Origin of the sequence: Bosea sp. NBC_00550 (assembly GCF_026020075.1) — a bacterium.
Taxonomy (GTDB): domain Bacteria; phylum Pseudomonadota; class Alphaproteobacteria; order Rhizobiales; family Beijerinckiaceae; genus Allobosea.
The window spans coordinates 172,349-228,154 of record NZ_CP102773.1 but is presented as its reverse complement, the minus strand read 5'-3'; the positions used below and the strand labels follow the sequence as shown (position 1 = coordinate 228,154).

52 protein-coding genes and 9 pseudogenes (1 of these 61 running past the window's edge) are annotated in these 55,806 nt (G+C 63.3%); 22 read left to right on the top strand and 39 right to left on the bottom strand.

Features of this window, described 5'->3' with window-relative positions:
* On the top strand, positions 1–196 hold the final stretch of the coding sequence (locus NWE53_RS28075) for a LacI family DNA-binding transcriptional regulator (protein WP_265055488.1). It extends 827 nt beyond the left edge of the window; 196 of the gene's 1,023 nt are visible here — the last part of the coding sequence; its start codon lies off the left edge, out of view; its stop codon occupies positions 194–196.
* 260 nt (positions 197–456) lie between these two features.
* On the opposite strand, the gene NWE53_RS28070 is transcribed toward NWE53_RS28075, so the two are convergent.
* From NWE53_RS28070 to NWE53_RS28040, 7 genes are read right to left on the bottom strand one after another with little or no spacing between them, the layout of a single operon-like run.
* The gene (locus NWE53_RS28070; RefSeq protein ID WP_265055487.1) at positions 457–660 is read right to left on the bottom strand and encodes a hypothetical protein; all 204 of its coding nucleotides are present in this window, start codon (positions 658–660) and stop codon (positions 457–459) included.
* Positions 657–1,706: a LacI family DNA-binding transcriptional regulator gene (locus NWE53_RS28065; RefSeq protein WP_265055486.1), complete on the bottom strand. Its 1,050-nt coding sequence runs from the start codon at positions 1,704–1,706 to the stop codon at positions 657–659. Before NWE53_RS28065 ends, NWE53_RS28070 begins: the two co-directional genes overlap by 4 nt.
* Positions 1,706–2,347, bottom strand: a complete 642-nt coding sequence (locus tag NWE53_RS28060; protein ID WP_265055485.1) for a ThuA domain-containing protein — start codon at positions 2,345–2,347, stop codon at positions 1,706–1,708. The genes NWE53_RS28065 and NWE53_RS28060 overlap by 1 nt, the downstream gene beginning before the upstream one ends.
* A 17-nt stretch (positions 2,348–2,364) precedes the next feature.
* A complete protein-coding gene (locus tag NWE53_RS28055; protein ID WP_265055484.1) occupies positions 2,365–3,462 on the bottom strand; it encodes a Gfo/Idh/MocA family protein in 1,098 nt (365 codons plus the stop codon).
* Between the two features lie 46 nt (positions 3,463–3,508).
* On the bottom strand, positions 3,509–4,360 hold the full coding sequence (locus NWE53_RS28050; protein ID WP_265055483.1) for a carbohydrate ABC transporter permease: 852 nt from the start codon (positions 4,358–4,360) through the stop codon (positions 3,509–3,511).
* Positions 4,353–5,291 carry a carbohydrate ABC transporter permease gene (locus NWE53_RS28045; protein ID WP_265055482.1) on the bottom strand — a complete coding sequence of 313 codons (939 nt, stop codon included), beginning with the start codon at positions 5,289–5,291 and terminating at the stop codon, positions 4,353–4,355. Before NWE53_RS28045 ends, NWE53_RS28050 begins: the two co-directional genes overlap by 8 nt.
* A gap of 38 nt (positions 5,292–5,329) precedes the next feature.
* Positions 5,330–6,589 (bottom strand): extracellular solute-binding protein, encoded by a 1,260-nt coding sequence (locus NWE53_RS28040; RefSeq protein ID WP_265055481.1) that lies wholly within the window; start codon positions 6,587–6,589, stop codon positions 5,330–5,332.
* 140 nt (positions 6,590–6,729) lie between these two features.
* On the opposite strand from NWE53_RS28040, the gene NWE53_RS28035 reads away from it, so the two are divergent.
* Entirely contained in the window at positions 6,730–7,488 is a 759-nt protein-coding gene (locus NWE53_RS28035; RefSeq protein ID WP_265055480.1) for an SDR family NAD(P)-dependent oxidoreductase, read from the top strand.
* A 257-nt stretch (positions 7,489–7,745) separates the two neighbouring features.
* Here the strand turns inward: NWE53_RS28035 and NWE53_RS28030 are convergent, their stop codons facing one another.
* Both NWE53_RS28030 and NWE53_RS28025 read right to left on the bottom strand, forming a co-directional pair.
* The gene (locus tag NWE53_RS28030; protein WP_265055479.1) at positions 7,746–8,348 is read right to left on the bottom strand and encodes a LysE family translocator; all 603 of its coding nucleotides are present in this window, start codon (positions 8,346–8,348) and stop codon (positions 7,746–7,748) included.
* A gap of 67 nt (positions 8,349–8,415) precedes the next feature.
* Complete coding sequence (locus NWE53_RS28025; protein WP_265055478.1) at positions 8,416–8,670, bottom strand: hypothetical protein; 255 nt, start codon at positions 8,668–8,670, stop codon at positions 8,416–8,418.
* Between the two features lie 83 nt (positions 8,671–8,753).
* On the opposite strand from NWE53_RS28025, the gene NWE53_RS28020 reads away from it, so the two are divergent.
* Entirely contained in the window at positions 8,754–8,900 is a 147-nt protein-coding gene (locus NWE53_RS28020; RefSeq protein ID WP_265055477.1) for a hypothetical protein, read from the top strand.
* 350 nt (positions 8,901–9,250) lie between these two features.
* Here the strand turns inward: NWE53_RS28020 and NWE53_RS28015 are convergent, their stop codons facing one another.
* The 4 genes from NWE53_RS28015 to NWE53_RS28000 form a co-directional block, all read right to left on the bottom strand.
* Entirely contained in the window at positions 9,251–11,275 is a 2,025-nt protein-coding gene (locus tag NWE53_RS28015) for a S8/S53 family peptidase (RefSeq protein WP_265055476.1), read from the bottom strand.
* Between the two features lie 126 nt (positions 11,276–11,401).
* On the bottom strand, positions 11,402–12,556 hold the full coding sequence (locus NWE53_RS28010; RefSeq protein WP_265055475.1) for a phosphatase PAP2 family protein: 1,155 nt from the start codon (positions 12,554–12,556) through the stop codon (positions 11,402–11,404).
* Between the two features lie 17 nt (positions 12,557–12,573).
* Entirely contained in the window at positions 12,574–14,217 is a 1,644-nt protein-coding gene (locus NWE53_RS28005) for a hypothetical protein (protein ID WP_265055474.1), read from the bottom strand.
* Complete coding sequence (locus NWE53_RS28000) at positions 14,198–14,431, bottom strand: hypothetical protein (RefSeq protein ID WP_265055473.1); 234 nt, start codon at positions 14,429–14,431, stop codon at positions 14,198–14,200. Before NWE53_RS28000 ends, NWE53_RS28005 begins: the two co-directional genes overlap by 20 nt.
* Positions 14,432–14,572: 141 nt before the next feature.
* On the opposite strand from NWE53_RS28000, the gene NWE53_RS27995 reads away from it, so the two are divergent.
* Complete coding sequence (locus tag NWE53_RS27995) at positions 14,573–15,187, top strand: helix-turn-helix transcriptional regulator (protein WP_265055472.1); 615 nt, start codon at positions 14,573–14,575, stop codon at positions 15,185–15,187.
* Between the two features lie 330 nt (positions 15,188–15,517).
* Here the strand turns inward: NWE53_RS27995 and NWE53_RS27990 are convergent, their stop codons facing one another.
* The 4 genes from NWE53_RS27990 to NWE53_RS27975 all read right to left on the bottom strand — a co-directional run bounded on the left by NWE53_RS27990 (position 15,518) and on the right by NWE53_RS27975 (position 19,888).
* Positions 15,518–16,903 (bottom strand): IS1182 family transposase, encoded by a 1,386-nt coding sequence (locus tag NWE53_RS27990; protein WP_265051783.1) that lies wholly within the window; start codon positions 16,901–16,903, stop codon positions 15,518–15,520.
* A gap of 138 nt (positions 16,904–17,041) precedes the next feature.
* On the bottom strand, positions 17,042–17,455 hold the full coding sequence (locus NWE53_RS27985; protein ID WP_265055471.1) for a cyclophilin-like fold protein: 414 nt from the start codon (positions 17,453–17,455) through the stop codon (positions 17,042–17,044).
* Between the two features lie 127 nt (positions 17,456–17,582).
* A complete protein-coding gene (locus NWE53_RS27980) occupies positions 17,583–18,680 on the bottom strand; it encodes an alpha/beta hydrolase (RefSeq protein ID WP_265055470.1) in 1,098 nt (365 codons plus the stop codon).
* A gap of 23 nt (positions 18,681–18,703) precedes the next feature.
* Positions 18,704–19,888, bottom strand: coding sequence for an MFS transporter (locus NWE53_RS27975; protein ID WP_265055469.1), 1,185 nt, complete (start codon positions 19,886–19,888; stop codon positions 18,704–18,706).
* A gap of 122 nt (positions 19,889–20,010) precedes the next feature.
* Here NWE53_RS27975 and NWE53_RS27970 point away from each other — a divergent pair, with 122 nt between their 5' ends.
* On the top strand, positions 20,011–20,904 hold the full coding sequence (locus NWE53_RS27970; protein ID WP_265055468.1) for a LysR family transcriptional regulator: 894 nt from the start codon (positions 20,011–20,013) through the stop codon (positions 20,902–20,904).
* A 185-nt stretch (positions 20,905–21,089) separates the two neighbouring features.
* Here NWE53_RS27970 and fabF read toward each other — a convergent pair.
* From fabF to NWE53_RS27955, 3 genes and pseudogenes are all read right to left on the bottom strand, one after another.
* A pseudogene (fabF, locus tag NWE53_RS27965) lies at positions 21,090–22,363 on the bottom strand (beta-ketoacyl-ACP synthase II).
* 3 nt (positions 22,364–22,366) lie between these two features.
* Positions 22,367–23,002: pseudogene (locus tag NWE53_RS27960) on the bottom strand (MFS transporter); the annotation flags it as partial.
* 232 nt (positions 23,003–23,234) lie between these two features.
* The gene (locus NWE53_RS27955; RefSeq protein WP_265055573.1) at positions 23,235–23,468 is read right to left on the bottom strand and encodes a hypothetical protein; all 234 of its coding nucleotides are present in this window, start codon (positions 23,466–23,468) and stop codon (positions 23,235–23,237) included.
* Between the two features lie 65 nt (positions 23,469–23,533).
* Here NWE53_RS27955 and NWE53_RS27950 point away from each other — a divergent pair.
* Positions 23,534–24,249: pseudogene (locus tag NWE53_RS27950) on the top strand (efflux RND transporter permease subunit); the annotation flags it as partial.
* Positions 24,245–24,466 (top strand): annotated as a pseudogene (locus NWE53_RS27945) (LysR substrate-binding domain-containing protein); the annotation flags it as partial. The pseudogenes NWE53_RS27950 and NWE53_RS27945, both read left to right, overlap by 5 nt.
* Positions 24,467–24,582: 116 nt before the next feature.
* Here NWE53_RS27945 and NWE53_RS27940 read toward each other — a convergent pair.
* Positions 24,583–25,746, bottom strand: coding sequence for a mandelate racemase/muconate lactonizing enzyme family protein (locus NWE53_RS27940; RefSeq protein WP_265055466.1), 1,164 nt, complete (start codon positions 25,744–25,746; stop codon positions 24,583–24,585).
* 34 nt (positions 25,747–25,780) lie between these two features.
* On the bottom strand, positions 25,781–26,746 hold the full coding sequence (locus tag NWE53_RS27935; RefSeq protein WP_265055465.1) for a tripartite tricarboxylate transporter substrate-binding protein: 966 nt from the start codon (positions 26,744–26,746) through the stop codon (positions 25,781–25,783).
* A gap of 131 nt (positions 26,747–26,877) precedes the next feature.
* On the opposite strand from NWE53_RS27935, the gene NWE53_RS27930 reads away from it, so the two are divergent.
* Positions 26,878–27,810: a LysR family transcriptional regulator gene (locus tag NWE53_RS27930; RefSeq protein ID WP_265055464.1), complete on the top strand. Its 933-nt coding sequence runs from the start codon at positions 26,878–26,880 to the stop codon at positions 27,808–27,810.
* A 131-nt stretch (positions 27,811–27,941) separates the two neighbouring features.
* Here the strand turns inward: NWE53_RS27930 and NWE53_RS27925 are convergent, their stop codons facing one another.
* Both NWE53_RS27925 and NWE53_RS27920 read right to left on the bottom strand, forming a co-directional pair.
* Positions 27,942–28,487: a M15 family metallopeptidase gene (locus NWE53_RS27925; protein ID WP_265055463.1), complete on the bottom strand. Its 546-nt coding sequence runs from the start codon at positions 28,485–28,487 to the stop codon at positions 27,942–27,944.
* Positions 28,488–28,700: 213 nt separating this feature from the next.
* Entirely contained in the window at positions 28,701–29,564 is an 864-nt protein-coding gene (locus tag NWE53_RS27920; protein WP_265055462.1) for a LysR family transcriptional regulator, read from the bottom strand.
* A gap of 103 nt (positions 29,565–29,667) precedes the next feature.
* Between NWE53_RS27920 and bla the strand changes: the two genes are divergently transcribed.
* Positions 29,668–30,564: a class A beta-lactamase gene (gene bla / locus NWE53_RS27915; RefSeq protein ID WP_265055461.1), complete on the top strand. Its 897-nt coding sequence runs from the start codon at positions 29,668–29,670 to the stop codon at positions 30,562–30,564.
* 81 nt (positions 30,565–30,645) lie between these two features.
* Here the strand turns inward: bla and NWE53_RS27910 are convergent.
* Positions 30,646–30,851: pseudogene (locus tag NWE53_RS27910) on the bottom strand (transposase); the annotation flags it as partial.
* Between the two features lie 52 nt (positions 30,852–30,903).
* Here NWE53_RS27910 and NWE53_RS27905 point away from each other — a divergent pair.
* Positions 30,904–31,189, top strand: a pseudogene (locus NWE53_RS27905) (SAM-dependent methyltransferase); the annotation flags it as partial.
* Between the two features lie 147 nt (positions 31,190–31,336).
* Here NWE53_RS27905 and NWE53_RS27900 read toward each other — a convergent pair.
* The 4 genes from NWE53_RS27900 to NWE53_RS27885 all read right to left on the bottom strand — a co-directional run bounded on the left by NWE53_RS27900 (position 31,337) and on the right by NWE53_RS27885 (position 35,735).
* Entirely contained in the window at positions 31,337–32,350 is a 1,014-nt protein-coding gene (locus NWE53_RS27900; protein WP_265055460.1) for a sugar-binding protein, read from the bottom strand.
* A gap of 38 nt (positions 32,351–32,388) precedes the next feature.
* On the bottom strand, positions 32,389–33,414 hold the full coding sequence (locus NWE53_RS27895; RefSeq protein WP_265055459.1) for an ABC transporter permease: 1,026 nt from the start codon (positions 33,412–33,414) through the stop codon (positions 32,389–32,391).
* Positions 33,415–33,434: 20 nt separating this feature from the next.
* The gene (locus NWE53_RS27890) at positions 33,435–34,175 is read right to left on the bottom strand and encodes an ATP-binding cassette domain-containing protein (RefSeq protein WP_113511900.1); all 741 of its coding nucleotides are present in this window, start codon (positions 34,173–34,175) and stop codon (positions 33,435–33,437) included.
* A 1,206-nt stretch (positions 34,176–35,381) separates the two neighbouring features.
* The gene (locus tag NWE53_RS27885; RefSeq protein WP_265055458.1) at positions 35,382–35,735 is read right to left on the bottom strand and encodes a transposase; all 354 of its coding nucleotides are present in this window, start codon (positions 35,733–35,735) and stop codon (positions 35,382–35,384) included.
* A gap of 211 nt (positions 35,736–35,946) precedes the next feature.
* On the opposite strand from NWE53_RS27885, the gene NWE53_RS27880 reads away from it, so the two are divergent.
* The 6 genes from NWE53_RS27880 to NWE53_RS27855 all read left to right on the top strand — a co-directional run bounded on the left by NWE53_RS27880 (position 35,947) and on the right by NWE53_RS27855 (position 40,730).
* Positions 35,947–36,666: an amino acid ABC transporter permease gene (locus NWE53_RS27880; RefSeq protein ID WP_265055457.1), complete on the top strand. Its 720-nt coding sequence runs from the start codon at positions 35,947–35,949 to the stop codon at positions 36,664–36,666.
* Positions 36,663–37,316: an amino acid ABC transporter permease gene (locus NWE53_RS27875; protein ID WP_265055456.1), complete on the top strand. Its 654-nt coding sequence runs from the start codon at positions 36,663–36,665 to the stop codon at positions 37,314–37,316. The genes NWE53_RS27880 and NWE53_RS27875 overlap by 4 nt, the downstream gene beginning before the upstream one ends.
* Positions 37,316–38,044 (top strand): amino acid ABC transporter ATP-binding protein, encoded by a 729-nt coding sequence (locus tag NWE53_RS27870; RefSeq protein ID WP_265055455.1) that lies wholly within the window; start codon positions 37,316–37,318, stop codon positions 38,042–38,044. Before NWE53_RS27875 ends, NWE53_RS27870 begins: the two co-directional genes overlap by 1 nt.
* Positions 38,045–38,053: 9 nt before the next feature.
* Complete coding sequence (locus tag NWE53_RS27865) at positions 38,054–38,650, top strand: helix-turn-helix domain-containing protein (RefSeq protein ID WP_265055454.1); 597 nt, start codon at positions 38,054–38,056, stop codon at positions 38,648–38,650.
* A gap of 85 nt (positions 38,651–38,735) precedes the next feature.
* The gene (locus NWE53_RS27860; RefSeq protein WP_265055453.1) at positions 38,736–39,806 is read left to right on the top strand and encodes an NAD/NADP octopine/nopaline dehydrogenase family protein; all 1,071 of its coding nucleotides are present in this window, start codon (positions 38,736–38,738) and stop codon (positions 39,804–39,806) included.
* A 54-nt stretch (positions 39,807–39,860) separates the two neighbouring features.
* Positions 39,861–40,730 carry an amino acid ABC transporter substrate-binding protein gene (locus tag NWE53_RS27855; protein WP_265055452.1) on the top strand — a complete coding sequence of 290 codons (870 nt, stop codon included), beginning with the start codon at positions 39,861–39,863 and terminating at the stop codon, positions 40,728–40,730.
* A 405-nt stretch (positions 40,731–41,135) separates the two neighbouring features.
* Here the strand turns inward: NWE53_RS27855 and NWE53_RS27850 are convergent.
* Positions 41,136–42,152: pseudogene (locus NWE53_RS27850) on the bottom strand (IS110 family RNA-guided transposase).
* Positions 42,153–42,294: 142 nt separating this feature from the next.
* Between NWE53_RS27850 and NWE53_RS27845 the strand changes: the two are divergent.
* Positions 42,295–42,565, top strand: a pseudogene (locus NWE53_RS27845) (transposase); the annotation flags it as partial.
* A 90-nt stretch (positions 42,566–42,655) separates the two neighbouring features.
* Here the strand turns inward: NWE53_RS27845 and NWE53_RS27840 are convergent.
* From NWE53_RS27840 to NWE53_RS27805, 8 genes and pseudogenes are all read right to left on the bottom strand, one after another.
* Positions 42,656–43,414: an SDR family NAD(P)-dependent oxidoreductase gene (locus tag NWE53_RS27840; RefSeq protein WP_265055451.1), complete on the bottom strand. Its 759-nt coding sequence runs from the start codon at positions 43,412–43,414 to the stop codon at positions 42,656–42,658.
* Positions 43,411–44,175: an SDR family NAD(P)-dependent oxidoreductase gene (locus NWE53_RS27835; protein WP_265055450.1), complete on the bottom strand. Its 765-nt coding sequence runs from the start codon at positions 44,173–44,175 to the stop codon at positions 43,411–43,413. The genes NWE53_RS27840 and NWE53_RS27835 overlap by 4 nt, the downstream gene beginning before the upstream one ends.
* Positions 44,176–44,225: 50 nt before the next feature.
* Complete coding sequence (locus tag NWE53_RS27830; RefSeq protein ID WP_442865099.1) at positions 44,226–45,083, bottom strand: carbohydrate ABC transporter permease; 858 nt, start codon at positions 45,081–45,083, stop codon at positions 44,226–44,228.
* A complete protein-coding gene (locus tag NWE53_RS27825) occupies positions 45,083–46,006 on the bottom strand; it encodes a carbohydrate ABC transporter permease (RefSeq protein WP_442865093.1) in 924 nt (307 codons plus the stop codon). The genes NWE53_RS27830 and NWE53_RS27825 overlap by 1 nt, the downstream gene beginning before the upstream one ends.
* A complete protein-coding gene (locus tag NWE53_RS27820; protein ID WP_265055449.1) occupies positions 46,003–47,343 on the bottom strand; it encodes an ABC transporter substrate-binding protein in 1,341 nt (446 codons plus the stop codon). Before NWE53_RS27820 ends, NWE53_RS27825 begins: the two co-directional genes overlap by 4 nt.
* Before the next feature lie 60 nt (positions 47,344–47,403).
* A complete protein-coding gene (locus NWE53_RS27815; protein ID WP_265055448.1) occupies positions 47,404–47,997 on the bottom strand; it encodes a GntR family transcriptional regulator in 594 nt (197 codons plus the stop codon).
* 65 nt (positions 47,998–48,062) lie between these two features.
* Positions 48,063–48,950 carry a dihydrodipicolinate synthase family protein gene (locus tag NWE53_RS27810; RefSeq protein ID WP_265055447.1) on the bottom strand — a complete coding sequence of 296 codons (888 nt, stop codon included), beginning with the start codon at positions 48,948–48,950 and terminating at the stop codon, positions 48,063–48,065.
* Positions 48,951–50,447: 1,497 nt separating this feature from the next.
* Positions 50,448–50,678: pseudogene (locus tag NWE53_RS27805) on the bottom strand (IS110 family transposase); the annotation flags it as partial.
* Positions 50,679–50,941: 263 nt separating this feature from the next.
* Between NWE53_RS27805 and NWE53_RS27800 the strand changes: the two are divergent.
* The gene (locus NWE53_RS27800; RefSeq protein ID WP_265055446.1) at positions 50,942–51,271 is read left to right on the top strand and encodes a Rap1a/Tai family immunity protein; all 330 of its coding nucleotides are present in this window, start codon (positions 50,942–50,944) and stop codon (positions 51,269–51,271) included.
* Complete coding sequence (locus tag NWE53_RS27795; protein ID WP_265055445.1) at positions 51,268–51,828, top strand: hypothetical protein; 561 nt, start codon at positions 51,268–51,270, stop codon at positions 51,826–51,828. Before NWE53_RS27800 ends, NWE53_RS27795 begins: the two co-directional genes overlap by 4 nt.
* Positions 51,829–52,217: 389 nt before the next feature.
* Here NWE53_RS27795 and NWE53_RS27790 read toward each other — a convergent pair whose 3' ends face one another.
* Positions 52,218–53,003 carry an ion channel gene (locus tag NWE53_RS27790; RefSeq protein WP_265055444.1) on the bottom strand — a complete coding sequence of 262 codons (786 nt, stop codon included), beginning with the start codon at positions 53,001–53,003 and terminating at the stop codon, positions 52,218–52,220.
* 619 nt (positions 53,004–53,622) lie between these two features.
* On the opposite strand from NWE53_RS27790, the gene NWE53_RS27785 reads away from it, so the two are divergent.
* The 3 genes from NWE53_RS27785 to NWE53_RS27775 all read left to right on the top strand — a co-directional run bounded on the left by NWE53_RS27785 (position 53,623) and on the right by NWE53_RS27775 (position 55,618).
* Positions 53,623–53,910 carry a c-type cytochrome gene (locus NWE53_RS27785; protein ID WP_265055443.1) on the top strand — a complete coding sequence of 96 codons (288 nt, stop codon included), beginning with the start codon at positions 53,623–53,625 and terminating at the stop codon, positions 53,908–53,910.
* A gap of 440 nt (positions 53,911–54,350) precedes the next feature.
* Entirely contained in the window at positions 54,351–54,758 is a 408-nt protein-coding gene (locus NWE53_RS27780; protein WP_442865092.1) for a DDE-type integrase/transposase/recombinase, read from the top strand.
* The gene (locus NWE53_RS27775) at positions 54,731–55,618 is read left to right on the top strand and encodes a hypothetical protein (RefSeq protein ID WP_265055442.1); all 888 of its coding nucleotides are present in this window, start codon (positions 54,731–54,733) and stop codon (positions 55,616–55,618) included. Before NWE53_RS27780 ends, NWE53_RS27775 begins: the two co-directional genes overlap by 28 nt.
* Positions 55,619–55,806 lie beyond the last annotated feature (188 nt).

The following is a 55,806-nucleotide window of genomic DNA, read 5'->3' as shown; positions in this document are numbered from 1 at the left end:
TGCGATGTCGTCCTGGCCCCATTACCAGCTCACGACAATTCAGCACCCGATCGACAGAATCGTGGAGGAGGCGATCACGCGGGCGATGCCAGATTCCACGCCGTGGGCTGGACCTCTGGACCTGCGCTTCCCCGGCACGCTGGTGAAGCGGTCGTCAACACATTGGAACCCTGAGGCGCCGCCGATAACTGTATGAGACAGGTCATCTGCCAGCCGACGGCCCTGAGCTGCTCCTGTGGCAACTCGAAATGGACCACTCTGGGATCGATCATATCGACGTTCGCACCGGGCTTGCCGGGACCGGTGGTCGAAGGATCCTTGTCCGCTCCACCGTTACCAGATGTCCGGACGACCTGAGCTCTTGGATGCCTCGACGATCCGAAGCAGTTGATTTTCCGTCAATCGCTAGGAAGTGTCGGCGCGAGAGGCAATATACCCCGACATCAAGCCGTACAATTAGATGCCTACTTGAGAAGCATGGTCTGTTGAAGATGCTGAAAGAATAGATACAATTGCACAGATAGCAGCGATGACGCGCACCTGAAAACTCACCAAAGAAAGGGGCGAGCGGTCAAGCTTGGATTTGGCATCGCTGCCCTTGACGCATTCGTCCACGCGCGCGGGGGAGTTGCGACCTGCCGTTGCGCGCTCCGCGATCAAGGCAGATTGTCCCTGAGGAAAATGTCGATCCCGATGTGTTCCTGATCCGGCACCAGCTGGTCGCCGGAGCAATGCGCCAGCAGCACGCGCGCCGCCGAGCGCGCCTCGTGCCCGGGATTCTGGCTGATGATCGCGTCGACCTCGCCATGCACCAGGAAGCGCCGCGTATGCGGCGTCAGTTCATGTGCGATCCAGACGATCTCCTGGGCGCGCCCGGCTTCCTGCAGCGCCGCCGCGACGCCGCGACTGCCGGCGCCGACATTGTAGAGGCCGACGAGATGGTCATGCCGCTCCAGCAACGCCTTCGTGCCGGCAAGCGTCAATTCGTTGTCGTCGCGGCCCTGCACCACCGGCAGCATGGTCAGGTTGGGATACTCGCCCGCCATCACCTGGTTGAAGCCGTAGAGGCGCTCGGCGTGGTCGCGCAGCGACAGCGAGCCCGCGATCACGCCGACGGTGCCTTGGCGTCCACGCAGGAAACGGCCCATGAGATTGGCCGCCGTGCGCCCGGCGGCCGGATTGTCGATGCCGACATAATGCAGGCGCCGCGCGCTCGGCACGTCGGAGACGAGCGTCACGACGGGGACGCCGCGATCGGCGAGATCGTCGATGGCGGCACGCACGCGCGGATGATCGAGCGCGATCGTGGCGACGCCGTGATAGCCCGGCAGGAGATTTTCCAGCACGCGCGCCAAGGCGTCGGCATCAAAGACGTCGACATATTCGACGTCGATGAAGGCACGTTGGGCGGCCAGCCAATCGGCGGTGCGCGCAACCTGGTCGCCCAGCAGGTTCATGAAGCTGTTGGCGCCGCTGGGCAGGACGAAGAGGAAGCGGAAGCTCTGGTTGCGGGCCAGGCGGGCGGCGGCGGGGTCCGGCCTGTAGCCGAGCAGCGAGACGGCGGCCTCGACCCGCGCGATCGTCTTGTCGCGCACGCCGTCGCGGCGGTTCACGACGCGGTCGGCGGTCGCGAGCGACACGCCCGCGGCACGCGCGACATCCTCGAGCGTCGCGCGGCCGATCAACCCTGCCTCGCCAGCTCCCATCAGCGCGCCGCCCAGAGCATCCCGCGCGTCAGCATCGTGCGGATCTCCGGCACGTCCAACTCATAGGCGCGGTGGCCGAGCGAACAGTAGAAGACGCGGCCGTCGCCGTAGCGCTTCTTCCAGACGACCGGCATCTCGACGCCGTCGATCCAGGACGCATGATCGCCATTGAACCGCGTCGTCGCCAGGACCTCGTTGGCCGGATCGACATGCATGTAATACTGCTCCGACCGATGCTCGAAACCGCTGATCCCGGCCATGATCGGGTCGTCCGGCCTCGTGATATCGACCTTGTAGTCGATGATGTTGCCGGGATGGGCAACCCACTGCCCGCCGCACATGAACTGGTAGTCCACAGAATCGCGGAAAGCATCGGCCATGCCACCATGATGGCCGGCGAGCCCGACACCGCCGCGCACGGCCTCGCACAGCGCCAGCGCCTCGGGCTTCTCGATCTTCGACATGGTGTAGATCGGCACGATCAGGGAGAGGTCGCGGATGCTCGGATCGAGGAAGACCTCGGTCGAGGTGTCGACCCGGACCTCGAAACCCTCCGCCTTGAGCCAACCGCGCATCATCGAGGCGCAGAGATCCGGGTCGTGACCCGCCCAGCCGCCCCACACTATCATCGCCTTGCGCATTCTCGTGATCCCCTGGTTCAATCAATCTGGCCGGTGGCACGGCCGGCGGGCATGGCAGCAGGCCGGTCGACGCGGCTTTCGATTTTGACCCGCCGGCCCTCATTGGACGATGTCTGGAACGCCTCCATCACCTCCAGCACATGGAAGGCGAGCTCGCCGCTGGCGCGATGCGGCCGGTTGCTCAGGAGCGAGGCGGCCATGTCCGCCACGCCGATCGAGCGGAACTCGCCATCGGCGTGACCATGGGAAAGGGGGATCGTTTCCCATGCGCCGCGCGGCTTGGCGATCTTGACCTCGCCGCCAAACTTATTGGGATCGGGCACCAGCAGACTCGCCTTGTCGCCATGGATCTCGATCGGCGAATGGCTGTGCTGGGGCACGTCGAAACTCATCGTGATCGAGACCACAGCTCCGTTGTCGAACTCCAATGTGCCCGCGACATGGGTGTCGACCTCGACGGGGATCAGCGCGCCCTTCATCGGCGGGCTGTTGACGAGCCGCTCGGAGCGCGGCCGCGCCGTCGAACCCACTACCCCTGCCACAGGCCCGAGCAGTTGCACGAGATCGGTGATGTAATAGGGCCCCATGTCGAGCATGGGTCCGCCGCCGCGCAGATAGTAGAAGCCCGGCGCCGGATGCCAGCTCTCATGGCCGGGGCAGCCGAAAAAGGCGCTGCCCGCCACCGGCTTGCCGATCGCTCCGTCGTCAATCAGCTTGCGTGCCGTCTGGTGGCCTCCGCCGAGGAAGGTGTCCGGGGCGCAGCCGACACGCAGGCCCTTCTGGGCCGCGAGCTCCATGACCTTGCGGGCCTCGACGGTGTTGATGCCGAGCGGCTTCTCGGAATGGACATGCTTGCCAGCGTTGAGGACCGCGAGGCTGACATCGGTATGGGCCAGCGGCACCGTGAGATTGACCACAATCTCGACATCGTCGCGCTTGAGCAACTGGTCGACGCGCAGGCCCGGCGCGCCGAATTCGGCGCCGCGCTTCTCGGCTGCGGCACTGCGCATATCCGCGACGGCCTTGAGCTCGACCATTGGGAAGTGCTTGAGCGCCTCCAGATATTTCGTGCTGATGTTGCCGCAGCCAATGATGCCTATCCCGACCTTGCGCATGCTCGTCTCCACAGATGTTGCCCGATGTCGGTTCGTTGAAACGGCGTCAGCCCTTGACCGCGCCGGCGGTAAGCCCCGCGACGATGTGCTTCTGCGCGAGGATGAAGAGCAGCACCGTCGGTAGCAAAGTGAGCGTGATGAACGCCAGGATCAGGTGCCATTCCGACGAGAATTCGCCCTGATAGATCATGATGCCGAGCGGCCAGGGATAAAGCTGCTCGGAGTTCAGCATCACCAGCGGCAGCAAATAGCTGTTCCAGCTATGGACGAAGGTGATGGTGCCGACCGTGGCGAGGATCGGCCGCGACAGCGGCAGGGTCACATGGCGGAAGAAGGCGAAATAGCTGCAGCCGTCGACCAGCGCCGCCTCCAGCAATTCATGCGGCAGGTCCTTAAAGAAGCGCCGCAGGAGCAAGATGCTCATGGCGAGGCCGAATGCGACCTGCGGCAGGATCACGCCGAAGTAATTATCCAGCAGGCCGAGATCGCGGACCTTGATGAACAGCGGCAGGATCGCCGTCGCGGCCGGAAACAGCAGCCCCATGGTGAGATAGCTCAGCAGCATCGAGGAGCCGAAGAAGCGGATATGGGCGAAGGCGAAGGCCGCCATCGAGGCCACGATCAGCGTCAGCAGAACGGTGAAGCCCGAAATCACGAACGAGTTCCACAGCATCTGCCAGTAGCGGCCGGAGAATAGGATGCCGGTGTAGTTCTGCCATTCCCAGGTTTGCGGCAGGCCGAACGGGTTGGTGCGCAATTCACCCAGCGTCTTGAAGCCGCCGAGCAGGGTCGCAAGCAGCGGCACGGCGACGAACAGCGCCACGATTCCGAGAAACAGGATCTTGTAGACGAGGATGAGGTCGAGCGGCCGGTGGCCGGCGATGGCGGCTTCACTCATCGCGCATGAACCAGCGTTTGTAGGTGATCGCGAAGGTCACGCAGATCACGAAGAGGATGACACCGATGGCGCTGCCATAGCCGACGCGCATGCGCGAGACGCCGTTATTATAGAGGAAGCTGACCATCGTATTGGAGGAATCGGCCGGTCCGCCCCGGGTCAGCGGCATGACGAGGTCGAAGAGCTGCAACGAGCCGACTACGGCAAAGAACACCGAGAGGCGGATCGTCGGATAGAGCAGCGGGATCACGATATGGTGCAGCACCTGCCAGCGCGACGCCCCGTCGATGCGCGCAGCCTCGACTAGATTGCGGTCCATGCCCTGCAACGCGGCAATGAACAGCATCATGTGGAAGCCAAAATACTTCCAGACGACGACGATCAGGATCGCCAGCATCGAGGTCTGCGTGCTGGCGAGCAGATGCGGCGCCTCGGCTCCGAACATCCGGTAGATCGATGCGAGCAGGCCATAATTGCCGTCATAGATGAAGCTGAAGATCAGGCCCGTCGCCACCTCGGCCAGCACATAGGGCAGGAAGAACAACATCCGCAGCGCCAACGAGCCGAGGAATTTCTCGGCGAGCAGCAAAGCCAGCGTCAGCGCGATGGGCAACTGGATTACCAGCGAGACCGCGATGATCAGCAGGTTATTGCGGAAGGCGATGCCGAAGCCGCGGGTATCGAAGACGAAGCGGTAGTTGTCGAAGCCGATCCAGCGGGTCGGCGTGCCAAAGCCGTTCCAGTTGAAACCGGAATACCAGGCCGCCTCCCCGATCGGCATCACGACGAAGAGCGTGAACAGCAGTAGAGCCGGCGGCAGGAATAGCAGGAGGGCGCCGATCTGTCCGTCGGTCGTCACTTTGCGGCGCGCAGCCGGAGCCGGAGCCGCAGGCCTACCGCGGATGACGGCGGCAGCGCTGTGCTGAGACATCGGTATCGCTTTCCAAGGTTGACGCAGGGATGCCGGGCTCAATTGCCCTGCTTGAACGCCTCCTGGATCGCCTTGGCGGCTTGCTTGGGCGTCATTGAGCCGCCGGCAATCTCGGCCGTCGCGTCATTGACCACCCGGCCGACCGAGGGTCCCAGATCCTGGTCGTAGAAGTTCTGGTGATACTGCGATGCGGCGATGTTTTTGGCGACGTTCTGCATGAAGGCGGCGCTCAGGGACAATTCCGCGCCCTTAAAGGTCGGGATGATGAAATTCTGCTTGGAGAGTTCGCGCTGGACTTCGTCCGAGATGAAGAACTTGACGAACTCGACCGCTTCCTTTGGCGCGCCCTTGGTGATGATCCAGCCATTGACGCCGCCGAGCGTATCCGAGGGCTGGCCCTTGCCGCCTGCGGGCATCGGGAAGTCGATCCAGCCGAGGTTGTCCTCGGCGATACCCTTCTTGTCGGCGGCGAGCGCGCGCTGCGTCGCGGAATGATGCGAGATCGCCAGGTTCATCGCGGCCTTGCCATCACCGAAGAAGCCAAGCGCCTGCTGGTTCTTGAAGCCGAGGAAGCCGGTTTGGAAGGGTTCGAGATCGACCAGCTGCTTCATTAATTCGCCGGCCTTCTGGAAGGTCTCGCCCTCGAAGCCGCCATTCTGGCCCTTGAGCGCGGCCTCGAAGGCCGGCTTGCCGCCGAGCCGGACGGCGAGATGGGTCCAGTAGAAGTGCAACGGCCATTTGTCCTGGCCACCGACGGCGATCGGCGTTATGCCGGCCGCCTTGAGCTTCTTCACTCCGACCAGGAAATCGTCCCAGCTCTTGATGGTGCCGCCGTCAACCCCGGCCTTGGCGAAGAGGTCCTTGTTGTACATGAAGCCAACCTGCGAGACCGTATAGGGCAGGCCATAGAGCTTGCTGCCGACCGTGAAGGCCTCGACCGCGCCGGCAGAGAGATTGTCCTTGTAGGCGCCGACGCCCGCCGTGATGTCCTCCAGCACGCCTGCCTCCACTTGCGTCCTCAGCACGCCGCCGGCCCAGGAATATAGGATGTGGGGCCGATCGCGCGATTGCAGCACGGTCGGAAGCTTGGCCTTGTAGGCCTCGTTTTCAAGGAACTGCATCTCGACTTTGACGCCGGCATTCTTGGCCTCGAAGCGCCGGGCGACCTCCTCCCAGATCTTCACCTGGGCCGGGTTCTGCTCGATGTGGAGCCAGCGGATGGTGGTCTGTGCGGCAGCGGCGCCGACAGTGAGCGTCAATCCTGCAGCAGCAAGCGCCAACTTCGTGAGAAATCGCATTGCATCCTCCCTGGTCCCGTCTGATGCGGGTTGATCTCAAGCTATCTCAGATCCTGAGGTGCGCAACTCAAAAAATGCGCTATAGAGTTTGGCGGCGCCACACCGCCCACTGGTCGGCGCAGCAGAGTCCGGAGCATGCCATGGCCGCCGTTTACTCAGACCTTGCCGGCAGGGTCGTTCTTGTGACCGGCGGCGCCTCCGGGATCGGCGCGGCAATCTCCCGGGCCTTCGCCGCGCAAGGATCGACCGTCATCCTGTTCGACATTCTGCGCGACGCCGGCGAGGCGCTCGCGCAAGAGCTCCGGGAGAGTGGGGGATCTGTACATTTCCATAAGGTGGATCTGCGGGATATCCGCGCTCTCCAGGCCGGCATCGAGGCGTCACGACGTCGCCACGGCCCGACCGAGATCCTCGTCAACAACGCCGCCCATGACGAGCGCCATGCGACCGACGACGTCACGCCCGAGTACTGGGACGAGCGCATCGCTGTGAACCTGAAGCACCAGTTCTTCGCCGCGCAGGCGGTGCTGCCGGAGATGAAGGCTGCCAACGGCGGCGTCATCATCAATTTCGGCTCCACCTCATGGATGGCCGGTCAGGGCGGAATGGCGGCGTATACGGCGAGCAAGTCGGGCGTCATCGGACTGACGCGCTCGCTGGCGCGGGACTACGGCCCCTTCAACGTTCGCGTGAACGCGATCGCGCCGGGCTGGATCATGACGGAGCGACAGATCGAGAAATGGCTGACGCCTGAAGGCGAGGCCGAGCTGATGCGCCGGCAATGCCTGAAGCGCAGGCTGGTCCCGGACGAACTGGCTAGGTTCACGGTCTTCTTAGCCTCGGACGAAGCCTCGGCTTGCACCGCACAGCACTATGTCGTCGATGGTGGCTGGGTCTAGATTTCCGATGCCGTCAAACGTCGACATTTCGCCTACTGCCATCTGAGCCAGATGACTGATCCGCTCCCGGCTCGCGTGTCTTGGCTCAGCCCACGGCGGCCGTGACGATCTCGGCGTATTTTTCTAATTCGCGTGCGCTTTGCGGCAGCGGCTAACGTCAGGAAATGGCGCTACGCCGCCGTCGTGTTTGGCTAAAGGATCCTCCGGCGTCATGAAACACCTAATCTCGGCCCGCTGAGTATAAAACAAGTCCGCATCTAAAGAGCCGCACAAACCACGTAGATCGCATAAGCGGTCATCGAAATCGAGACCGCCAACTTTAGGCTAAACTGCATCATCAGGTTGATCTTAAACCGCGAAATCATGCCGAGGCAGATTCCCACCAGCGAGAACCAGCTCGCGGCCATGACGAATACAACCGCTGGCGCCATCCACGCGGCGGAGTGGAACGCTTGATGCGCGACGAAGAAGCTGAGGAAGAACGGGATTGTCATGGGATTGGACAGGGAGGAGACGATTCCGAGTCCGAAGGCCTTGGAAATTCGCGGCGCCGTGTCGCCGTTGAACTCGGCTCGGGTCGGACGCGTGCGGCGCTTCAGGCGGATCGCGGAGCGGACGAGGATCGCGGCAAGCAGGAACGCGAACGGCCCGCGGAGCTGGTCGGCCCAGACGACGAGAAGCGAGCCCTGATAGGCGATCATAGCAGCCAGGGTCGCACCGCATGCGATGCCGAAAGCGGCCGCGAGCGTTCGTTGCATCGAGGCCGCAAGACTGACGCGAAGCATCACAAGCAGGTTGGGGCCCGGTGAAGCCAAAACCAGCGCGTAGGGAACGGCGAGCGACGTGACCAGAAGCATCATTGAATCCGCGTCCCAGTTGAACATCGGGGTTCCGCGCGATCGGCGGCGGTCGGGAGGTGCTGGCCGCCTATTGCGGATGCCGGATCGCGGCCCGGCGCTCGCGAAGGCAGGCACCGAAGCGCACCACGTTCAGCGGCAGGAGCGCGCAATGGAGCAGGAGGACCGGCATCAGGCCGAGCAGGGCGCCATAGGTGATGAAAAGCAGATTGGCGGTGATCGCAGCCGCGCGAAGCGGCGCCATGCGCTTGCAGCAGAAGGCGATGACCGTCGCGAAGGCGGCGGCAAACCCGACCAGATCCAGAAACGCGGAAGGCGTGGTCACGGCTGGTGTCTCTGGTCGACGAGGGTGTCAAGCAGGATCGCGTACAGTGCCGAGATCCGACCTGCGTCGCCGTGGGAGCAGCGATGGCCCATGATTTCAATCAGGTTGTTCACGGCCGCTGTATCGTCGGCGTCAAGAAGTCCATGGTCGTTCAGGCGCCCGACCGTGGCCCGAACCTGCTTGCTCCAACTTTTGCAGGCCGCGACCTGAAGGTCGCTTGGGGCCGATGACGGACTTTGCGCTCGTGTGGCGTGACCGGCCAGTGCCAGCAGCAAGAGAACGATAGCTGTCGTACGCATCGTAGAACCCCCGAATAAGAGAGGAGGCACTCGGACTGTGCCGGGGGCCTGGGGCTCGGACCGCGATGCGATAGGAGGGAACGCGTCAATGACGGCGATGGAAGCTGGCGAGCGAAGCAGCGGTGCGTCGCTTACGAGCCATCGTGCCATGCGCTAACTTCAAACTTTCCTGCCGCAGCGGCAGGGTGATCTAACTCGCGATTGGCAGCGGAAGCGCGTGAGGAAAGCGTGAGTTTGGCGGGAGCGGCCGGCGGCGAAGAGCGATGAACCCGTGCTATCGATTAGCTCAGGCGCGTCGTTCTCTCGTCGAGCTCGATTGGGCCAGACGGAAACGTCAGCGGGACGGGCTGGGCCGGCATCGGGTTTTGCGACAGGTGTTGAACTGCGATCCAGCGCGAAATCTGCGGGGCCGCCATGCTCGTTCCCGACAGTCTCGCCGTGCTTCCGCTGCGTGTCCCGGCGGCGAGCACGCCGCGCAACGCCGTGGAATCGTCCGAAGCCGCCGACATGCGGACGTCTCCGGGGCCGGCGGATGAACCGGGCCTGCGCCGTCGCCCGGCACCGGCATACTCCGTCGCCCGGCCGGTATCGCCGTAATAGCCGCTGACGACAGTTACATGCGCGTGCGTGGCGATGCCGTTCAATGTGCCCAGCCGCCGCACGAACGCCGGTGCCGGGTTGTCCACCCGCGCGGGCGCCCCGTCTTCGGTGAAACGCGCATCCAGCGGATCATCGAAATAGCTCTGGCGAGCGCCCCTCGCATAACCGAACGGATCGAAATCGCGCTGGATGCGGCAGCCCACCGGAGCGTTCAGATCGGCGCCCCCAACCTTGGCCAAGCCGATCGTCCATCGGCCGGCCGGGGCTGCGGACAGGCTGGCATCGTCGGGCTCGGTGGGAGCGAGCGCAATCAGAATTCGGGTCCAATGAGCGTTGTAGGCAGCGATCACGACGCCGCCGACGCGTTGCTCGCCGCAGAAAACGTCGCTCGATAAGGCGGGCGCGTCGCCTTGCTGATCCGCCGCCGCGCAATCCGCGAGCAGCGTCGCGCCCGTCAAGGACGAGGCGCCGTCCGGATCTGTGATCGACAGCTGGAAACGGGTCGCGCCGGTCGCCTTCGGCAACCAGAGCTCGAGATAGCTCGATGTACGATCATTGGGTTGCAGGCACCAGGCGATCGCATGTGCCTCGCCGGTGTTCATCCGGTCCGCGGAAATTTCTCCGTTCAACCGCTCGGCAAAGCTGTTGCCGGCCGGCATGACGAGCGTCGTCGGCTTTCCCTGCGCCTGCCGTGCTTCGATCATTCGCGACATCGCAATTTCGAGCGCGTCGGTGCCATCGTGCGGGCCGCCGGTGTATCCGTAGCTGAGGTTGACGATCAGCGGCAGCGATGCAGCTTCATCGCCAGGATGAGTCGCGGCAAACCGGTCGGCCCGGTCGAAGATGTAGTGCAGGGCGCTGAGGATGAACGCGTCCTTGCGATATCCCGAGGTATCCGCAGTGACCGCGGCCGGCAGCTGGACCGCGATGATGCGCAGCAGGTCGAGATCAACCCCGCCATCGTCGGGCCTGCGGCCGGCTGCCGCGTCGAGAACATGCGCACCGTGGCTGGCGGCGTGATTGATCGTTGCAATACGCCGCGCGCCCTGTTCGACGGCACCCGCCCTGAGATAGATCGCATCCTCGTCCGGTCCGTGTGCGCGCACGAGTTCGTCGATCGCGCCGCGCGTGAACTCGCGGCCGAACGGGACATGGCCGCTCGGGTTCGCCTCCGCCGATTGCAGCCAGCAGAACTCGACGCGCGAGCCGTCGCCATCGGCGACCCGGAGGTTGCGATGGGCGAACGGAATGCCGTCGTCGATCACTGCCACGATCACCGCCTTGCCGCCCGCAGCCAGCTTGGCGAGCAGGCCGGGATCGGCCGCGTAGGACAGCGTGCCGGCTACGTCGTCTTGCACGCTGTGGGCCAGCATCGGCGGGCCGAGCGCGAATGACGGCTCGCCCTCGGCCCCATTCGCCGCCGAGGCGCGACGAACCGGCTGGCTCAGTGCGTCGAGCGCCCTGCCGATGCGCGAGATGTCGAATTCGTCGCGTTCGCCGCCTTGGAAATCCAGCACGACCGGCCAGAAGGTTGCCTGGTCCGTCGTCGAAAGATCACCCCAAACCAGGGGACGTCGAAGCTTTGCGACCAGCGGCTCGCCACGGCTCGCGGTTCTGGTCTCGATCCCATCGGCGAAATCACGGAGTTGTGCGCCCGGCGGAAGACGGACGATGGCGCTGACGAAGCGTGTGTCGGCGGGCGGCACCTCCGGATTGGCATAGGCGGCGCCGGCCCCGTAGGTCCATTCCTCATAGGCGCCCGTCAGCTGCGGGCGACGCTCCGATCCCGGCTGGTCTGGCGACATGATCCGAGCGCTCCCGCGACTGCAACGTCAGAGTTTGAACTCGTTCAGGGCCTTGCCCCAGAGCCAGGCGAACAGCGGACTGCTCGGGAAAGGATTGCCCGAGGCCGCCCGCAGCAGTCCCTTCGCCGCGGGATCGCCGATGCCGCCAGTTATGCGTGGGAGGAAGTCGGCGAGCAGGAAGTCGGCGTCCTTGGCCTCGTAGGTCCGGGGTGTGACGTCGCCACCCTGGCATTTGGCCAGTATAATTTGGCCGACCGCCTCGCCGAGCGCGGCGCCGGCCCAGCTGTCGATTGGATAATGGACGCCTGCGACGGTCCGATTGACCGCGATCCTTTCCGCCTGCTTGTAGAGCAGTCTGATCAGCCGCCCGCTTTGGGGAAAGTGGTGCTCGGCCGGCGGCTTGGCATCCAGTTTCCTGAGCAGGCCTTCCAGCACGGTCGCGACCGCGAAGGCCTCCGCCGCATGGGCGCTCGGAAAGGTCCCATGCGCCGGCGTCGGGATCATCGCCATCGTCGTCGCACCGAGACGGTCGGGCCGCCGACAGGCAAGATGATGCTTGGCGACCATCGCCACATGCGAGGTGACGACCTGCGTGATGCCGATGAGTTCAAAGGTCGACTTGTTGGCATCGGCGTTCAGTCCGAGTACGCTGGCGAAATAATCGACGGGATAACCGACCTGCGTGAGGATCTCCGGCGCCCTGTCGGCGCGCTGGTCGGCATAGGCGCGGATGTGGCGAAGCTGCCGCCGAAAGAGATCGACGCTCGGTCGTTGCAGGGTGACGAGCGGCTTTGGACCATAGGTCATCTCGATCCCGTTGAAGGCTTCCGTTCCAGCCGCACTTCGCCGCTTGCTGGGAGTCCAGTCGAGGCGCTTCAGAACGTCGCTGAGATAAAGCGAGGCGCGCACCCATGCGGCCCAGCTGTCCATGTTCGCGGCCGGCCCGACCGGAAGCTCGGCATAGCTGCCCTCTGCCGAGTTGCCCGTATCGTCGACGCCGCCGATATGACCGATCGCCTGGGCGTTGATGGTCAAACCCTGGGCCAGAAGCGGATTGGCACCGCCGCCCGGAACGAAGGGACCGACGCCCGTCGCGCCTATGCCTCCTATACCACCTATGCCTCCAATTCCACCGATGCCGCCTATCCCGCCGATTCCACCGATACCGCCTGCACTCGACATGTCGTTCCCCGGATCTTCTAGGAAAGCCCGGCGGCGGCGAGAGCCGCCACCGCCTTGCGGCCGAATTTCGAATCCGAGGCCGGATGGCTGCGGAGATAGCCGTCGATCGTGAAATCGGGCACGTGCCGCCGCAGCTGCTGCCCTGCGGCCTTCAATTCGTCGCCACGATCGAGATTATGCAGCGCGATGATCTTGGCCCGCAGCGTCGAGACATGGCGATCGTTGAGCATTAGCGAAGATTCCGCCAGCTCCAGCGCGCGCTCGTAGGCGCCTGCCGACAGATACGCGGTCGCGCTCAGGGACTCGTAGAAGTATCGGAACGGGTCGATCGGCGAGAGCCGTCTTGCCCGCTCGACGGACCGGATCGCCTCCGGCCCCTCGTCGCGGAAGGCGTGCAGCGCGCCGCGCAACAGCAGGGACAGGGCCTCGTTGGGATTGATCGCCAGTGCAGTCGCGTAGCGCTGCTCGGCGACGTCGAGCCGCTTCAGGAGATTGTTCTGCGCGAGCCCGTCGATGGTTAGGCAGAAGGCGTTGTCGGGCGAAAGATCGAGCGCCCGGGCGGTACAGTCGATCCCATGCTGCGTTTCCGCAGCTGTATCGGTACTCCAACCGTTGAAGACGCTGAGGAAATACCACTTGCCGAGCCAGGCATGGGTCTCGGCGACATAAGGCGCGCGCCGCAGCGCTTCCTCCAGCAACTCGCGCGCACGCGCCAGGTCGTGAAGCGTCGACCGGTTCATCAGGCGCACGCCGGCGATGACGAGGCGGTGGTCCTCCACATCGGCCAGATGGCGGCCCGCGACGTGGTTGAGCGCTTCGTCGGCGATGGCGGCACCGATTGAGCCGACGATCGCCGCGATGCCGTCCTCGGCAGCCTGGAAGAAGCTGTCGATCGGATTGCTCGTCTGGCGCGTCCACAGGATGCGTCCGGAGCGCACGTCGATGAAATCGGCATCCAGCACGAGTTGCCCTCCCGACCGCCGAAGGCTCCCGGCAACGCAGAAATCGACGCGCAGCGACGAGCGGACCTGCGCGATGTCGATACCGGTCCGCGCAAGCTCGCGGCAGGACAGGTGCGAGATCACCGAGAGCAGTCGCGAGCGGCTGAGCGACCGGCAGATTTCCTCCGCCAGCCAATCGCTGATGGTCGCGTCGGCGACGTCGTTGCCGACGGCGCGGAAGGGCAGGACGGCGATGGCGGGAAGCACCGATGCGCCAGCGGCGCTCGACGCCAGGGTGAACAGGCCGTCGAGCTGCCGCGGATTCTGGCGGATGCCGGACAGCCATTGTCCGAAGCCGGCCTCCTTGATGTCCAGGCCTTCCAGAAACGCGCCTTGGCCGGACCGTCCGAGGAAGGTGACGCGCGAGAGATCCAGCGAAACCTCTGAGTTGGTGCTCGTCAGGAGATCCCCGAAGCTGTCGCCCATGACGGCCTTGATGTCGGCGAGCGCGCGACGAAGGCTTTGGCGCCCCGTGTCGTAGCAGGCCACCCCCCAGAGCGTTTCCTGCAGGAACGACCGCGTGCGACGGCCAAACGGCGCGGTCGCAAGCAGAACGAACAGAGCCTTGTGCTTGGCGCCGGTGATCTCGAACCCCTCGGCCACGCTCGACCTAACCGAGCACGCGCCGAAGAGATTGATCTCAAGAAGCCTGCTGTCCATGACGAAGCTTGCCGTCCATGACGCAGCGTCCCGCGCTGCAATCAAAGATTAGCAACCTCCCGCGACGCACCACAATGCGCTTCACGGTTTTTTCACGCGCCAGCGGCCGCGGCGGCCGAATAAGCTGCGAGTTGTGGCTGGCGAAGAAAACGCAATGACTAAAAAACCCCTCGGAGTCGAACTTATGCCCATCAGGGATTTGGCGGATTTCCATTTGAGATGGTCGGAATTTCGGGAGGCCGCCGTGAAGGCCTCGCGCTCAACGGCACTCGTTTCACAGGAGCGCGAAACCATTCTCTGGCTGATCCGCATGGCAGACAGGATCGGCGACCGGGATCTAACGCGAGAATAGCTGATGTCGTTCGCATTGCAGGCTACCGGCTCCGCGCGGCCCCATCCCTCCTGGGGCATCGAGCATCACGGGCTTGATGCGCTGGATTGCGGCGCCAAAGCTTTCCTGGTCATCGACGCCGATCTGCAAATCCGTTTCGGCAACAGCGCCGGCGTGGCGCTTGCTCGGGAGGGCCTTGGATCGGCGAAGCGCTTTGTCTCGACCGACCGGAATTTTGCCGCCCGACTGCAGACCTGGCTCAGGCGCTGCTGCAAGGGCACGACCGGCGACGCCGCACGGCTGCCGCTGGCGATGATGGACGGGCGGCAGGTCGCGGTCGACGCCGTGCATCTGGGCGGCCTCGGCCTGGATCTTTTCGTCCTCACCGTGGACGATCCCTATCGGGCTATCGCTCGCAATCTCTCCGAGATCGGTCGGGCATTCTGCCTGACCGCTGCCGAGGCGCGCATGCTGGCGCTCGTGGTGGAGGGCCTCGACACGATCCTGGCGGCCAAACGCATGGGCATCGCGACGACGACGGCACGAACCCATCTTCAAAGGATTTTTTCGAAAACCGGCACGGCCCGGCAGAGCCAGCTCGTCAGCTTCGTCGCGACTTATGTTCCGTACGGCGCCTGAGCTCCACTGTAATCCATACCAACCAGCCATCCGGCTAAGCGCGCTGGTCCAGACGTGATAGCGCTCGTACCTCAGTTTTGAGGAGCTCGCTCCATCTTCCCTCGCTGATGAAAACGGCTGCCTCTACTGATGCGCCTAGCATCGGTGCCAAGGCGCACGCGCATTGCAGCCGTCGTGAAATCAGTCGCGGTACCCCCCTTGTTGTACCCTGTTGTATGTCCGCTTCTTGGCAAGGCACGAACGTCCGGAAGTGGCGGATACCGTTGAAAAAGTCGGCCCTGAGATCGGCGCTGGCGGGGAGCGGATTTAGCAGAGTAGGGCTTCGCTTGGTCAGGCAGGCCTGACCTGCGGCCCGTTTGGCTTGAGTTTGGCGAGCTTCCTGAGGTTCTGGGCTGCTGCGGCGAGGTGGAACTCGTCTCTGGCGCCATTCGGTCCGCGCAGTCGCAACCGGTCGAGCCGCAAGATGCGCTTGAGGTGAGCAAACAGCATCTCGACCTTTTTCCGTTCGCGCCGCGAGGTGACATAGGCGTCGGTCTCGGCGATGTCCCTGGCCATGTCGCGGGCGCCCTCATGGATCGAGCGCAGGATCTTGCGAGCGGGCATGTTGGGTGAGCACTGCGGCTTCAGCGAGCAGGCGTCGCAGTCGAACTTGCTGGCGCGGTAACGCATCATGCCCTCGTCATCGACGAGCGGCCGCTCGGTTCGATAGGCCTTCTGGCGCGGCCTCAACTCCTTCCCGCCCGGGCAGGTGTAGCGATCGCGCGCGTGGTCATAGGCGAAGTCGGAGCGGCTGAAGGTGCCGTCGCTGCGCTGGGATTTGTCGAAGACCGGGATATGCGGCTCGATCCCGCGCTTATGCACCAGCCAGGCGAGGTTCTCGGCCGAGCCATAGGCGCTGTCGGCGGCTAGCCTGGCCGGCCAGAGGCCAAAACGCTCCTGCGTTCGGTCGAGCATGGTCCGGGCCGAGCCGACTTCGGCCTGCCGGATGGCGCGGCTGGCCTCGACATCGACGATGACGGCGTGGTCGAGGTCGATCAGGTAGTTGGTGGCGTAGGCGAAGAAGGCATGCCCCTTCAAAGCGCCGGTCCATTGCGCGGCCGGATCGGCGCGCGACACGAACTTCGGCTTCGCCTCGCTCGCCGCGCCCCAGGCGGCCTCATCGAGCGTATCGAGATATTCGCGCACCGAGCGACGCGTCCGGGCGAGATCGTGCCAGTCGACCAGCTCTGAGGCGTCCGCGGAACGTTGCTTGTTCGCATCGGCCTTGATCAGGCTGGCATCGACCGCGAAGCCTTCTCCGCCCACGAGCCCTTCTTCGATGCAACGCCGGACGGTCGTCTCGAACAGCTCACGCAGAAGATCGCTCTCGCGGAAGCGGCCATGCCGGTTCTTCGAGAAGGTCGAGTGATCGGGAACGTCGCCCTCAAGCCCGAGCCGGCAGAACCAGCGATAGGCGAGGTTCAGGTGCACCTCCTCGCACAGGCGCCGCTCGGAACGGATGCCGAAGCAATAGCCGATGAGCAGCATCCGGATCATCAGCTCCGGATCGATCGAGGGCCGACCCATCTCGCTGTAGAACGGCCGCAGATGTGCGCGGATCTCGGAAAGATCGACGAACCGGTCTATCGACCGCACCCAATGATCGTCCGGCACGTGACGCTCAAGACTGAACTCGTAGAACAGCGCCTCCTGCGCCACCCGCCGTTCACCCATCATCGCGCCGCCCTCCGCCCAAGACGACTGAATCAGGACTTCACACCCGCAGCAACGACGACTTTTTCAACGACATCGGCGCAAGGCTGACTGGGAGGAGGCAGCTGAAGCTTGGTTGTAACCAGCCGCAGCGAGTTGCCGTTAATCCGCGCGCTCAACCCGGACCGAAACTGGTCCCTCTCGATCGAAGAGCGAGGCGCCGCCCGTCACCTCGCCGAGGATAACGATGCCCGGCTGCGGGACCTGACCGTCGCGGTAGTACACGACGAAATGGTCGGGGCCCCAAAGTCCGATCGTGCCGTTCTTGAAAGCCCGCTGCCGCGCTGCGGGTGGCAGGCCAGACGGAAGGCTTCCCGTTTTCTCCTGCCGAAGATGGTCCGTCATGGGGATGATCAGGGGCAGCATGCCAAGCAGTGCTTTGGATGCGGCGTTGTCCGCGAGCACGGCGGTCACGGCCCCCCACTCCGACGAGATCTTGATGCGTTCCTGAGCCATGGCTGCTCCGATCGTTCCTAGGAATATCGCGCTGGCGATCGCAATGGTCCTGAGCGGCATTGTCCGGTGCTCCCCAATGATTGTCGTCCCCCGATGCCCGCCGGGTCCAGGGGCGGGGCTCGGCCCCGCGAGCGTTCGGGCCGACGTCGGAGGGCAGGCGGCCCGAACGCTTCGTGTCGGGTCGCAATCAGGCGACGAGATGCCGGTCGAAGAAGCTCGCCAGCTTGTCGAACGGGATCGCGTCCGGCTTGTCGTAGAGGTCGACGTGGCTGGCGCCGGGGATGATCATGAGCTCCTTCGGCTCTGCCGCGGCCGCATAGGCGGTCTCGGCGAAGTACCTGGAATGCGCCTTCTCGCCGTGGACGAACAGGACGGGTCGCGGCGCGATCTCCTTGATGTAGGTGAGAATCGGCATGTTCATGAAAGACAGCGGCGTGGTCTGGGTCCAGGAGTTGCCGGAGTTCACCGCCCGCGGGTGATAGCCCCGCGGGGTGCGATAATAGTCGTGGTAGTCGATCATGAACTGCGCTTCGCCGCCCTTGCGATCGTTATAGGGCGGCTGGTAGGCCGGCGTGCCCTTGGCCGCGTCCTCCCAGCGCTGCCGGCTGAGCTGTTCCAGCGTCTTCGCCCGCTGTTCGAGCGTCACGCTGTCGTTGTACCCTTTCGACATGACGCGGGTCATGTCGTACATCGTGCTCGCGACCACGGCCTTGACCCGCTTGTCGACCGCGACGGCGTTCAACGCCATCCCGCCCCAGCCGCAGATGCCGATGACGCCAATGCGCTCGCGGTCCACCATCGGCTGCAGGCCGAGGAAGTCCACGGCCGCGCTGAAGTCCTCAGTGTTGATGTCCGGCGACGCGACGTTGCGCGGCTCGCCGGTACTCTCGCCCGTGAACGACCCGTCGAAGGCCAGCGTAGCGAAGCCGCGCTCGGCCATGGTCTGGGCATAGAGACCCGACGACTGCTCCTTCACCGCGCCGAAGGGTCCGCCGACCGCGATCGCCGCAAGCCATCCATCGCCGCGAGCCTTGGGCAGGTAGAAGTCGCCCGAGAGGGTGAAGCCGTAGCGGTTCTTGAAGGTCATCTTGCGGTGGTCGACCTTCTCGCTGCGAGGAAAGGTCTTGTCCCAGCTGGCCGAGGGGGCCTGTGTCTGCGCCTCGGCGTTCGGGCGGAGTGAGGCGGCGGCGGCGATCGCCACGCCCACGCCCGTCAGCTTCATGAGGCCGCGACGGTCCAGTCGAGCAGATCGATCATTCCGGGATGCTGTGTGTTCGTGGGTCATGGCATGCTCCCTTGCGGTTGAGGTCAGTTCGGCTTGAGAAGGGATCGGCCGCCGCCGATCAGCAGGACGGCCACGGCAGCGAGTGCGACGCTTCCTGCGAAGGTCGCGGCGATCGAAAGACTGTCGAGCAGGATGCCCCCGAGGACCGCGCCCAGCAGGATCGAGGCCTGGATCGCGGCCACCATCAGGCTGCCGGCGGCTTCCGGGGCATCGTCGACGGTCCGGGACATCCAGGTCATCCAGATCACCGACATCGCGGTGTTCATCGCCCCCCAGATCGCCAGGAACATGCCCGCAGCGACGACCGAACTGCCCAATAGCAGCAGGCCGAGCGTGCATCCGCCCATGACGAGGGCGGGAAGCCTGAGCCAGGGCGCGATGCTGCCGGTAAAGAACCGACCGGCCCCCCAGGTGCCGGCGAATCCGGCGCAACCCAGCAGGAGCAGCAGCATGGAGAGGACGGCGACGTCGGCGCCGGTGACCTGCTCCAGGAAGGGGCGCAGATAGGTGAACATGGTGAAAGCCGAGCCCCAGGACAGCATGGCGGCGATGAGGCCGAGCCGGAAATGTGGTCGCGCAAGCAAGCCAATCATGCCGCGGAAGTCCTGCCGGCCGCGGGCGGGGAGAGAAGGCAGCGAGACCACGTGCCAGGCGAGATTGACGGCGACGATCGGGACCAGCATCCAGAAGACGGCGCGCCAGCCGAGCAGGCCGCCGAAATAGCTGCCGATCGGTGCGGCGAAGGCGGCCGCGATCGCTTGGCCGCCATACATGAGAGCCAGCGCCCGCGGCATGTCGGCGGCGGGGACCAGCCGCATGATGACGGCCGTGGCCAGCGCCCAGAAGCCGCCGATGCAGATGCCCAGCAGCGCGCGGCCCAGCATCAGCATGGCGAAGTTCGGAGCGGCCGCGACCAGAACGAGCGACAGCAGCATGAGCGCCGTCATCGCAACCAGCACCCATTTGCGATCGAGCCGACCGGCCACGGTCGTGACGAGCATGCTCGCAGCAATCGCGAAAAGCCCGCTCACCGAGATCGCCTGCCCGGTCTGGCCCTCGGTCGCGTTCAACCCGGCCGCCATCGGCGTAAGCAGGCTGACCGGCATAAACTCCGAGGCGATGAGCATCGCGACGCAAAGCGCCATCGATAGGACGGCACCCCAGGCGGCGGTGGGCCTGCCCTCGTTCATGGTCGTAACGGCTGCCATCGCAAGCGCCTCCCGTATCGATGGAAACGATCTAGCAGTTCCGGTATCCTTCTATTAGCCGTCGCAAACAGATTAAACTGATCGAACAGGTCGAATAATAGATTCGTGCGTGAGGGACCCTTATGTCGATCGGCGACCTGAACAGGCTTCGATGGTTCCAGCTCGTGGCGGAGGAGCGCAGCTTTACGCGCGCTGCTGCCCGGCTCGGCGTGGCCCAGTCAACGCTCAGCCACTCCATCAAGCAGCTCGAAGCACAAATTGGCATCCGGCTATTGACGCGGACAACGCGCAATGTGGCGCTGACCGAGGCGGGCGAGCGGCTCTTGCAGACGATCGCGCCACGCCTGATGGAGATCGACGACGAGATCGTCGCGCTGTCCGCGTTTCGCGACAAGCCCTCCGGCTCGATCAGGCTGACGCTATCGGATCACGCCCTGGATCGCGTCGTCTGGCCGAAGCTCAAGCCCGTCCTGCAGGACTATCCCGACGTCACCGTCGAGCTGATCCTCGACAGCACGTTCCGCAACATCGTCGAGGAAGGCTTCGACGCCGGCGTTCGTTTGGGCGAGAGCGTCGAGAAGGATATGATCGCGGTCCGGATCGGGCCTGACTGGCGCCTCGTCGCGGTCGCCTCGCCGGCCTATCTCGCCGCCCGCGGCACGCCGCGCCATCCGAAGGATCTCGTCGGGCACGCCTGCATCAACATGCGCCACGAGAGCGCGGGCGGACTATATGCCTGGGAGTTCGAGAAGGACGGGCAGGAACTGCGAGTGCGGGTGGGTGGTCAGCTCACCTTCAATAACTCCTACGCGATGATCGATGCGGCCGTGAGCGGCTTCGGCATCGCCTACGTCCCAAACGACATCGTCGAGCGAGAGATGGCATCCGGGGCTCTGGTACAGGTGCTCGACGACTGGTCGCCCCACTTCGACGGCTACTTCCTCTATTACCCGAGCCGCCGGCAGAACCTCCCGGCCTTCAAGGTGGTCGTCGAGGCGCTGAGGCACCGGGAGTGAAATCGCTACCAAGTCGACACCGCTGAGCGGCGTGCTCGAATGTCCGCGTGCGACCTCATCGACAGGAGCTCTCAGACCGTTATTCCGGCACTATCGGAACGTCCGTTCGACGCGCTTCGCGCGGCAACATTGCAGCGCTGCCGCGTGGGTCTCGTCTTGCTGGCGAAGCCGCGATCATGCGACCTTCAACCGTCGCCGTTCCATCGCCGTAACAGCAGGCTGCCGTTGACTCCGCCGAAGCCAAAACCGTTCGCCATCGCGAATTCCATGGCGGCGGGACGCGCATGTTGGGCCACCAGGTCGATCCCCGCACTCTTCGGATCCGGGTCTTCGAGATTGAGCGTAGGTGGCGCGATCTGATCGCGGAGCGACAGGATAGCAAGATCGCGCCCAATCCGCCGGCGGCGCCGAGCAGGTGGCCAGTCGCGGATTTGGTCGCGCTCACACAAAGCTCGGGATACTCGCCGAACAATGTCTTGATCGCAGCGATCTCGCCGAGATCGCCTACCGGCGTCGATGTCGCATGGGCGTTGAGATGTCGGATGTCCGCCGGCACGATCCCAGCCTGCGCGATCGCAATCTCCATCGCGCGGCGTGCTCCACTGCCATCCTCGGGGCCGGAGGTGATATGATGGGCGTCGGCCGTCGTGCCGTAGCCGACGAGTTCAGCAATGGGCGTCGCTCCACCGTCCAGCGCGTGATCGAGTGCTTCGACGACGAGCATTCCCGCGCCTTCGCCCATGACGAACCCGTCGCGTCTCGAATCGAACGGCCGGGAGGCCTCACCCAGCCGGTCGTTGAAGCCGGTCGAGAGGGAGCGGGCTGCGACGAAGCCGCCGAGGCTGACGATATTGATGCAAGCCTCAGTTCCCCCGCAGACCGCAATGTCGGCCTCGCCGGCACGGATCAGGCGGCCCGCGTCGCCGATCGCCTGGATACCAGCCGCGCAGGCCGTCACCGGCGCGCCCAACGGGCCCTTGAAGCCATGGCGGATCGAGACCTGGCCGGCGGCGAGATTGACGAGGAAGGACGGCACCGTGAATCGCGAAAGACGACGCACCCCACGCGTATCGACGGTGCGAACCGCCTCGGTGATCGCAGGAAACCCGCCGATGCCGGAGGCGATTATGGTGGCCGTGCGGCACCGCTGCCGCTCATCCTCCGGATTCCAGCCGGCCTGAGCGATCGCCTCGTCGGCGGCTGCCATGGCGAGCAAGATAAAGCGGTCGACCTTGCGCTGGTCCTTCGGCGCGAGGACGCGAGCCGGCTCGAAACCGCCCTCGGGATCTTCTTCGATCGAGGGAACGACCCCTCCAACCTTCGCCTGCAAATCGCGAACGACCTCGTCCGAGAGCCGGCGCAAGCCAGAGTGGCCGGCGAGCAAGCGCTCCCAGGAGCGGCCGACGCCGGAGCCGAGCGGCGTGACGGCTCCCATTCCCGTGACAACTATCCTACGCATCGTTCAAGACCTGCGCTTCGATGATGGCAGAAGGCTGCTTTTCGCGTCGCGGACGGTCGCGATGGAAGGGAAGGCAGCGAGCGCGACGACCGAGGCCGCCGTCATCACGATTGCAAGCGAGGCCGATGGCGAGAACGGCATCGCGCTCGCCAGCGTCGATCCGATGGCGGCGCTGCCCATCTGTAGGAAGCCGAGCAGGGCAGAGGCCGATCCGGCCTGACGACCAAACGGCTGCAGCGCGATCGCCGTGCCAAGCGGACTGATGAGCCCCATGCCGAAGAGGACGATCGAAATTGCCGCGGTGAATGTCGCATAGGTCGGCTGAGACGCCACCGCGACCATCGCCAGCGAGCCCGTGGCGAAGATGATCAGCTCCGCGAAGCCGCCGGTTCTGTCGCCATGGCGCCGTGCCGGTCGAGGCGCCATGAGCCTCAGTACAGTCGCAGCGAAGGACTGACCCATTTGAAACGCGGTGAGCCCAAACTGGCCCATCAGGACACCGGGCGCCGCGGCAAAGAAGCTGAACAACCCGCCGAGGACCATGCTGACCGAGATCGCCGGCAGCAGGAAGCGACCGTCGCCCAAGAGGGATCGATAGGTTGCAGACACGCTGCCGAGCGCGAGCGTGCTCCTTGCTTCGACGGGGTGCGTTTGCTGAGGAGGATTCCGAGCTGGGTGCTCGTCAGGCTCATTTCAGCAGCCATGCGGGGAAAAGCCGGGAGAATAATGTTGGTCGCCAGCGTGCCGAGGGCAACGAGACCCGCGAGAATCAGGACGATCGGGCTCCTCACTTCGTGGAGGTCGGATCGAAGTGGATCGAGGCCAGCTTGGGAAGCCTGCGGCGGTCCGTCTAGGGCAGTTTCCGCAGCACTCACTGCACGCGCTCCAGCTCGCCGTTGGTTGTGCTCGCACCGCCGGCGATCTGGGAGCCGGCTGCGTTCAGGATCTGGCGCGCCAGCGTCTCGTCATTGACCGTTCGCGACAGCAGGACGGCTCCGACCATCATCGACACCTTCGCCAGAAGAGTGTCGCGACCTTCTTCCGCGGACAGGCTTGCGATTATGTGGAGTTTCGCGCGGATGCCGGCTTCGAACTCGGCCTTCACCTCCGGGCCCTGCCGGGCCGCGTCGGACGCAAGCGCGACGAACGGGCATCCTTCGGCGCGTTGGCGTCGGCATGGGCGGGCTGAAGCAGCAGTTCTTTCCCACCTCCGACCGGCCCGAGGTACTCGTCGAAATCCGCCTGCCGGAAGGCAGCAGCATCGAGACCACCGCCGCTGCGGTCCAAAAGGTCGAGCGCTGGCTCGAACGGCAGCCGGAAGCCAAGATCCTCACCAGCTATGTCGGCCAGGGCGCGCAGCGCTTCTTCCTCGCGCTGTCGCTGGAACTCCCCGATCCGGCCTTCGCCAAGATCGTCGTGCTGACGCCGGATGCTCATGCGCGTGAAGAGCCCAAGCTTCGGCAGCGAGAGGAGATTGCGAACGGGTTCGCGCCCGAGGCCTATGTACGCGCCACACAATTTGTCTTCGGGCCTCCCTCGGTGTTCCCGGTCGAGTTCCGCATCGTCGGTCCCGACCCGGCTGAGCTCTACAAAATCTCCGGACATGCCATGCAGGTCATGCGCGGCATCCTCGATGTCAGGCAAGCGACTGGGGCAACCGCACACCGGTCCCTCGCTTCGTGCCGGACCAGGACCGCCTCAATTTGATTGGGCTGTCGTCGGCGCAGGTCGGCCAGCAGCTCCAGTTCCTGCTGAGCGGCGTTCCTGTCACGCAGGTCCGGGAAGACATCCGCAACGTGCCGGTCATCGCCCGCAGCGCAGGCGCCGAACGGCTCGATCCGACGCGTCTCGCCGACTTCTCCCTGATGAGCCGGGACGGGCGCCGATCTCGGGATTATCCGCGTGTTATCCTATCAGGTAGAGGAAGAATTAAGGTCTGGCCGACTGGAGGTCGTCCTTACGGATTTTGCGCCGGAGCCGCTGCCGGTTAGCCTTGTCTATCCTGCGGCTGAACTGCTGCCGCTGAAGGTGAGGTGTTTCCTGGACTGGACTGTGCCGCGCTTGCGGGCTCGGATGGCGGAAATCCATGCGGAGCGTCCGTGAGGGCAATCAGCGGGTGAGGTCGCGCATTTGCAAAGAGAAAGTCCTGCCTGCGAACGTCTGGTTTCATGCGGCACTCCAACGTCAGCAGTTGGCGCACAAGGACGGCGCCTGTAGCCTCACGCGGCGAGGCTACGCATCTCCGCGATAAGGTCCGACTTGCGCTCGAAGCCGATGCCCGGCAGTTCCGGCATGACGATGTGGCCGGCCTCGACGCGGACGCCATCCGGGAAACCGCCATAGGGCTGGAAAAGGTCCGGATAGGACTCGTTGCCGCCGAGCCCCAGCCCCGCCGCGATGTTCAGCGACATCTGGTGGCCGCCATGGGGGATGCAGCGGCGCCACGACCAGCCGTTTTCCTTGAGCATGTCGAGCGTGCGCAGATACTCGACGAGGCCGTAGCTCAGCGCGCAGTCGAACTGCAGCCAGTCGCGATCCGGCCGCATGCCGCCATAGCGGATCAGGTTGCGTGCGTCCTGCATTGAGAACAGGTTCTCGCCGGTTGCCATCGGGCCGGGATAATGCTCGGTGAGCCTGGCTTGAAGATCGTAGTCGAGCGGATCGCCGGCCTCCTCGTACCAGAACAGGTCGTACTGGCGCAGCGCCTTGGCATAAGCGATCGCGGTATCGAGATCGAAGCGGCCATTGGCATCGACCGCGAGCCTGCTGCCGGCCGGCAGCAGCTTCAGCACCGCCTCGATACGCTTGCAGTCGTCTGCCAGCGGCGCGCCGCCGATCTTCATCTTCACGACCGTGTAGCCGCGGTCGAGATAGCCCTCCATCTCGGCCGCCAGACCCTCCAGCCCCTTGCCTGGGTAGTAGTAGCCGCCGGCGGCATAGACAAAGACCTTAGGATCGGCCTGCGTACCGTGGCGCTCCGCCAGCAGCCGGAAGAGCGGCTTGCCGGCGATCTTGGCGACGGCGTCCCAGACCGCCATGTCGATCGTGCCCATGGCGACGGAGCGCTCACCATGGCCGCCGGGCTTCTCATTGGTGAACATCGCGGCCCACACCTTGCCTGGATCGATATTGCCACCCTCAGCATCGAGCAGGCTGTTGGGCGCCGCCTGGAGCACGCGCGGGGCGAAGCGCTCGCGGATCAACCCGCCCTGGCCATAGCGCCCGTTCGAGTTGAAGCCGTAGCCGATCACCGGCTTGCCGTCGCGGATGACGTTGGTAACGACAGCAACCAGGCTCAGCGTCATCTTCGAGAAGTCGATGAAGGCATTGGCGATGGGCGAGGCGATCGGAGCGGTGCGCTCCCGGATGTCGACGATACGCATTTAGAGGGCTTCCTGGTGGGAGGAGCGGCTGGGTTCAGTCGGCGAACTGACCGGCGGCCTGGATCAGCGGACGCCAGCGGCCGATGTCGTCTTTCAGCGTCTGCGCCAGGGACTGCGGCGTGGCCTTTTCAGGCGTCGGCACAGTGCTAATGTCAATGAAACGTCTGGCGAGCGTGGGGTCCTGCAACGCCTTCGCCAACGCGGCCGACAAAGTCTGAACCACGGAGTCTGGGGTCTTCGCAGGCACGAAGAGGCCGTGCCACACGCTAATTTCCATGTTGGGAAGGCCGCCTTCGCCGACGGTGGGCAGATCAGGAAGCGCGGGGATTCGCTGCGCGCTCGTAACTGCATAGCCCTTGATGCTCTTCGACTGCAGCTGGGGCGCGGCAGTGGTGGCCTGCTCGCAGCCAAGGTCGACCTGGTTCGCCAGCAGCGCCTGCAGTACTGGCCCGCCGCCCCGGAAAGGCACCTGAGTGAGCTTCTTGTCCATGGCGGCCATGAACAGCAGTCCGCAGAGTTGCGAGGAGGCGCCCAGGCCAGAATGGGCAAATGTCACATCCTGCCCGCGTGCTTTGACGTCCTTGATCAGATCCACCAGCGATTCAGGCTGGTATCCCGGTCGGGCGATGATCGCCATGCTGGCATCCGAGACGACGCCGACGGGCCTGAGATCGGCCGTCGGATCGAAAGCCAGCTTGCGATAGAGCGTGACAGCCGTCGCCAGACCGAGATGGTTGAGCAGGATGGTGTGCCCATCGGGATCGGAGCGAACCGCTCGATGACTGCCGGTCGTGCCGCCAGCGCCGGCCACATTCTCGACGATGATGTTCTGGCCCAGAATGCGGCCCATAGTTTCCGCGGTCACACGAGCGACCGTGTCGGTCGGCCCCCCGGCGGCAAAAGGAACGATCATCGTGATCGGCCGTGAAGGATAATTCTGCGCCGCAGCCGGCGTCGCGATCGCCGCCGCCAGCAAAATGCCAAGAGCCAGTTTCGCCATCGTCGCCTCCCCGTTCTTCGTTGACGGGACGATAGAGCGAGGCGAAGGGAATATCAGCCACCGCTGGCATGGTCATTTTTCATCCAAGCCGTTCCATTTGGAGATGGCTGCAAAGCTCTGCAGGAGGCGTCATGCGCAGTTTCGACCCCGTGTCCTTGCGCTTGTTCGTAGCCGTCTGCGAGGAGGGCATCATCGCGGCCGCAGCCCAGAGGGAAGCGATCGTGCCCTCGGCCGTCAGCAAGCGCCTCGCCCATATGGAAAGCGAAGCCGGCGTCAGATTGTTTGAACGTGGTCGCCGAGGCGTGACGGTCACGGCCGCGGGCGAGGCGCTCTGCCGCTATGCGCGCGAGTCGCTGCAGATGCTCGACCGGATCAAATCGGACCTCGGCGCCTTTGCGCAGGGTGTGCAGGGCCACGTTCGCGTTTTCGGCAGCAAGTCGGCGCTCGCCCAGTTTCTACCCAATGATATTGGTCGCTTCGCCAAGATGTATCGCGACGTCCGAGTGAGCATGGAAGAGCGGGAAATCTGGGAGGTTGTAAGGGGCGTCGAAGAGGGACGAGCCGACATCGGCGTTTGCTGGGATGCGGTGGACTTCCGAGATCTGACCCTCTTTCCCTATCACCGGGATCACCTCGCCGTCGTTGTACCCGAGGGGCACCCGCTTGCCAGCCGCGACTCGGTCGCATTTAGCGAGACCCTGGATTACGAGCACGTCGATATCCTGGCTCGCAGCATCATGCAGCAAAGACAACGGAGCGCCGCAGGAGCAGCCGGAAAGCAGCTGATCCACCGGATCCAGGTGTCGACGGTGGATGCTGCCTACCGGATCGTCGCCGCTGGTCTGGCAGTCGCCATCGTCCCTGGCGAGGAAGCGCGCGCCGTTCAACAGGCACTGTGTCTGACGGTGGTCCCGCTGACCGACCCTTGGGCCCGCCGCCAATTTGTCATCTCGGTAAGGAACAAGGGACTGTCGCTTCCTGCCAGTCTCCTGGTCGAAAAACTCCGTGATGCTGCCGGCGGGGGAAACACTCATCAGCGAGCGCATCCGTCAGGCGATCGTTGAGTGTCCCGTAGTGCCGCGCAACCGCAATCCCGTCGGCATCCGCGATGTTAGCGACGGTTGTGACGTGCCATCCAGTGGAAACCGTGCCTCTAGTCGGCCGTGTGCGTCCTCACAGGTCTCGTCAGTTGCCGTCATCTGCGATGACGCCTCGCCGCCAGTTCAAAATGCGACCGGTCATTGTCCTTGTAGCGACCAAAGTGACCGCCCCAGCGAAGCCGGACCCCAGTGTCCGAGGCGGCCTTTCTCATGGCCGCGGCGATTTGGCCCTGAAGCGTCGGATCGAAGACGACACGCCCCTCCCCGTCGAGCGGCCAGAGATCCACAGCCCGTCCGGAGCGATGCGAAGAGCTTTTCGTCCTCGACCATCCCCAGGCCACGGCCCGACCTTGTTGATCTCGGTCACGCCGGCCCGAGCCAATGACAAAGCGCAGGTTCGGAAGGCCGGCTTGCGCCCCTCTAACGATATTGGCGAGGATTGGGTCGAGCGCACGCAGGTTGGCGTCGTGATTTCCCACCGGGTTCGGGTTCCACGAGCGAAACATCGGAATCTGGTCGCGGCCGAACTCGTCGCGGATCGGGATTCTGGCGTAGACACCATCAGCGCTTGGAGTGCCTGATTGGCCGTGCGCGGCGCATGCCAGCGCGAGGCTCGTCAGCAAGAGGCTGATCGGCAGCAAGCAGGCGGCGCGTGCACGAGAGGACATGATAGATCAACATTTACCTGTGAGAGCCTCGAAAGGAAGGCAGGCAGAGGATCCATTTGTCTCGAAAATGACCTGGAGCCGCACCGTGTGAATGTCTGTTTCCGGGCGATGCGCCAATGTCCATCTTGCCGCTTACCGTTGAAAAATGGTCCGCTTTGATGCCGCAGACCGGTTGCCATTCTCAGCCTACAGCTCAGCGACAATCCACCTCTTAAAGGCCACCATGGCGCTGGTTTCGGTCCGTGATCTCAGCCGCGTCATCCAGTAGGCCCCGGTGACGATACCGAGGTCGAGCGGCTGTACGATCCGTCCGGAAGAGATATCACGCGAGAACATCGCGGCGGGGACAAGCGCAACGCCTAGACCTTGCGCTGCCGCTTCGACCAGCGCCAGCGAATTATCAAAAATCCAGCCTCGCGCAACCGGCGGGGTCAGCCCCACGGTAAGGAACCAGAGCGGCCATTCGTCCTGGCGGTATGAGCGCAGGAGGTGCTGGGCCAGCAGGTCAGCCGGAGTGCGGACTGACATGGCGAGCGCAGGGCTGCAGACCGGAGCAAGCGGGGCTTGCATCAGCTCGACCGCCTCGGTGCCGTGCCAGGCGCCGTCACCGAACCGAATGAACAGATCGAGGCCGTCTAGGAGCGTGTCGGCACGGTTGTTGTTCGTCTTGATCCGCACCTCGATCTGCGGATGCCGCGCGTTGAAGTCCTGCAGGCGCGGCAGGAGCCATCCGAGGGCGAAGCTGCTCACCACGCCGATCGTGAGAATCTCGGCCGTGCCGCCTGTACGCAGCTGGTGCACCTTGTCGCCGACTCGCCGTAGCGCATCCGTCAGCACCGGCAGCAACGCCTGGGCCTCCTCGGTCAGGGCGATGCCACGCGGCAAGCGCTCGAACAAGATGAAGCCGAGATCCTTCTCAAGCAGCTTGATCTGATGACTAATAGCGGTCTGGCCGACGCGCAGCTCCATCCCGGCCTTGGTCAGGCTACCGAGCCGTGCCGATGCCTCAAAGGCGCGCAAGGCGTTGAGCGGCAGTCTCGAAACATCCATCCAGAAGCCCCAATTTTATTCATATCAAATCTGAGTAACGATCATTTGGCTAGGGCCATGCGGCCTCGCTACCTCTGCGCCTCCCTCTGGAGACGAAACGCACATGACAACTCGCACCATCGATTCCCTTGTGGCGGACCGCCGCTGGTTCTTGATCGGCGCTGGTGCCGCTCTTTTTGGCGCCGGGCATGCCGCGGCTGCACCTCGGGCTAGTCTCGATCTTCGGTCCCTGGAAGTGCGCCATGGCGGCCGCCTCGGGCTTTTCGCCACGCGGGAGAGTCAGCGGGTCGGCTGGCGCTCGACCGAGCGCTTCGCTTTCTGTTCAACATTCAAACTGTTTCTCGCAGCCTATGTGATGCAGACTGTGCAGCAGGGGCGCGACCGGCTCGACCGAGCCGTCCCGATCACAGCCGCCGACATGGTGCCGCATGGGCCGGTCACGCAGCCGGCGATCGGCAGAACGCTCACGCTGGAGGAGCTGTGCAAAGCAACTGTCGAGATTAGCGACAACCCAGCGGCGAATATCCTCATCCGCGAAATGGGCGGTCTCGCTGCATTCCAGCAGTGGTATCGCAGCATCGGCGACCAGGTCACACGCGTTGATCGAATGGAAACCGAGCTGAACACCGCGTTGCCCGGCGACATGCGCGACACCACCACGGCCGAGCAGTATGTCGCCAATCTCGACGAGGTCTTGCGCGGCAACTTGCTCTCGGCGGCGCACCTGCAGTTGCTTGTGCGCTGGATCACCGAGACTCCGACCGGGGCAGGCCGGATCAAGGCAGGCGTCCCCGCCGGCTACACCGTCGGCCACAAGACCGGCACCGGGGCGCGGGCGACGCACAACAATATCGGCATTATTTGGCCGCCAAGCGGGCCATCGATTCTGATCTGCGTGTTCTTCACGGGCGCGCAAAACGCATCACCCGACGCCATTGATGCCGTCGTAGCGGATGCAACGCGACAGGCTATTGGTACGTTCGGGCTTTCATCTCGCTAGGGGAGTCGCGTCGTCATCCGCGATCCATGAACTCGCGGAGGAGATCCGGCATCAGCCTTATTTTTGTCAACGCCGGATCGTGTAGAGGTACAGCTTGGGAAGGGTAGCGGGATGGTATCCAAGCCGCCCCGTCGAGGCCGGGCGCCAAAGCCAATCGCTCTCAAATCGAGTTAGTTGATGACGACATCCACCACCCGGACCGGGTTGTCTTCGCTGACGTAATCCAAAAGACAGGCGGGCAGGAGCTCTGTCTGCCGCCGGTTCTCGCCTTCGATGAAGCGCGCCATGCAAGCCCTCGGATCGCTCCAGAAAGCCTACCAGATCGGCGACTTTCCTGACGCCATTGCGTCACGGCTGAAACCCGGCGCTCACCTCATACTTGCCGGCAATCGCTTTGCCTACGCCGCCGAACCTCTGCTGCTGGCGGCCTGGGCAGAGCGCTGGCGCATGCACGGCGCCCAGCCCGCCGAAGTCGAGGCGAGCGCGCCAAAATATTGCAGGGCGCCGATCCGCGTGCCTTGGAGAACGAGGTTGCTGCCTTGCTGGAGCTGCCGGGTTTGGGCCGCCAACATGGTACTTTTCCAGCCTGTTCTGGGGCGCATGCCTGGCTCCGTATCGCGGCTGACTGCGAGCCCGGGCGAAGTCAGCGCCCGAGCGGGACGGCATCCCGCCCTCGCTTAGTTCGCCGGACCGGATATCGTATCCGGTCCGATGATCTAACCATTGGCATCGGCTTTGCCCCAAAACCGCCATCCACTTTTCGGGCCGATCTTTAGCTCCCGGCGCCGACGCAGGTCGCGGCATTCTGCGGCGTGCAGACATCCAGGCCGGTATAGGTCGGATCCTTCGGGGCGGGTTTGCCGTCCTTCATATCCTTCAGGAACAGCATGGTCCTGTAGCCCATCTCGAAGGGGCGTTGACCGACTTGCCCCTTGGACAGGCCTGCCTTCAGGAGATCCATCTGGACGGGCAGCGTATCTGCGACGACCAGCGCAAGCGAGCCGTCATCGATCCGGGCCTTATACTTCTCGGCGACCTTGCGATACGCTTGCGGGATGAATTGCGGGAAGCCGCCGGTCGGCACGAAGGCATCGAGCTTGGGGTTCTTGCCGAGCGTATCCTCCATCTGCTGCACCGAGAGCGGGAAGTCGTCATTGGTATAGAGCGGGCAACCCGCGGCTTCCGTCCAGCCATGCTGGCCGGTGAGCTTGGCACCCGGCGCGGAGGCCGATTTCGCGCCGGCAAGCGTATCGCGAATCCCTTGCATGCGCTCGTTATGGTTTGCAGCCGCCGCACCGCCCGACTGGATGCAGATCGTGCCGCCCTTCGGCTTGATTTGCTGGACGAGCTTCGCGAGATTGACGCCGATGTCGTAGTTATAGGTGCCGACATAGGCGCTGCGCAGGCCCTTGTCCTTCGCAAGCAGGTCGGAATCCCAGGTCAGAACCGGAATTCCCGCTTTCTTTGCGCCCTCGAGCGCCTTGCCCATCGCGGCGGCATTCGACGGCGAGACGGCGATGCCATCGACCTTCTTGGCAATGAGATCGTTGATGACCTGGACCTGTTCATCGCCGCCGCCATGTTCCCCAGGTCCGATATAAAGGCACTCGATCGCGCCGTTGAGTTCCTTCTCGGCCTTCTTGCAGCCGTCGCGGGCCTGGTCGAAGAAGGGATTGTTCATGTTCTTGGGCACCAGGGCGAAGACGTATTTCTTGCCCTGAGACTGGGCTTCTCCTCCAACGGCGAGCAGTGCGAGCGCGGCGACACCTAAAGTCAGCGTTTTCATGAGCCTCTCCTCCTGGTGGTTATTATTGTCCGGTGTTCCTATGCCGAACCCTTGCCGCGGATCCGCTGCAGCAGAACCGCCAATACGATGAACAGGCCGACGAAGGCGCCCTGCCAGTTGGAATCGACCCCGGCCATGAGCAGAGAGTTGCGGATCACCTCGATCAGCGCAGCCCCGATCACGGCGCCGTAGGCTCCGCCCTGGCCACCCATCAGATCCGCACCGCCGATCACGGTCGACGCGATCACCCGCAATTCGTAGCCCTGTCCGAGCGCATTGATGGCCGAGCCTTGCCAGCCGACGATGAGAACGGCGCTCAGCGCGGCTGTCAGGCCTGAGACGATATAGGCCTGCAGCTTGATCCGCCGGACCGGCACGCCCGTCAGGCGGGCGGCATTTTCGTTGCTGCCGATGGCGTAGAGATAATTGCCCCAGCCGGTGAAGTTCAGGATGATGCTGAAGATGATGGCCAGCGCGAGCAGCACCCAGACCGGGTTGGCGATGCCGAAGATGGCCCCGCCGCCGATGGCGTTGAAGGTGTCTCCCCAAGGGCCGAATTCGTAGATCATCTTGTTTTCGGACAGGACGATGGCAAGCGATCGGGCGCCCGACAGCATCCCGAGCGTGACGACGAAGGCCGGTAGGCCGACATAGGAAATCAGCACGCCGTTCACGACCCCGACAGCCGCGCCGGTGAGAAGGCCGGCGAAGATCGCGAGCAGCCAATGCCCCTCGGCCTGGAGGACAAGTCCGCTGACGACGCCGGCGAGCCCCATGATCGACCCAACCGACAAATCGATGCCGCCGGTGAGAATAACGGCGGTCATGCCGATCGCCATGATGCCAATGAAGGCGAAGTTCCGGGTGATGTTAAAGAAGTTGTCGGCCGAGGCAAAGGCGTCCGGTTGATCCCATGTCATCACGAGGATCATGGCGATCAGGGCGATCGTCACCCAGAACGGCTGGCTCGCGAGCAGCTTCTGCAGGAGGCTCCGTTCCCGCAGGCCCGTGACGTCCTCGATGGCGATAATGTTCGGGATCGGGCGGAATGTGTTGCTCGACATGGAGGGCTCCTTGCGCAGCATCAGGCGGCCTGGATGGCGCCGGTGATCAGTCCGGTCACCTCTTCAGGAGAACTCGATGCAATCGCCTTGTCCGCGACCTTGCGTCCCCGCCTCATCACGACCACCCGGTCACAGACGGCGAACACGTCCGGCATGCGGTGACTGATCAGAACGACGGCGATCCCGCGATCCTTGAGCCGGTGGATCAGATCCAGCACCTCGGCGACCTGACGAACGCTGATCGCCGCCGTCGGCTCGTCCATCAGCACCATCTTCGCGTTGGCAAGGCGTGTCCGCGCGATCGCCACAGCCTGGCGCTGGCCGCCGGACATCAATTTCACGAGATCGCGGGGGCGGGTCTCTGACTTGAGTTCCTTGAACAGCTCTGCGGCCCGGGCGTACATCGCCTTGTAGTCAAGGATCACCAGCGGACCGATGCGGCGTTTCAATTCGCGCCCGAGGAAGACATTGGCGGCCGCAGTCAGATTATCGCACAGGGCGAGGTCCTGATAGACGACCTCGATCCCGTCGGTCCGGGCGTCGACCGGCCTGCGAAAGTGCTTGACGATGCCGTCAAGGCGAAGCTCGCCCTCGGAGGGGAGAAAATTGCCGGCGACAATCTTCACCAATGTCGATTTGCCGGCGCCATTGTCGCCCATCAGACCGACGACCTCGCCGGCATCGATCGCCAGATCGATGCCCTTGAGGGCTTCGATCGCACCGAAATGCTTTGAGATGCCCTGAAGCTCCAGAAGCGGCATAGGTCGATTCCACCCTTGTTTCGAGGCGTGCCTCTGCTTCGGGCACTGGCTCAAGCTGCAGTCACTCAAGTCCTTTGCTTCAGCTGCTGCAATTTATGACGGTCAAAATTCAACCAAGGACAGGTATTATGTATCAATAAGGAATCTAAAACTTGATGATTCGTCTCAGGTCCTTGATCGGACTGTCGTTGCAACAATTTAATTCGAAAATTGATTGCATTTCCGGACCGATGCCGAATTCGCGGGTCCGAATATTCGAAGAGGTAGATGTCGGCGCGCACCGCGCTGATCGCTCAGAGATCCGCCTGCGGCGCTATTGTCATAAGCGCGCCACCGAGGCCGTCTGCCGTGCCCCATGCCCCTTTTCCTCGAAACGCGTTCCCGGCGGAAGGCTTCGAACACGATCCTACGCTCAATAGACGGCTTCGTCATTCGCGCGCGGCCGCCCTCCCGATCTTTGACTCATCCTCGTGGAGAGCGTCGGATTCCCGGTCGAGCCGGAGCCGGATTTGGAGCGGGTCGTCATCGTCGCAACAGCCCTTCGCGGCCATTCAGAGGGGTAGGGCGCGCGCAGGTGCAGGTTACTTTCGCTCAGGCGCGCTGAATCCGGAGGGACTTGGCGCAGGCCGAGATCGCGGCAGGCATGGGTTTTGGAGCCCAAGCCGTTGTCGGTCATGACGCGCGGCGTGGCGCCGATAGGCTCTCGTTGCTCTCTTTCGACGTGACAGGTTGACCGCTGGGAGGTTCGCAAATGCCTTCGTCGTCAAAGCGAGCCATGCTCTCCACCCTGGCGATGCTCCTTCTTGAGCTGACGACACATTCGCATGCTGAAGAGGTCGTTCAATTCCCCTCGATGACCTATCGCCCGAGCGATTTCCAGCGACTACCGCCTCGAAGCCTCCGGTAGCTTCGATCGCCACTAGCTTCGGCGACAAGGCCATGAGCGGGGCGATGAGATTGTCGATCGCCGCGCCCATGCACGTGACGATAAAGCTCTCGCTGGTCGGACGAACCGCCGCATCCAACCGATCCGTCGACACATCGCTGCCAACGGTCATGGCGTCCATCTGATCCCATCCTTGCGCAAGCGGGCTTCGCAAGCGGCCCAAGCGAATGGTCGGGTTTGATGATAGGCGAGATACGCGCTCCCTTGCGGGCTCAGCGGCCCTTAAATTTTGCAGCCTCTCGCCCCTCGCGACGCTGCCATTAACAGAAGCGCAGGTCATCACATTCCCCATCGGGCCAGACAGACGAACCGGGCTGGTCCGGTCCAGCTAGGCCAATGGCCCGTCCAAAACCCCCCTTTAGGAACTCGATCTCCAGAGCCTGTCTGCCGACGAGCCGTTCAAGCGCGGCGATGCGCGCTTCGTAGGCTTCGATCGTATCGGCGGCGACTGCCTCGTCGTCGAAGGCGCCAGCCTCGAACTTCTGGATCCAGATCCGGACGAGGTTGCGTGACAGGTCGTGCCGGCGGGCGAGGCTATGGAGCGTCTCGCCTGCCAGGTAATCCTGTGCCACCTGGCGTTTGAACTCGATGCTGTGGGTGCGGTGTCGGGCCATGGGCTTCCATCCTCCGAAAGCCCGGCTCACCGTCAAAGCCGCAGCCTGATCCTGTCTACCTACAGGGGCGCATGGTCTCAATGTTGCAGCGCATGTTGACAACCAACTATGGACGGTCTCACCATTCCGCTATAGTGGAATTCAGTGACTTCGATGGAGACCGGCCCGTGGTAGCGTTTCGTAAATCCCGACGCAGCAACGTGCCTGCGGCATGAATTACCGGTGGAACTGGTCCATCCTCCTGCAGGAGCCCTATTGGGAGTGGCTCTGGAGCGGCGTGCAGTGGACGCTCTCCATCAGCCTGACCAGCTGGGCGCTAGCGCTGACGATCGGCGTCGCGGTGGGCATCGCACGCAGCCTCCCCAGCCGGAGCGCTCGCTTGGTGGCGGGTGCCTATGTCGACGTATTTCGCAACATTCCGCCGCTGGTCCAGCTCTTCCTGTGGTTCTACGTGATGCCCGAGGTGGTGCCTGACACGATCGGGCTCTGGCTTAAGCGTGATCTACCTTATCCTGAATTCAGCACGGCGGTCGTCGCGATTGGGCTATTCGCGGGGTCTCGTGTCGCGGAGCAGGTCCGGGCCGGGATTGAGGCGGTTGGCAGTCCGTTGTTGCCCGCCGCGCTGGCGACGGGCCTGCGCCCTGCGCAAGCGTTCCGGCTGGTCGTCCTGCCGCTCGGTCTTCGCGCAATCGTGGGGCCGCTGACCTCCGAGTTCCTGATCACGATCAAGCTGTCGTCGCTGAGCCTGACAATCGGCGTCCTCGAGCTGACGGCGCAGAGCCGCCATGTCGAGAACTATACCTTCCAAGGCCTCGAGGCCTTCACCTTCGCCACCGTCGGCTATCTGGTGATCGGACTGTGCGTGACGGCGCTGATGCACTTCATCGACAGCAGGATCGGCGGCGCAGCCCTGCGGAAGACTGCGACATGAGCCATTTCGACTGGGGCGTCATCGCTCGGTCCTGGAGCTTCCTCGCCGAGGGCATGGCGCTCAGCGCCCTGCTCGTGCTGGTCGCGACCGTGGGCGGGCTGATCCTCGGCTTCGGCCTCGCGTTGATGCGGCTGTCGACGCACCGGCTCATCGCGGCGCCGGCCGCGGCCTATGTCACCGTGATGCGTTCGTTGCCGCTCGTGCTGGTGCTGTTCTGGTTTTATTTTCTGATGCCGCTGGCAATCGGCCGGCCGATCGGCTCGCTGATGTCGGCGCTGGTCGCCTTCGTGCTCTTCGAGGCCGCCTTTTATTGCGAGATCATCCGCGCGGGCATCAACAATGTCCGCAAGGGCCAGACCGAGGCGGGCCTCGCGACAGGTTTGCGCCGCAGCCAAGTGATGCGCCATATCGTCATGCCGCAGGCTCTGCGCACGATGACGCCACTGGTGTTGAACCAGATCGTCATCGTCTTCCAGGACACCTCCCTAGTCTATGTCGTGGCGCTGCACGACTTCCTGACGACGGCGAGCATCGTCGCCTCGCGCGATGGGCGGCCCACGGAAATGTATACGCTGGTCGCCGTCGTCTATCTGGTCATTTGTCTGACGTCGACGAAGGCGCTCGACTTCTATCGGAAAGGCCGCGCGTAATGATCTTCGTCGAGGATGTGCATAAATCCTACGGCAAGCTGCTTATCTTGCGTGGCTGCTCAGCGACGGTCCGTCAGGGCGAGGTCGTAGTGATCTGCGGCCCTTCGGGCTCCGGCAAGAGCACGCTGATCAAATGCGTCAACGGGCTCGTCCCGTTCGAGAGCGGCACAATTACCATCAACGGCGTCTCGGTCTCTGACCCGAAGACTGACCTCCCGGCGCTGCGCTCGCGCATTGGCATGGTGTTCCAGAGCTTCGAGCTCTATCCGCACATGACCGCGCTGGAGAATGTCAGCCTGGCGCAGATCCATGTGCTGAAACGCTCCCGCTCGGAGGCCAATGCACGCTCGGAGAAGATCCTGGCGCGGGTTGGGCTCGGCAACAAGTTGGCGAGCCGCCCGAGCCAGCTCTCCGGTGGGCAGCAGCAACGTGTCGGCATCGCGCGGGCGCTGGCCATGGATCCGGCGGCGATGCTGTTCGACGAGCCGACCTCAGCGCTCGATCCCGAAATGATCAACGAGGTGTTGGAGGTGATGCAGGAGCTCGCGCTCGAAGGCATGACCATGATGGTCGTGACGCATGAGATGGGCTTCGCGCAGCGCGTGGCTAACCGGGTGCTGTTCATGGACGGCGGCGAAATTCTCGAGGACACGCCCAAGGCGCAGTTCTTCACCGCCCCGGCGACGGAGCGCGCCAAGCAGTTCCTGACCAAGGTCCTGACGCATTAGCCGGCCATCATGACAGAGCTGAGCACCCCCCAGATCGGACCGATCCTTCAGCGCCAGCGCAAGGCACGGGATTTGACGCTGCAGCAGCTTGCAGCCTTGTCGGGCGTCTCGAAATCGATGTTGTCGCAAATCGAGCGAGGCGAAGCCAACCCCACCTTCGCGGTGCTCTGGAGCCTGACGCGAGGGTTGCAGATCGATTTTTCCGTGCTTCTGCAAGCGAGCGAGCCGGGTGCCGGCACAAGCGCCATCGAAATCATCGCGCCGGCGCATACGCCGGAAATCCGCAGCGCCGATGGCTCCTGCCAATTGCGGATTCTCAGCCCACCGAGCCTTGCCGGCACGGTTGAATGGTACGATGTCGAGATCGCCGGCCATGGCCGGCTCGATAGCGCCGCGCACGCGGCCGGTGCGGTCGAGCATTTCACCGTGCTGTCGGGCCAGCTCGTCATCGCCAGCGGTCAGTCGTGCTATCCAGTCAAGACCGGAGAGACGGCACGCTATCCCGTCGATGTGCCGCATTCGATCAGCAACGAGCGCGACGAGCCGGCCCGGGGCCTGATGGTTCTGCTCTACCGGAAGACGCCACAAGGGAAGGCCGGCTCTTGAATTTCTTCCGCTATAATGGATCGCCTTGTTCTCTGGTCGCGTTCGACCGGGGGCCGTCTTCTTCAGCTTCAACAGAGGCCCTCCTATGCGTGTGAGCATTCTCGGTGCCGGTGCCGCCGCCTACGGCGCCGCCGCCCAGCTTTTGATCGGCGGACATGATCCCCTGCTATGGTCGCCATCCGGCCAAAGCACGGTCGAGCTGGCGGCGGGAGCGCCATTGCGGGCGATCGGCGCAATCGAGACGAGCTGCCGCCCGCGCATCGCACAGAGCGCGAAGGAGGCCGTGACCGGCTCCGACGTTGTGATGCTCGCCATGCCGGGCAACGCTCATAAGCTGGCGCTGGAGGCGACGGCCGAGCATCTGCGCGCGGATCAGCCGGTCATCATCAGCTCGCATGCCTCCTTCGGCGCGCTCTATCTGTCACGGCTCCTGGCCGAGCGCGGCGTCAAGGCGCCGATCATCGCCTGGGGCACCACCCTGACAACGGGACGCAGAACCTCGCCGACCGAGGTCACGGTCAATTCGCTGCGCTCCAAGATTGATATCGCCACCGTGCCAGAAGCGGAACTCGAAGCCGGGCACGCGCTCTGCACCGCTCTCTTCGGCGGTCGCTTCGTCAAGCGGGATGGGCTCCTGGCGATCGCACTCAGCAATCTCAATCCGCAAAACCATCTCGCGATTGCGTTGTTCAACCTCACCCGGATGGAGCATGGGGAGCGCTGGGGACAGGCCGAAAACGTCACGCCGGCGGTCGGGCGCGTGATGGAAATGCTCGACGCCGAACGCCTGGCGATCGCGAAAGCCTTCGACGTGTCGGTGCGGACGATCAAGGAGCACTATGCCTTCTCATATCAGCTCCCGGTCGCGAGCATCGCGGAAATGAACGCGGAGCTGCATCGGCGCGGCAATGGCGGTTTCGGGCCGACGACCTTGAATAGCCGCTATGTCCTCGAAGATGCGCCTTTTGGTCTGCTGCCGACGATCTTGCTAGGACGCCTCGCCGGGCAGCCCGCGAGACTGCACGAGGCCGGCCTGACCATGCTGTCGGCCGCCTATGGCCGAGATTTTGTCAAGGACAACGACCTGCTGCCCGCGCTTGGCTTTGAAAAGATGAGTAGCGGGCAGCTGCGGGAGCGGGCCCGCGCTGGATTTTAGACTCCCCGCACCGGCCGGTGCATTGGGAATGATTGCTTCAAACGGGAGAGAAACATGAAACGGAATTTTGCTGCGGCGATTGGCGGCCTCTTCGCATTCGGTCTGGCTGCCAGCGCCCAGGCGCAAGAGGTAGATTCGATCGTCAAGAAGCTGCGCGAAACCAACACCATCACCATGGGAATCCGGGAAGCGCTCTACCCCTATGGCTTCCTCGACAATGACAAGAAGCCGTCTGGCTATTCGGTCGAGTTCTGTCAGCGCATCATCGAGGACATCAAGGCGGAGCTGAAGTTGCCCGACCTCAAGGTCAAATACGTGCCGGTCAGCATTCAGAACCGCCAGGCGCTCGTCGCCAACGGTACCGTCGATCTGGAATGCGGCGGCACGGTCAACACTTTCGGTCGCAACAAGCAAGTCGACTTCTCATCGGTCTCCTATGTCTCGTCGAGCCAGCTGCTCGTTCTGAAGAGCTCCGGCATCGCCAAATACGAGGATCTGAACGGCAAGATCGTCGCCGTCGCGACCGGCGGCAGCAGCGAGCCGGACCTGAAGAAGCTCGTCGCGGAAAAGAACCTGAACATTCGCATCCAGAATGTCGATGACCATGCGGCCGCGCTGATCTCCGTCGAGACGCGGCGTGCGGATGCCTATTTCAGCGACAACGGCGCCTTCTACAGCCTGATCCGGCAATCGAAGAACCCAGAGGCCCTGACAATCGTCGGCACCGAATATGGCTATGCGCCACAGGGCTTCATGGTGCCGAGACTGAACCCCACTGTGCTCTGGATCGTCAATCACGCCATGGCGAAGATGTTCAAATCGGGCGAAGCCGAGGCCCTCTTCAACAAATGGTTCGGCCCCTTCGGCGCCCAGGTCTCACCCAAACTCAGAGCCGCTTGGGCGACCCAGTCCTACGCCGAATAAGTTACCGAAAAAGGTTCCGTTCAGCCTTCCTGGCTGAACGGAACGAGCCCAGCGCGCTTCTGGAAACCGCCAGTGGGTCTGGGGCAGCGGGCCACGATCCGCTATTGGTGCCTAGCCGTGGGCGGACTTCGACCTCGCGCCGATACCGTTCTCTAACGGGTCAAGGTCTGGCTGCTTGGTCCTGAGCGGTTGATGCCGTTGGGTGCCTGCGTTCTCTGCGTGCTCATCGGCACTTGATGGGGTCAGCTGGGTGCAAAGTGGCTTGGTTGAAAGCGCAGTCGGCCGACATGATCGGCGGCATGCTACGGAATCGGCGCCATCACCTGCTCCCTCCCTCGGGCGTCGCTCCCGCTTGGGAGCTCGTTGCGGCCTCCTGTCTCGTCTGCTTCTGCCTGGCTCTGATTGTCAGGCGGGCCGGAATTCGGTGCCATGCCGCAGCATGGCGTGCATGATAATGGCGAGACGGCGGGCGAGCGCGATCCGCGCCTTGCGTATTGTCGAGCGCCTGGCAATGGCGAGTGCCCAGTCCTTCAGTTTCAGCTCGCCCTTGTAGCGGGTCAGCATGACGTTGGCGGCCTCATAGAGGAGCGTCCGCATGCGCTGGTCGCCCACCTTGGAGATGCTGCCGACATAGTCGATCTCACCGGACTGATAGCGACGCGGCACAAGGCCGAGATAGGCGCCGAGATCGCGCGAGCGCCGGAAGCGTGCAGGATCATCGACGGCCGCCGTGAAGGCCAGAGCGGTGAGCTGCCCAACGCCGGGGATGGTCATCAACCGACGACAAGCATCGGAGGCGCGAACGAGGCGCTTCATATCCGCGTCGATGGCAGCGACCGCGCCGAGAACCAAGTCCCGGGCAGCGACGAGGCCGCGCATGGCGCCGGCCAGGCCGGTGATGCCGTCGCTCATCCGCACGACCTCGTCGACGAAGGCCGGGCTGAGCCCACGCGGCAGCCGGACGCCGAACACCACGGCCAGACCCCGGATCTGGTTCTCCAGGGTGACGGACGCGTTGGCTGACGAGCTTCTTGCGGGCGACGATCAGCGCGCGGATCGCATGGGCCGGCAGCGACTTCACATGCACGGCCTTGTAGAAGCCGGTTCTCGCCAGCTGCGCCAGCCCACGCGCATCGTTGCGGTCGGTCTTGTGCGTCGCCAGGGTCTTGAGCGCCTGATAGGCCTGCCGGCTCTCGATGCAGACGACCGGAACACCACGCTCAGCCAAGCCGTGGTAGAGCATCGGCGCCATCCGGCCTGTCTCGAACACCACCCGTGTGCAGGGCGGCGCTTGCGCCAGGGCCACTGCTATCGCCACCGCGGACGAGACGGCTTTGACCTCGTGCACAACCGCGCCGTCGCGATCAACGAGGCAGATGTGCGTCTCCTCCATCGAGACGCCAGCCCAGCAAAATACTCCATGATCGATCTCCTCTGTTGCAGCCGAGACAATCCTATCGGCCTCCGAAGAAGAGCAGCCAGACCGTTACTCCATGTTGAAAAAGTCGTCGTTGCCGCGGGTATGAAGTCCTGATTCAATGTTCCTTGGGCAGAGGGCAGCGCAATGATGGGCGAGCGGCAGGTTGCGCAGCAGGCGCTGTTCTACGAGTTCAACCTTGAGCGCCACGTTCCAGTCGATCATTTGGGTGCGCGCCATCGATCGCTTCGTCGATCTCTCGGAGATCCGCGCGCATCTGCGTCCTTTCTACAGCGAGACGGGACGGCCCTCGATCGATCCGGAACTGATGATCCGGATGCTGCTCATTGGCTACTGCTTCGGCATCCGCTCCGAGCGCCGCCTGTGCGAGGAGGTGCATTTCAACCTGGCCTACCGCACCAGCGCAGCGACGGCACCTTCAGCCGCTCCGACTTCGCCTATCATTGTCGGATTTTCAGATACACGCGTCTCTTGTCGGTACTCTCAATCAGAGTGAGCCGGCATGAACAACCAGGCAATGCTTCGTGATCATGCGAGCGCTGTCCGAACATAGGAACAGCGCGGCGTTGGCTATGTCGTCTGGCTCGATAATGTCGGGCAGGCATTGTCTCTGCTTCACCCCGTCGATGGCGCTATCGTCAAACCAAAGTGCACGCTGGCGCTCGGTGACGACGAAGCCCGGCGCGATCGCGTTGACACGGATGCGATCCCTGCCGAGCTCACGCGCGAGGGAATTCGTCAGCCCGATAGCGGCCGCCTTCGCCGTGCTGTAGAGTTGCAGATCCTCGATGCCACGCATCCAGGCGACCGAACTCGTATTGACGATCGAGTCGGATCCTAGTTCGCGCATATGCGGCACCACCAGCTGTGCGGCGAAAACGGCGTGGCGCAGATTGACGCTCATCATCGCGTCAAAGTCCTCGGGCGTGATGTCGGAGAAGCGCTGGCGCTTGTCCTGCGCGGCGTTATTCACGAGCGCGAAGACGGGTCCGAAGCGCTCGCGCACCGACGCAATCGCCGAGCCTAGCGCGGCAATGTCATTGAGGTCGCAGGGCAGGAAGAGCACCTCTCCGCCAGCGGCCGCAAGCCGTGTTGCGAGATCGGTGCCCGCGGCCTCGTCGATGTCGAGAAAGGCGACGCGGCAGCCCGCATCGCTAAAGCCCTTTGTGTGAGCTGCGTCAATGCCGCTCGCCCCGCCCGTAATCAGAACGGTCCGCCCCAGCAGATCAGGATAGACGGCCGTCACGGCATCACCTGGCCGCCGCTGACTTCGATGATCTGGCCAGTCATGTAGCCGCTCAGCGACGGAGCGGCGAGAAACAGGAAGGCGCCGACGCAGTCCTCGGATTCGCCGACCCGCCCCATGGGAACTTGGCGGCGCATCATCTCCATCTGCTCGGCCGACGAGTAGCGTTCGTGGAACGGCGTCGCGATCACCCCCGGCGACACAGCATTGACCCTGATCTTGTCCGCGACGAGTTCGCGCGCCAGGCCCTTGGAGAAGGAGCTGACGAAGCCTTTAGCGGCGCCGTAGATGTTGGCGCCGCCACCGCCACCGTTGCGCGCGGCGATCGAAGTGACGTTGATGATAGAGCCGCCACCGCCGCCGGCCATGACGGGCGCTACCGCCCGGCTGAGCGCGAAGACCGACCAGCAGTTGAGGCGCATCACCCGCTCGAAATGCGCGTCATCCATCTCGACCGTCGGGACACGGCCGAGCATAGCACCGGCATTGTTCACGAGCACATCGATGCGGCCAAATTTCGCCACCGTCGCGTCCACCAACCCGGATAGGGCTGCCGTATCGGTGACATCGGCCTGGTGGAGCAGAACCTCACCACCGGCGTCAGCGATCAGTTTTGCCACCGCCCCCGCCTGCTCGGCGCTGGCGTTGTAGTTGACCACGACTTTCGCGCCATGGGCCGCAAAGCCCTGCGCCACGGCGGAACCGATGCCGGTGCTGGCGCCTGTGATCAAAACTACCTTGTCCTTGAGATCGGCAATCATCTTTGGTTCCAGTCGGCAGGTTCGGGTTTCGTGTCGGCTCTAGGCGGGGTTCAGCCGCCTTTGACACCGCCGGCCGTCAAGCCGCCGACGATGTCCTTCTGGATCACCACGGTGAGCACGATCACCGGCAGCATCACCACGATCGCGGCCGCGGCGAGTGGGCCCCAGGAGACCTGCTCGAACGTGAGCATGTTGTAGACGGCGACCGGCATCGTGCGTGTCGTGCGGCCGGCGAAGACGGCGCCGAAGACGAAATTGTTCCAGGAATAGATGAAGGACAGGATGGCGCCGACGACGATGCCCGGCCGCGCCAGCGGTACCGCGATATGCCAGAAGGTCTGCCACATCGAGCAGCCGTCGATGCGCGCGGCCTCCTCTAATTCGGCTGGAAGCGTCTCGAAGTAGCCGATCATGATGTAGATCACGATCGGAAGGGTAATCACCAGATGCGTGATGCCGATCGGCCAGAGTGTGCCGACCAGACCCAACGCTTGGAACAGCGCGAACAGCGGGATGAGATAGGACAGACCCGGCGTCAGCCGGCTGATTAGCATCAGCACGGCGAGCCCGTGCGCTTTTGATTTCGCGATGCCGTAGCCGGCGGGCACCCCTAGGATCAGCGCTGCCAGGGTCGCCCCGCCCGAAACGAGCACGCTGTTCCAGAAATACAGCAGGATCGGCGTCTCATTGAACAACGTGCGGAAATTGTCGAGGGTCGGGTCGCTCGGGATGAAGACCGGCGGATATGCGGTGTTGTCGATCTCCTGCTTGAGCGACAGGGAGATGACCCACAGGAAGACGAACAGTACCGGCGCCATCAGCACGAGAAGAGCGAAGCCTAGCGCCAAATGCTCCCGCAGCTGTGCGAACGAGATAGGGCCGAAGCGGCGCGACGGCGCGCCAGCCATCACTTGTTGTACCATTTCGACCGCTCCCTGACCCACAGCAGGGCGACGGAGAGAAGCAGGATGATCGCGAAGAAGACGACGACGACGGTCGAGGCGGTGCCGACGTTGTAATAGGCGAAGGCCTGCGAATAGAGGTAGAGGTTGATCGTCTCAGAAGCCGTCCCCGGGCCTCCGCTGGAGATGACATAGATCACCTCGAAGGCCTTCACCGCGTCGATGGTGCGCATCACGCCTGCCACCGCTATGAAGGGAAGCACGAGCGGGAAGGTGATATAGCGGAACATCTGCCATTGAGTGGCCCCGTCGAGCCGCGCGCTCTCGTAGGGTTCCTCGGGCACCGCCGCGAGGCCACCGAGCACGATGATCATGACGAAGGGAGTCCAGAGCCAGACTTCGACTAGGGCGAGGCTTGGAATGACTGTGCTGCGTGCAAAAACCCATTCAGACGGCGGGATGCCGACTACACTCAGGAGGTAGTTCAGGACGCCGAGCTGGGGATGGAACATCATCGTCCAGACCAGCGCGATGGCGACCGGCGTCGCCATCATCGGCATGATGAAGATCGTCCGTAGCAGGCCGCGGAGGGGAAAGCGCCGGTTGAATATGACCGCGGCGAAGGTGCCGGCGACCAGCGGTAGGAGGACGGCAAGCACGGTGAAATACGCCGTGTGCCACATCGACTCAAGGAAGCGCTGGTTGCTGGCGAGGTCGATATAATTCCGCAATCCGACCCAGGTTTTTGCGCCGCCGATCTTCCATTCGTGGAAGCTCATCCAGATTGTGAAGATCCAGGGAAAGACGATGATCGCGACGGTCGCGACCAACGCCGGCAGGATGAACCAGATATAGGACGGCTTGCGCAGCGGATCGGCCTGCGCCGTCACAGGCGCAGACCGGACAGCCATCTCCGCAAGGCTGGTCACGACTGCTCGCTGCGATCGAGAACAGGGCCGAATTCGTCGGTCGCCTTTTTGAGTTCGGCGGCTGGGTCAGCGCCGCCGATCATGTTGGTGAGGGCAGCCCCGAAGGTGTCGCGAAACTCTGTCACCGGAACGATGTTGGGCAGGCCCGTGCGCGCGATCTCGGCCGAGCCTCGTACGCAATCGGCCCAGTCCTTGGGAACCGTCAACGCCGCCAGTGTCTCCTTGTCGACGAGGCTGGAATTGCGGAAGGGAACGCCCGAGCCCGTCTGCAGCAATCGGTTGCACATCGTCTTCGACGTCACCCAGAGGCAATAGAGGAAAGCGGCTTCCTTCTTGGAGCTTGCCGCTGCGATGCCGATGCCGTCGCCGAAGACATTCGCGTGGTGGGCTTTCGGCCCGGGCGGGAACACGCCGTAGCCAACCTTGCCGACGATACGGCTGCGCTTGGCGTCCTCGAGAGGTGGTGCGAACCCGACCCCATCGATCCACATCGCCGCGCGACCCTGCGCGAACAGCGACTGCGCCTCGTTCCAGTTAAAGCCGGAGACGCCTTGCGGCCCGCTGGCCTTGAGTAGGGTCTGATAGATCGTCGCGGCGGCGACGGCATCCTCGGTCGTCGTCGCCAGCTTTGGTGGCGTCCCGGTGGTGGTCTCCTGGCCGTAGCCGAGCAGCAACTGGGTCCAGACCGGCACATTTGCATTGCGTAGGCCGCGGGCGACGATGCCGGAAATGCCGTTCGTTGGGTCATGAAGCTTGGCGGCTGCTGTCACGATGTCGGCGATCGACTTCGGATAGGCGACGCCCTTGGCGTTGAATAGATCCTTGTTCCAGTAGAGCAGCCAGTAGTCGGCCGAGAGGGGCAGCGAGGTCAGGCGCCCGTCATCCGTCGCATATTCGAGGCCCCGCTGACTGAAGTCGGCCCGGTCCCAGTCGGGCGGCGTCAGTGAGCGGTCACCGAGCATCGGCTCGACGTTTGCGAGCCATTTACCACGGGCGAGCTGCCGCTTCTGGACGGAATAGGACAAGCTCGCGACGTCGAAATTCGGCTTGCCGGAATTGAACTCGATGACGATCTTCTGGCGATGCTGCTGCTCGGGGATTTCCTCCAGCCCGACCTTGATGCCGGTCAGCGACTGAAACTCGGCCAGATATCGCTTCTGCGTTTCGCTGCGCGGTGTGCGCGTCAGTGACACCTCGATGTTCTGGCCCTGGAAACGCTTCCAGTTGAAGCTTTCAGATTGCGAAAAGGCGGTCGTCAGGTTCAGCATCGGCGACGCCACGGCTCCGGCGATGCCGGACTTCAACAGCGTGCGGCGAGAAATTGTCGGCCTTCTCATCGTCGTTCCTCCCGGTTATGCACGGATTTCCGCTGCTTATGATTGAAGTGCTCATGCCATTCAGACGTTCATGGCGCGGTTGCGAGCCGCCATGATGTGTTCGGTCAACGCCTGCACGGCGCTTTCCACATCGCGCTTCTCCATGCGCTCAATAATGTCGAGATGGATCCTCATGACGATGAGAAGCCGTTGAGGCGCGATGCGGACCTCGCCCTGACGGATCAGCCGAATCTTGATCGAGTTGGTGCGATAGGCTGCGCTGACGAGATCGTTGGCGAGCCAATCAATGATCCGATCGTGGAAATTCCAATCGGTCAGCTGCGCCTGGCGCAGAAGTTCCGGCGTGACTTCGCTCTCACCCTGCCGCAGGACGATTTCATGGGCCTCTCGCAGCTTGGCGATCTCTTCATCCGGAGCATCCCGCACGAAGGCAGCCATGGCGTAGCTTTCCAGCATCAATCGGAACTGGAAAGCGTTATGGATCAGGTTGACGTCGACATGCGCGATCTGCAGCCCGCGCTGCGGCACCGTGACGATCAGCCCTTCAGCCTCCAGCCGTGGAATCAGGGCCCGGATTGCCGCCATAGGCAGGCCAATGATCTCGATCAGTTCGCGCTGCGAGATGAACTGGCCCGCGACGATCTTGCGTGACATCAGCCCTTCGGTGAACAGGTCATATGCCCGGTCCCGGCTCTTGGGGGCAAACACCGTGGGTTCACTCATTGCAGCGCCCGGACTTGCTCGATGCGCGTCATCAGGGCAGTTACCCGGGCATCATCGAAGGTGACGTTGGGCGGTCGCATCCGCAGCCATTCTTGCCGGCCCGTACGCCGGGCTACGAGTGCCTTCAACGAGGCGGGAAACGGATCCGGCAAGATCGCGGATCGATAAGCCATGATCAGCGGCTCGTCGCGCCCGGCGGCCACTGGCCCGCGAAGGAGCGCCGGCTGAAAATTTGCCAGCCCGCAGATCGTGCCGCTGCCGCCTTCGCTGACGGCCTGGGCGACATGGCGTTCGCTGCCCACGAGCACCTGGAAATCGCGATGCGCGTCGAGCAAAGCCTGCGTCGCCTCCCAGTTGCCCGCGCTGTCCTTGATTCCGACGATCGCATCGCCAAAGGCGTCACGCAGGCGAGACACCAGGTGCGGCGTGATCTGCGAACGCGTCATGTTGGGGATGTGGTAGAGCAGGATGTCGCGCAACTCGGTTCCCAACTCTTGGAACACGGTCGAAAACCAGTCGAAGATGCCGTCCTCCGGCATGTCCGGAAAGTAGAAGGACGGCGTGATCAGGATCGCTCTGGCGCCGTAGGCGTAGCCCGCGCGTGTCTGAGCGACAGCATCCTCGATCGTCGAGGACGTAACCGAGACCACTACCGACCTGCGAAAATCAAACCCGGCACCGGCCAGCGCACCCATGGCTCCAATGCGCTCATGCAACCCGATCCCCGCACCTTCGCCTGTCGTACCGAACAGCGTAATGCCATCGGCCCCGGCCGCCAGCACCCAACGGGCATGCTCGATCAATAGTGAATGATCGATGGCCCCGCCCGCGGTGAACGGGGTGGAAAGCGCACAATTTACGCCGATGCGGTCCGTCTTTGGCACGTGGGTATCCTCCCTGGCGCCCAAAGTTCACGCTGCAAGCAGCTCGAGTCAAGTCTGAAATCGAATTAAAACCAAACTGAGATTTCACTGCGGTTTTAGAGTCACCGTTGGTCGGGCTCGCTACTCTTAGAAGCCAGAGCATGCGATCGGCCGAACTCCCCTCGATGCGCGCAACACGGGCGAAAGCCCAGTTTGGGAAGGGCGGCGTCTTATCACTTGGATTTTTGTCTTTCTCTGGGGTTTCCAAGCTGAAGGGTTTTGCCCCTCCGCCTGCTTGGATCCGAACGAAAAAGCCCGTCGCGAAGGCGACGGGCTTTAGGGCAACAGGACCTCAAGCTGCCTAGGGGGATTGCCGCCGACAGGCGGCGGCTATGGCGCTTTTAAGAATAGGGGCTCATTCGCAGGTCGCTGTCGTTGCGCTTGGCACCAAGCTTCCGCTCCGGAAGATCGCACAATATCGAATCGGCGCTGCATTTCCTGATCAAGCATCATTCGCCCCGTGGCTGGTCCCGAGGCTTCGCTGGCAGCATCGGCCATCGCCTTCGCCGCTCTGGTCGCTAACTCGAGGTCGATGCGCTGATGCTGCGGGCAAAATTCAACTATCGCAGCATAAAGGCTAGCTGACCGGGCAATGCCTTCCAATGTTCTCTTTTGGGCTGAAGCTGGCGTTGAAAGTAAGGCGATCGTGGCCAGTGTGACGATGCACGGTTTGCGCGGTTTCATGTAATTTGAAATGTCCGGGGGTAATTGCTTCAGCGAAATAGCCCACCCAGACAGCTTTCCGGCGTATCTCGAGATTTCTGCACCGAAATATTCGCACCTACGGGCCGGATCCGCATCGGTGACTAGATCGAGCGCCACATTCCGTCGTAGCTCGGCGGTAGGCCGGGGCGCGGCCATAAGTGGAACCAAGGTCGAGCCCCGAAATATCACAGCATGTCGGGCGTTTAGTTTCGGCGGTCCACTCGTCTTTCGGTGCGACCAGTACGCCGATCAGTGCGCCGAACGTCCCGGCCAGTGCGCCGATCCTGACGGCGGTCCGTACCGCTGGTTTGAGCCTGAGAATGCGATGGGTTCAAAACCGCAATTGCGCCCGCAAAGGCCAAGGTCGCGGCCGACCACAAGAAGGAAAGGCCGCGTCGACGTGTGATTCCTTCCGAGTTTAAAAATTCGCTCATGGCCGGGCTCCTTGGGTTCAATGAACCGCTTTCCCGCCCCCACAACCCATCCAGACGGACGTGTTTCAAGTCCTCACCTGCGTTGGCAAACCACGGCGAAAAACCATTCGCGTCACGCATGGAGCGTTGCTTATGGGCCTAGGCGGCGCATCACACAAGGCGGATTGCATCGCGAACAGCAGTTCGGCCCAGAGCGCCGCTCTACTGGCTATGCCAGCTCGGCCCCTATGGCGCCAGGCTCGGTTCAACCGAGAGCCCATCCCATCAGGCCTTGGAATTCGCTGGAGAGCTCGATCGTGATCCTGACCAGCTTGGTTCATTCCGAGACTAGCGTGAGCTCAACATGTTATCGAACCCTTTCACGGGTACCCCACAATAAAAGCCGCCTTTCGGCAGATGGGCCAAGCCATCCGCAGCGTTCGCGTCGGTCTTGTTTGTGGCGAGCATCGATGCAAACTGCAGGTAGGCCAGGTGCGCATAGCGTGTGACAGAGCCACACGGAAAGGGGGCCGGTTTCGAAGACCACCCGCTTTGGCTGAGGGCGTACCTTGGGTCGCCGGTCAATTGCCTCGCTTCTAAACGTCCCCCTCAAGGGCTAACTCCAACCAGGTAAAAAATATGTTTAATATCAAACCACTATCATATTTATACCTGACCTTCTGATATAGATCACATCTGTCGTTGCTGACATAATATGCGACGCGCTGCTGACCCGGCTGAACGCGGAGCGCCGTCCCGCAGCATGAAAAATAAATATGTCCTGGCGACATATGCGAGAGGCGATTGTGGGGGTGGGCGATGTTTTGGTTGTCGATGGCTGTTCTCATCACGGCATTGAGCGTTGAGACGGTCTCCGCCCAAGGGCTGTCGGAGAATAAATTGCTGTCCCGCTGCCGTGCGTTTGGAAACGCCAGTCAAAGAGGTCCGCTAGCTACTTTCAACGAAGGATATTGCGGCGGCTTCGTTGCCGGGATTGCCTTCGTCGACCCGAAGAGTTGCAAGCTCGATGGCGTCTATATCGCCGAAGTAGCTCGCGTCGTCGTGGCGTATATCGACCAGCTGCCCGCCAGACAGCATGAGCCCTTTGCTATACTGGCGACAGCGGCACTGCGCAGCGCGTGGCCGTGCAAGGCCGCCCCATGACGAGCCGTCCGACCATCCTTGCCGGCCTGATGTTCGCCGCCCTGGCGACCGCAGCAACGACAGCGGCTTATTCGCAGGCGACTGCGCCCGGTTCGGCGCAAGGCGACCTATTCGGGTTTGCCTTTAAGCAACCTTTTAGCCCCGTAAACCGGGTGGAGCTGTCGCGACTGGTCGAGGCCTATTGTCGCGAAATCCTCGACGTCGTGCCGACCAACACGCCCGCCGAGGATGCATGGGTAACTGCGGAATCCAAAACGTCTGACATCAATCGAATAACCCGTCTGGTCTCGACCAAGGAATGGGCGCGGTATCAACTCAAGGAAACGTTTTCCGAATGCCTCCAAAAGATAACTTTGCTTCAGCAGGCTCAAGCGAACAATGCGCGTTCGGCAGAGGCAGCCGTATTCATCAGTCTGGCGTTTACGTTCAATCAGGACACTGATCTTGCCGCGTTCGCCAAACGGGTCGACCTGAAATCCGAGCTTTCGGCAAACGTACTCCGCAAGTTTCTAATGATTGCGGCATTGCGGACGCTCGACCGGCTCGACGACAAATGACCGAGACGAGTGCGATCATCGCCCCGACCCGTCCGCATTCTTCTGGAGTTCCGGGATCTGGGACGAGCGGCTCGCCCGCGGCACGTCGCGGATCAGCGCGTGGGTGACGCGGCTCGTAGCTCCCTGGCCAGGCGCCATGTTGGCGCACGTGAAGACATCTCGGTGCCCTGCTGCCCGTTCCAGCTCACAGATTGGGCCGGGCTCCCATCGCCTAGGACGGCCAGCGCATGGCGGCAATGACGTCGGGAGCGTCGCCATAAGCGATGACGAGATCGATGGCCGCGCGCTTGCCAACGTTGCCCTCGGGCGGGCTAGGGGAAAGGGCGCGCAAGGGTTTATTTGTTGAGTCTCGTTCCGTTCCGCACTAGCGGCGATCAGCCCAAAAAGCTCTATTCCTCCTCGTACGGAATGTTCAGCACCTGCCCGCAGGCCTTACAGTGCGACGCGTCGGGATCGTGACGCAGCAGGCCGCAGGTCGGGCAGGGGAAGCGCACCTTGTTCGGACGCAGTACCGCCTTGGCCAGCCCGAAGAACAGCGTCACGCCGAAGATCATGATGGTGACCGAGATGAGCCGCCCGGTGGTGCCCTGCAGCGTGATGTCACCGAAACCGGTGGTGGTCAGCGCCGTGACGGTGAAATACAGCGCGTCCGCATAGTTGATGATGTGCGGATTGCTGGCGTGCTGCGTCTCGTAGACGAAGCCGGTCATCACGAACAGGAACACCACGAAATTGGCGACCGCGATGATGATCTCCTCGTTGTCGCGGAAATACGCCGAGTCGCGACGCAGCCGCGCCAGCAGCTGGTAGCTGCGCAGCAGCCGCAAAGTGCGTACGACGCGCAGGAAGCCCGCGCCCTCGCCCACCAGTGGCGCGAGGAATGACGTGATCGCCGCGATGTCGGCCAATGTGGTCGGGCGCAGTAGGTCGCGCAGGCGGTGGCGGCTGATCAGCAGGCGCGCGCCAAAGTCCGCCAGGATGACGAGGCCGAACACGACATCGAGCGTCTCGGTGACGGCGTTGCCCGGAACGAACGAGGTCGCGACGATGAACAGCAGCGTGACCAGATCGAAAGCGAGCAGCGTATAGCGGAAGTGGTGCGCCCGGCGCGAGTCGCCCTCGTAGAGCTGGCGGATCAATACCTGAGCGCGTCGGAACGGCGGCGTGGCGGTCATTTTCATCCACTCAATACCGCAAGGCGACGTGGCACCGATCTCGCGATTAACGGGCCGATGCGGCGGCACTAGCAGCGTCTGCAATTGTTGGCATCACGAATGCAATTAGCGTTGCGATTCCTATCACGTTCTTCATTGCTTGCTCCTGTTGCGAAGCAGCGCGGCGGCAGCAGAGATGGAAAAGCGTGGAGCGAGTACACTCACCAGCGGTCTTGATGTCGTGCACCGAGTTCCAACGGCACTAGAGGCAGCAGGCGTCGAGTTCCTGAACCGCGGCCAGCCGGTCGTGAGGCTGGCGAAGCTGGACGCCGCCATTCGGTCTCAATCGTAGATGCCGTTTCAATAGAGCAGCAGAAGGCCAACGCCGACGATGTGCGAGCGGAGGCGGCGATTGCTGTGGACCGTGTGCTCGCCGATACCGATGCCACGAAGGAGAAGGTTGAACGCCGGGCGGCGCTGACAGCGGAGCCGGCCGTCATTGCAGCGGCCCGAGGGAAGGGGCAGGGTCGCAAGCGCTAGCGCGAAGATCTGGCCGGAAGCGGGACGCGGGCGATTGCTACTGCCGAGCATCCCATCGCGGCCGGTTCGGCGGATGGAACAAGCGGGGAGAAATGAGGTGATGCTTCGACTGACCTTAGCGATGGCGTTGATCGCCGCTTCAGCACTCGCCGAACCGAGGCACTCCACCGTGGAGCAATGCGCCGCTTGTCATGGCGAAGATGGCATCGCCCGAGATACCGAAGTGCCTCATCTGGCCGGGCAGAATGAACGCTACCTCTTCAATCAGATAATGGCGTTTCGGTTGGGAAAGCGTCCGCACAAGGAGATGCGCTATATGGCCCGTGCGATGACGACAGCGGAAATCGCTGCGCTCTCTGTCTATTATGCGGCGCTCCCGATCCGATAAGCGGGCCCTCACCTTTCATTCTTGAGGTCCAGAGGCAATCTAAGGCTGTGATGGCGGCGCACGTGTCGTGCTCGACATCTATCGACCAACAAGCCAATAAACGATCGCTCGGCCCCCAACCCAGATAATGATGCCCGTGCCAGCGTTTGCTAATCCAAGGGGGTCCTTGTCCAGGCGGGCGAAATAGAGCCAGATGACGATCCAGCGTCGGCCGCCCGCGCGGTCATGGCGGGCGCGAAGACTTCTGGCGCGGGAGGCTTTTATCCGAGCGAACCGTGCGGGCGCAGCGTGTTGAAGATCTGCTCGAAAGCGTCGATTGATTGCTTGCCGCGCTGAGGCGGAACGGAAGCGAAAGAGGCCGTCGTCGCGCGCAGGCGAACGGCCGCTAGGGCATTGTTACGGGAATGGGCGATAGGGTAGGGGCATGCAGCGGATTTCTTATGCCCGTCACCAGTTTCCCCCCGGAGATTGCCGGTCGGCGTCACAACGCTGCCGCCCTACGGCTGGTGCGCAACCTGCTCGAGAAGCATGGCTTGGCTCCCAAGGTGCTGGTGACGGACAAGTTGCGATCCTACGGTGCGGCACGGCGAGAGCTGGGGCTGTCGGCGCGCCATGAGCAGGGCCTGCGCCGTAACAATCGGGCGGAGAACTCACACCAGGTGATCCGACGACGAGAGTGCAAGACGCAGCTCTTCAAGTCGCCGATGTCGGCGCAGCGCTCTCTCTGCGTACATGCCGCCGTCCACAATCTCTTCCACCTTGAGCGCCATCTGATCTCCGGAGCGACGCTGCGCCTCTTTCGGGCGACGGCCGCGCAACAGTGGCAAACCGCGACAGCCGCGACGTAAGCACGGCGTTGCACAGCGCGAACTCCGGATTGTCGGATTCCGGCGACGATGCCCTTACTGCCGTTCGGCGTTCGCTGCCGCTGGCACATCGCATCGACCTCGATCACCAATGGCGTCTGTTTGTGGGCGCGTTCGAGATCGAGACATACAAGCGTCGATCCGAAGCCTATCGTCTCGCTCTTACGCAAGCCCGCTCCCGCCCCGCCAAGGAGACGACGGCCATGGCTGAGAAGCTGACAGCACCGTGGACCGATGAGCAGGTTTCGGCACTCAACCTGTTTCAGGTCGAAACTCGGTTCCACCCCTTCACATGCGGCGGCGACCGAACCGACGACGCGCATCGGGCTTATCAAGCTGAGCAGGGCGGTGACCTCGGGCAACTTGTCGCGACGAACGACGGATGGGTCTGCCCCGTGTGCGGATATCGGCAGCAATGGGCGCACGGTTCATGGCTTCGGCGCCCCGGGATGACCGCTAACCGGTCCGCCGTCCCTGCCACTATGCCGAGCGAGGAGGACGTGGCGCAGGCAATTTACCACAGCAAGTCACGCAACAAGCCGTGGGATGTCCTGACGCACGAGTTCAAGAACCAGTATCGCAAAACGGCCCGCGCCACCCTTGCCGTCTTCGCCCCGATTCAGGCGGAGAAGGAGCGGTTAGATTTCGAGAGCACGAGGCTTGCGATTGAGGCTGACCGCAATGAAGTTGGATTGAAAGCAGCCGAAGCCCGCGCCCTAGCCGCTGAAGCCGCCCTCGATGCGGCAGAGCAAGCCATACGCAACTGCCCGTCTCTCGATGAGAACGGATACATCTGTGAGAAGGCTGCGGCGATTAAAGCCATCCGGGCGCAGGGCAAGTAGCCCGTGACCCGCGCCAACGGCTTTACCATCACCATTGCGGTCATGGCTCTGGTGTTCGTCGGGGTCTATGGGTGGCTGACAGGGGCTCGGCGATACCTCAGAGCAGCGAGGCCTGCGCCGGCCGCGATCAACTTCCGGGTCGCCGCCGTCTTTCTTCACCCGCGCGCCACGATATGGAGCGAGGGCGG

Bases quoted from the DNA above. Each gene is read 5' to 3' on its own strand.
- NWE53_RS27970 (WP_265055468.1), top strand. From the start codon at position 20,011: ATGTCGATCGGCGACCTGAACAGGCTTCGATGGTTCCAGCTCGTGGCG.
- bla (WP_265055461.1), top strand. From the start codon at position 29,668: ATGACAACTCGCACCATCGATTCCCTTGTGGCGGACCGCCGCTGGTTC.
- NWE53_RS27895 (WP_265055459.1), bottom strand. From the start codon at position 33,414: ATGTCGAGCAACACATTCCGCCCGATCCCGAACATTATCGCCATCGAG.
- NWE53_RS27855 (WP_265055452.1), top strand. From the start codon at position 39,861: ATGAAACGGAATTTTGCTGCGGCGATTGGCGGCCTCTTCGCATTCGGT.
- NWE53_RS27860 (WP_265055453.1), top strand. From the start codon at position 38,736: ATGCGTGTGAGCATTCTCGGTGCCGGTGCCGCCGCCTACGGCGCCGCC.
- NWE53_RS27785 (WP_265055443.1), top strand. From the start codon at position 53,623: ATGCTTCGACTGACCTTAGCGATGGCGTTGATCGCCGCTTCAGCACTC.
- NWE53_RS27870 (WP_265055455.1), top strand. From the start codon at position 37,316: ATGATCTTCGTCGAGGATGTGCATAAATCCTACGGCAAGCTGCTTATC.
- NWE53_RS27790 (WP_265055444.1), bottom strand. From the start codon at position 53,003: ATGACCGCCACGCCGCCGTTCCGACGCGCTCAGGTATTGATCCGCCAG.
- NWE53_RS27830 (WP_442865099.1), bottom strand. From the start codon at position 45,083: ATGGCTGGCGCGCCGTCGCGCCGCTTCGGCCCTATCTCGTTCGCACAG.
- NWE53_RS27975 (WP_265055469.1), bottom strand. From the start codon at position 19,888: ATGGCAGCCGTTACGACCATGAACGAGGGCAGGCCCACCGCCGCCTGG.
- NWE53_RS27835 (WP_265055450.1), bottom strand. From the start codon at position 44,175: ATGATTGCCGATCTCAAGGACAAGGTAGTTTTGATCACAGGCGCCAGC.
- NWE53_RS27985 (WP_265055471.1), bottom strand. From the start codon at position 17,455: ATGCCGCTCAGGACCATTGCGATCGCCAGCGCGATATTCCTAGGAACG.
- NWE53_RS27940 (WP_265055466.1), bottom strand. From the start codon at position 25,746: ATGCGTATCGTCGACATCCGGGAGCGCACCGCTCCGATCGCCTCGCCC.
- NWE53_RS27780 (WP_442865092.1), top strand. From the start codon at position 54,351: ATGCCCGTCACCAGTTTCCCCCCGGAGATTGCCGGTCGGCGTCACAAC.
- NWE53_RS27800 (WP_265055446.1), top strand. From the start codon at position 50,942: ATGGCTGTTCTCATCACGGCATTGAGCGTTGAGACGGTCTCCGCCCAA.
- NWE53_RS27900 (WP_265055460.1), bottom strand. From the start codon at position 32,350: ATGAAAACGCTGACTTTAGGTGTCGCCGCGCTCGCACTGCTCGCCGTT.
- NWE53_RS27820 (WP_265055449.1), bottom strand. From the start codon at position 47,343: ATGAGAAGGCCGACAATTTCTCGCCGCACGCTGTTGAAGTCCGGCATC.
- NWE53_RS28050 (WP_265055483.1), bottom strand. From the start codon at position 4,360: ATGAGTGAAGCCGCCATCGCCGGCCACCGGCCGCTCGACCTCATCCTC.
- NWE53_RS28020 (WP_265055477.1), top strand. From the start codon at position 8,754: ATGGCCCATGATTTCAATCAGGTTGTTCACGGCCGCTGTATCGTCGGC.
- NWE53_RS28045 (WP_265055482.1), bottom strand. From the start codon at position 5,291: ATGTCTCAGCACAGCGCTGCCGCCGTCATCCGCGGTAGGCCTGCGGCT.
- NWE53_RS28035 (WP_265055480.1), top strand. From the start codon at position 6,730: ATGGCCGCCGTTTACTCAGACCTTGCCGGCAGGGTCGTTCTTGTGACC.
- NWE53_RS27885 (WP_265055458.1), bottom strand. From the start codon at position 35,735: ATGGCCCGACACCGCACCCACAGCATCGAGTTCAAACGCCAGGTGGCA.
- NWE53_RS27865 (WP_265055454.1), top strand. From the start codon at position 38,054: ATGACAGAGCTGAGCACCCCCCAGATCGGACCGATCCTTCAGCGCCAG.
- NWE53_RS28000 (WP_265055473.1), bottom strand. From the start codon at position 14,431: ATGGAAATCCGCCAAATCCCTGATGGGCATAAGTTCGACTCCGAGGGG.
- NWE53_RS27875 (WP_265055456.1), top strand. From the start codon at position 36,663: ATGAGCCATTTCGACTGGGGCGTCATCGCTCGGTCCTGGAGCTTCCTC.
- NWE53_RS27880 (WP_265055457.1), top strand. From the start codon at position 35,947: ATGAATTACCGGTGGAACTGGTCCATCCTCCTGCAGGAGCCCTATTGG.
- NWE53_RS27935 (WP_265055465.1), bottom strand. From the start codon at position 26,746: ATGGCGAAACTGGCTCTTGGCATTTTGCTGGCGGCGGCGATCGCGACG.
- NWE53_RS27815 (WP_265055448.1), bottom strand. From the start codon at position 47,997: ATGTCACGCAAGATCGTCGCGGGCCAGTTCATCTCGCAGCGCGAACTG.
- NWE53_RS27990 (WP_265051783.1), bottom strand. From the start codon at position 16,903: ATGATGGGTGAACGGCGGGTGGCGCAGGAGGCGCTGTTCTACGAGTTC.
- NWE53_RS28065 (WP_265055486.1), bottom strand. From the start codon at position 1,706: ATGGGAGCTGGCGAGGCAGGGTTGATCGGCCGCGCGACGCTCGAGGAT.
- NWE53_RS28060 (WP_265055485.1), bottom strand. From the start codon at position 2,347: ATGCGCAAGGCGATGATAGTGTGGGGCGGCTGGGCGGGTCACGACCCG.
- NWE53_RS27890 (WP_113511900.1), bottom strand. From the start codon at position 34,175: ATGCCGCTTCTGGAGCTTCAGGGCATCTCAAAGCATTTCGGTGCGATC.
- NWE53_RS27980 (WP_265055470.1), bottom strand. From the start codon at position 18,680: ATGACCCACGAACACACAGCATCCCGGAATGATCGATCTGCTCGACTG.
- NWE53_RS28005 (WP_265055474.1), bottom strand. From the start codon at position 14,217: ATGGACAGCAGGCTTCTTGAGATCAATCTCTTCGGCGCGTGCTCGGTT.
- NWE53_RS27920 (WP_265055462.1), bottom strand. From the start codon at position 29,564: ATGGATGTTTCGAGACTGCCGCTCAACGCCTTGCGCGCCTTTGAGGCA.
- NWE53_RS28040 (WP_265055481.1), bottom strand. From the start codon at position 6,589: ATGCGATTTCTCACGAAGTTGGCGCTTGCTGCTGCAGGATTGACGCTC.
- NWE53_RS27995 (WP_265055472.1), top strand. From the start codon at position 14,573: ATGTCGTTCGCATTGCAGGCTACCGGCTCCGCGCGGCCCCATCCCTCC.
- NWE53_RS28030 (WP_265055479.1), bottom strand. From the start codon at position 8,348: ATGATGCTTCTGGTCACGTCGCTCGCCGTTCCCTACGCGCTGGTTTTG.
- NWE53_RS28010 (WP_265055475.1), bottom strand. From the start codon at position 12,556: ATGTCGAGTGCAGGCGGTATCGGTGGAATCGGCGGGATAGGCGGCATC.
- NWE53_RS28055 (WP_265055484.1), bottom strand. From the start codon at position 3,462: ATGCGCAAGGTCGGGATAGGCATCATTGGCTGCGGCAACATCAGCACG.
- NWE53_RS27930 (WP_265055464.1), top strand. From the start codon at position 26,878: ATGCGCAGTTTCGACCCCGTGTCCTTGCGCTTGTTCGTAGCCGTCTGC.
- NWE53_RS27795 (WP_265055445.1), top strand. From the start codon at position 51,268: ATGACGAGCCGTCCGACCATCCTTGCCGGCCTGATGTTCGCCGCCCTG.